Here is a 56,316-nt window from a genome sequence, read left to right on the forward strand (position 1 = left end):
CTTCCTCGTAAAAGGCCTTGGCGATATCGACATATTCCGAGACGATGACCGCCACAGGCACGTCTTCGCGCTTCATCAATTCATAGACGCCGGCGCGCATAATCGCGCGCAGCGTCGAATCGAGCCGAGACAGCGGCCAATCATCGGTCAGCGCCTGGCGGATGATTGGATCGATGGTCTTCTGGTTCTCGACGACGCCGGTCAGGATGGCGCGGAACCATTGCGCATCCGCCTCGCGGTAGAGCGCGCCGTCAACTTCCTTGCCAAGCCGGAACGCCTCGTACTCGGCGGTGATCTCGAAGACACCGCTGCCGGCGACATCCATCTGGTAGAGCGCCTGCACAGCGGCCAGACGGGCGGCACCGCGCTTGTTGGCGTGGCGTATCGCGGGCTGTCCGGGCGAAGCGGGTTCGCTCACGATCGCGCTCCCAATTGTTCCTTCAGAGCGATCATGGTCAGCGCCGCACGCGCGGCAAAGCCGCCCTTGTCGCCCTCCGAGCGCTTGGCCCGCGTCCATGCCTGTGCATCGTTCTCGGTGGTCAGGATGCCATTGCCGATGCAGACCGAGTCCTGCACGGACAGATCCATCAGCGCGCGGCTGGATTCATTGGCGACGATGTCGAAATGATAGGTGTCGCCGCGAATAACGGTGCCGAGCGCAACGAAGCCGTCGTAATTCGTGCCGCCTTCCGCCGCGCCATCCAGCGCGAAGGTGATGACCGCGGGAATCTCGAGCGAACCTGGAACAGTGATGACGTCATAGGTCGCGCCCGCTTCATCGAGCGCGCTTGTCGCGCCTTCGAGCAGCGCGTCGGCAAGGTCGTCGTGGAAGCGCGCTTCGACAATCAGCAGATGCGCCTTCGCCTTCGGACGAATGAAGGCTTTGCCGTGTTGGGATGTGCCTGCCATAAAAATCTCCGGGGGGTTGCCGGTGACTTAGGCCGAAGCCGGATTGATCGCAAGCGGAAGATTGTGGGATGGACGTCGGTCCTATCGATCCTCTCGCGTATGCCACAGGCGCAACACAGAAATTGTCGTGTCCTGTATTTCGTAGCGAATTTCGTAGCTGCCTACCAAAATGCGTCGCACCTCTCGTGGCTCGAACTCTTCCAGTTTCTCGCCGATACGCGGATACTCGAGCAACCGTGTCGGTGCCGCAGCAAGCGCCTGCACGGCGCGAGCGGCTGCCGGGCCATTTGCCGGCGCGAGAAAATCATAGAGCCGGACCAAGTCGGACAAAGCCTTGTTGGTCCATTTCAACTCCATCAACGAGGCACCGGCAGCGGCTTGTCGGTGCCAAGACTCTCAGCCCACGCCTGAACGGCCTGGTGGTCAATGACCCGTCCTGCATCCACATCGGCCAATGCTTCAAGCGTGAGCCGCCGGCGCTCCTCCTCCAAATCCACCCACGCGGAAAGAGCCTGTTTGACGATCCAACCGCGCGGGCGCTCAAGGCGAGCAGCTAGCTGATCTACCTTTTCGGCTAGCGGCAGCGGAACGTGAGCGGTGATTACTTTTGTATCCATCTGAGCCTCACAATCAGATTTAATCATAGCGATTAAAACTGATTAAGTCGAGGTCGAGGCTGAGGCCGGTAACACTCAAAGCCCCTCTTTCGCCGCCTCCGCCAGCCGCGCGGCGTAGCGGGCCATGGTGTCGATCTCGAGATTGACGCGGTCGCCGGCCTTGCGCTCACCCCAGGTGGTCACGGTCAGCGAGTGGTGGATCAACAACACGTCGAAGCGGGTGCCCTCGACCTTGTTGACGGTGAGCGAGGTGCCATCGAGCGCGACGGAGCCTTTTGGGGCGATGAATTTCGCCAGATGGCGCGGTGCCTCCAGCGTGAAGCGCACCGCGTCGCCCTCGTCCTTGCGTTCGACAATCTCGGCAGTCCCGTCGACATGGCCCGACACGATGTGGCCGCCGAGTTCGTCGCCGATCTTCAGCGCCCGCTCGAGATTGACCTTGGTGCCGGATTTCCAGCCCGAGGCCGTGGTCAGCCGCAAGGCCTCTTCCCAGGCTTCGACCTCGAACCAGCGCGCGTTCGAGCCATGTTCGGGCAAAGCCGTGACCGTCAGGCAGACGCCGCCGCAGGAGATCGAGGCGCCTATGGCGATGGTCTCGGGATCATAGGCGGTATCGATGCGCAGGCCGACGCCTTCACTGAGCGGCTTGACGGCCGCAACGGTGCCGATATCGGTGACAATTCCGGTAAACATCGATCTGATCCCTAGATGTCTCTTACCCATTCGGCGTAGCTGTCTTCGCCGAAGCGCATCTCGCGCAGCTTGCGAAAGCCAGCCGGGATATGGTCGGCATCGACCGGCGATGCAATGCCATCCTCGCCAATCGCCTCCGGTCCCTGGAACAACACGATGCGGTCGACCAGGCCCTCGTCCAGGAATGCCTTGGCGACCTGGGCGCCGCCTTCGACCAGCACGCTTGCCATGCCGAGCGCCGCCAGGTCTTCGAGCAGTTCCGGCAGCGCGACGACGCCGTCATGGGTTTCGGTGCCGATGAAGCGCACGCCGGCGCGTTCAAGCGCAGCGCGACGGTGCGGATCAGCCTCAAGACAGGCAGCGACATAGAGCGGCACCCGGTCGACACCGGAAACCAGCTTCGAGGCTTCCGGGAGCCGGATCTGACGATCGAGGATGATGCGCGCCGGCGAACGGTTTTCCAAACCCGGCAGACGCACGGTCAGAGCCGGATCGTCTTCCAGCGCCGTGCCGATGCCGATCAGGATGGCGTCCGACTCCGCGCGCATCAGATAGACGTCGCGACGCGCGATCTCGCCGGTGATCGCAACCTGGCCAGCGCCTTTCCTGCCGATCTTGCCGTCGCTCGAAAGCGCAAGCTTCAGCGTCACTTCGGGGCGTTTTCGCAGAGATCGAATCAAATAGCCCGCCATCTGCTCGGCGGCTTCCGCGGCCAGCACCTTCTCCACCACCTCGATGCCGGCGGCGCGCAAAATGGCATAGCCCTTGCCGGAGACGCGCGTGTCCGGATCGCTGGCGGCACCCACGACGCGCGCAATGCCGGCATTGACCAGCGCATTGGCGCAAGGCGGCGTGCGGCCGTGGTGGGCGCAGGGCTCCAAAGTGACGTAAGCCGTAGCACCCCGCGCGAGCTCGCCGGCCTCGGCCAGCGCCTCGGTCTCGGCATGCGGACGGCCACCGACCGCGGTGACGCCGGTGCCGACAATCATCGGCCCCGCGCCATCGTCACGCACGATGATCGTGCCGACCGACGGATTGGTCGAAGTCCTGCCCGCATTCCTGCGCGAAAGCCGCAGGGCCGCGGCCATGAAACGGCGATCAACGGCCGCTTGTCCGGCCTCGCTCAGTTGCGGTGCTGCCATGCTCAGCCGGCGTCCTCTTCAGTCTTGTCTTCGTCGCCCTTCAGTTCGCCCAGCAACTCGTGAAAGTCCTTGGCCTCGCGGAAATTGCGGTAGACCGAGGCAAAGCGCACATAGGCGACGTCATCGAGCGATTTCAACGCCTCCATGACCAGCCGGCCGACCTCGCCGGACGCCACTTCCGTCTCGCCGGAGCTTTCGAGCTGGCGCACGATGCCGGTCACCGCGCGGTCGATGCGTTCGGGATCGACATTGCGTTTGCGTACCGCGATCTCGACCGAGCGCAGCAGCTTGTCGCGGTCGAACGGCACTTTCCGGCCCGACTTCTTGACCACGACCAGATCGCGCAACTGCACGCGCTCGAAAGTGGTGAAGCGGCCGCCGCAATCGGGGCAGACACGACGCCTGCGGATCGCCGCGCCGTCCTCGGCGGGGCGCGAATCCTTCACCTGCGTATCTTCGGACTGGCAATAGGGACAGCGCATGAAAAGCCTTGGGTTCGCGAATCTGGTGAGGCGAAAGGCTTAGAGCCTTTCCGACCGGGATTGAAGCAGTTCCGTTTCTTCAGAGATAGCGAGGCGCGAGGAAGATTGCCAGCGCGGCAACCAGCCGGACGGCGATGCCGCCGGCGACGGCCAGGCGACAATCGACCTATTGCGGATCCGGCCGTCCGGTCACGGCGCGACGTCCTTGGTCGGAAAGCCGCAGGACGTGCCCAGGTTGCGGTAGGCCTTGGTGAAGCCGTCCATCGGGATACTGGCGAAAGCCTGCTTGCCGAAAGTCACGTCGAGCGAGACAACCTGGCGCATGGCACGCAGCAGCGCGAGACTGGTCTTGGCCTGGTTGTCGACCGTCCAGCTCGGGCGGCCGATGACGGCATCGTTGGAATAGACCGTAGCCGAAACCTTGACGCCGGGATCGCCAAACGTCGCCGCGATCTTCTTGCCGGTCGGCAACTCCTTGTTGTCGACAGTGAGCATGATGGCTGGATAGGCATCGGGCGGCAGCGCATCGCCGGTCGAGATCGACAAGGTCAGCGTGCCCGAATTGCCGTTCGCATCGAAGAACGCCGTCGAAGCCGCACAGGTCTTGCTCGCATCCTGGCCGGTGTCGAGCACATCGACGATGGTCGTCCATTTGCCGAAGGTGTTGGTAACCGGCGTCTCCGGAGCGAGCTGTGTCTGCGCGAAGGCGGACCCGCCAACGGCCAGCCAGCCGACAACGCCGAGCGGGGCGAGACGAAAATTGCGCATCATCAGGTCTCCAGTTCCATGCGTCACCCGATCAGGGGTGACGCACCGCCGGCGAATAAGAGATGACGCTTCGCGCCCGGTCAATCGAGATAAGGATGATCAACCGAGATAAGGATAGAGCGGAAAACGATCGGTCAGCGCCACGACCTTGGCCTTGACCGCCGCCTCGACCGCGGCATTGCCCTCGTCGGAATTGGCGACCTTGAGACCATCCAGCACTTCGGCGATCAGCTTGCCGATCTCGCGGAATTCGGCCTGGCCAAAGCCGCGCGTTGTGCCGGCGGGGGTGCCGAGACGCACGCCCGAGGTGACGAAGGGCTTTTCCGGATCGAAGGGAATGCCGTTCTTGTTGCAGGTGATGTTGGCGCGGCCAAGGGCTGCCTCGGCGCGCTTGCCGGTGGCGTTCTTGGGACGCAAATCGACCAGCATCAGATGGTTATCGGTGCCGCCTGAGACGATGTCGAGCCCGGTCTCCTTGAGGCTCGAAGCCAGCGCCTTGGCATTGGCGGCCACGCTCTCGGCATAGACCTTGAAGCTCGGCTTCAGCGCCTCGCCAAAGGCCACCGCCTTGGCGGCGATGACATGCATCAGCGGGCCGCCCTGCAGGCCGGGGAACACCGCCGAGTTCATCTTCTTGGCAATGTCCTCGTCGTTGCACAGGATCATGCCGCCGCGCGGGCCGCGCAGCGACTTGTGCGTGGTGGTCGTCACCACATGCGCGTGCGGCAGCGGCGACGGGTGCACGCCGCCGGCGACGAGGCCGGCAATGTGCGCCATGTCGACCATCAGATAGGCGCCGACCGCGTCAGCGATCTCGCGGAAACGCTTCCAGTCCCAGATGCGCGAATAGGCGGTGCCGCCGGCCAGGATCAGCTTCGGCTTGGTCTCATGCGCGGTCTTCTCGATCGCGTCCATGTCGAGCAGATGGTCGTCCTTGCGCACGCCATAGGAGACGACCTTGAACCATTTGCCGCTCATGTTCACAGGCGAGCCATGGGTAAGATGGCCACCGGAATTGAGATCGAGGCCCATAAAGGTGTCACCGGGCTGCAGCAGCGCCAGGAACACCGCCTGGTTCATCTGGCTGCCGGAATTCGGCTGGACGTTGGCGAAATTGCATCCGAACAGCTTCTTCGCCCGCTCGATGGCCAGTTCCTCGGCCACGTCGACGAACTGGCAGCCGCCGTAATAGCGCTTGCCCGGATAGCCTTCGGCATATTTGTTGGTCATGATCGACCCTTGCGCCTCAAGCACCGCGCGCGAGACGATGTTTTCCGAAGCGATCAGTTCGATCTCGTGGCGCTGGCGACCGAGCTCGTTACGGATGGCGCCGAAAATCTCCGGATCGGCGTCTTCCAGCGTGGTTTCGAAGAAGGATTCGAATTTATTCGACGCTGCCGCTGCTGTTGCCATGGCCTGAAATCCTCGGTTCGGGGGCAATTTGTTTATGCCTGCCGTTGCCCCAAAACCGCTGCACACTTTTGGGCGACACGCATTGCCGCGCCATTAACACAGTTGTTTTCGAGCCGCCACGTTTGCGGCGCGAAATTTGCTGGCCGGTTTGCGGCAGAGGTTGCAAATCCATGGGCCTTGGGCATCGCAGGCCCTATTTTCGTGACTGCCTGCCGTCCAGAAGAGCTTCGGTAAGCGTGATCTCGGTGAACAACGCCCGCGCGGTGTGATCGTTGATCTCGCCACGGCGAAGCATGGCGCGCAAGGCGTCGCGCTCGGCGGCGATGCCGGCGAGCCTCAGATCGATCTCCAGCCTCCCCGCTTCGCGCATCTCGGCGCGCGCTTCATCGGCCTCGTCAGCCGCCGCGATGCGCCGCCGGTAGGCAGCGACAATCCCGTTGGCGGCGGCGAGCCTGACGCCGGGCACATCGCCCTCCTCCTCATCGGTCTGTGCGATGCTTTCAAGGTGGGCGATCGCAGCCTTCGCCGCGCCGACACGCGCCATGCGTTCCTCGGCGGCGCCTGCGTCTTCACCTGGCTCGACCAGGCCGCGCGCGATGACGGGCAAGGCCAGGCTGGCGATCGCCAGGGAGCAGATGATGACGCCGGCGGCGAGAAAGATGACAAGGTCCCGCGCGGGAAACGGCGAGCCGTCCTGCAGGACCAGCGGCAGCGACAATATGCCGGCCAGCGTGATGGCGCCACGCACGCCGGCCACCGATCCGGCGAGCCGCACGCGCAGGCCGAATGGCTCGGCCTTGCGTTTGCCGAGCCGAGCCGCAAGCCCCGCCATGATGTCGCCAATCCAGATCCAGACGAAACGGAGCGCGATCAGGCACAAGGTCAGCGCCATCACGGTAAGCACCGGCTGAATGAGTGGATAGTTGCCGGTGAGTTCCGGTGGCACCTTGCGGATGATTTCGGGAAGCTGCAGGCCGAGCACGATGAACAGCGCGCCGTTGAAGACGAAGGAAAACGTTGTCCAGAGCGAGATCGTCTGCATGCGCGCCGACACACCAAGGAAGCGGAATATGCCGGTGCTCCCGGTCAACAGACCGGCGGTGACCGCGGCCAGGATTCCCGAAGCCTCGAAGTGCTCGGCGCCGAGATAGGCGACGAAGGGAAGCAGGATAGTGATCAGCACCTGCGCCTCGGCCGGCACGCCGCCGATGCGGCTCAGGAGTTGCAGCGCCTTGGCGGCGACGAACAATGCCGCCACCCCGGCCAGGATGCCGACCGCCACGGCGTAGAGGAAACTCAGCGAGGCCTCGGCGAAGGAAAAACTGCCGGTCAATGCCGCCGCGACGGCAAAGCGGAACATGACCAGCCCCGAAGCATCGTTGAGCAGCGACTCGCCTTCCAGAATGTGCATCAGCCGCGCCGGGACCACGCTCTTGTCGACGATCGAGGAGACGGCCACCGCATCGGTCGGCGACAGCACCGCCGCGAGCGCGAAGGCAACGACCAGCGGAATGCTCGGCACCAGCCAGTGCAAGGCATAGCCGAAGCCGACAATGGTGAAGAAGACGAGGCCAATGGCAAGGTCGAGGATGGGTCTGCGCAATGCCATCAGCTCGCGCTTGGGCGCGCCAAAGGCATCACTGAACAGCAGCGGTGGAATGAACACCAGCAGGAACAGTTCCGGATCGATCTCGATATGGATGCCGCGCACCGGCCATGCGAGCGCGGCGCCCATCGCAATCTGCAGGATCGGCAACGGCACCCGCACCAGCCGCACTAGCGCGCCGGAAACGGCGACGAAAACGAGCACGGCGAGGACAAAGATGGCGGCTTGCATGGTGCGATTCCGGCTGTTTCGCGAACCATGCGCAATCGTCGACCTCGCGTCCAGACAGCGCCGGCGCGACGACGGCCGAAGGGCGGGCCGGGTTCAGGGCATGAGCGAACCGACCGCATGGCAAAGCATGCCGTTAATGTCAGAAAGAAAGCCGGCACCTGGCGTCAACGCGAGGCTGCCTAGGGGCACCAGGTGGCCGGCCGCACGCCAGCCCCCCGCGGTCGACGTGCGTATGCTGGGGCGCCGATGTCCAGACATTCAGACGTGGATGCCGAAAGCGAGCGCCGCTCCCTTCCTGGATACGCTGGTATATTCCCGCATCAACCTCCCGATGGCGCGAGGTTGACAGGTGGCTTTCGCCAGGTAGCAGCCTTGCGGGTCATATGCGGTTGTGCCACCGTGCACCACGGCTGGCGAGCGGGGGTTCGATCTATGCTGTCGCGGATCATGGCACATGCCGAACCGGCCCTGGCGTCGGAAACGGCCGAGGATGCAAGCATCGCTTATTTCGCGGCGATGGAAACCTTCGGCGCTTCCTATCTGCAGACCCGCCTCTATCGAAGGCCGGCAGCGACGCTGACGTCGGCCAGCCATTGGGCGGCCGGCGGCTTCATCACCCGGCTGGCACCGGCGGACTGGCCAGGCAGCCCTGCGTTCGACTATGTGTGCTTCGAGTGCAACCCGCTGCTGGGCGCGATCCGCGAAAGCCGCACGCGCTACCGGTTCTCCGACTTTGCTCCGCGCAACCGCCCACAGTTCGGCGTCTATTGGGAAGCGCTCGGCGAGGCTGGGATCAATGATGCGCTGTGTTCCACCTCCTACGGCGCCGATGGCGCCATAGCCTCGCTGCATCTCGGCTTCCACGAGCGTGAATTCACGGCAGAAGAGAGTTTTGCCATCCAGATGGCCGGTCTCGTGCTGACGGAACGGCTGATGAACCTGACAACGCCACCGCCCGCCGCCATCGTTCGGCTGACGGTGCGCGAGCGTGATGCCCTGGCGCTTGTCGCCGAAGGCAAGACGGATTGGGAAATCTCGGTCATTCTCGGCATTGCCGAAGCGACCGTGCGCTTCCATGTCGACAATGCCAGGCGCAAGCTCGGCGCCGTCAATCGCGCGCAAGCGGTGGCGCGGCTGGTTAACCAGCGCTTGATTTAACGACGTTTTCGCCAAACAAAAAAGGCGCCTGACGGCGGCTTTTCGTTATGAATATCAAAGCCTTACAGAGAAGATGTAATCTGCAACTCGCTGGCGCCGTCCAGCGCGTAGACGTCGTCACGGAACTGGACCACGCCAGGTCCTGTCGACCAGGCCGAGAGATAGAGGAAGTGCACCGGCACCGGATTAGTGACCTGGATCGGCGTGTTCTGGCCGGTCTTGATCGCCGCCTCGAAATGCTGACGGTCCCAGCCGGGGGTGTCGCGCAAGATCCAGGTTACGAGATCGCGCACGTTCTGGACGCGCACGCAGCCCGAGGAATCGAAGCGCATCATCTTGCCGAACAGGCTCTGCTGCGGCGTGTCGTGCATGTAGACGCCGTCCGGGCTCGGGAAGTTGATCTTGACCGAGGCCATGGCGTTTTCCGAACCGGGATCCTGGCGGAACCGGTATTTGGCGGCATCATCGGTCGACCAGTCGACGTTCATCGGATCGACTTCGCTGCCGTCCGGCGCGAACAGGCGGATATGGCTGTTCTTCAAATAGTCGGGATCCTTCCGCATCAGCGGAATGATGTCCTTGCGCACGATCGAGACCGGCGCGTTCCAGTACGGGTTGACGATGATCTCGTTGATCTTGGAATTGACGATAGGCGTCTGGCGATCGATCTTGCCGACGATCGCCGTGTGGCGAAGCACGACGCGGTCGTTCTCGACCGCTTCGACCTGCGCCGCCGGAATGTCGACAAGCACATAGCGGCTGCCCAGCGTGCCGGCCTTCTCCTTCAGCCGCTGCAGATTGGTTTGCAGCTGGCCAAGCCGGACCTGCGCCGAAACGTTCATCGCCGCATAAGTGTATTTGCCCATCGAGCCGTCGGCTGGCAGGCCATGACGCAGCTGGAAGCGCTTGACCGCCGAGTCGACATAGGAATCGAAGGCCGTCGAAATACCGGCGCTCTGCGAAAGGTCGCCAGCGACCATAAGCCGCTTGCGCAGCGGCACGACATCGGGATCATCGACTCCGAGTTGCAGCTTCTTGGTCGCGGGGACTTCCACCCAGCCGCCCTGCCCGACAATGTTCTGATATTGCGCGACCGCCTGCTCCGTGAACGCAACGGTCTGCGGGCTGAAGATAGGCAGCGTCGAAGCCACTTTGCCACCTTCGCTGGCGCGAGCGTCGAACTGGTCGTCCCAATTGCCGCGTGCGGAAGATTTCAGAATATCCCCGATCACATCCTGCGCGCTCGCACGGCCGGCCACCATGGCGGCGGCGAGCAACGAGGCTCCGGAAAGGAAAAAGCGGCGGCTGGTTTTCATGGACGTTCCAGACATAGGTAGCGGTTCGATCACTTGCTGCGTCGATCATCGGGCGATCTCGCCCGCACTCTAAAATTGGCAATCTTAACAATTAGCCAACCATGGCCCGTATCACGTTGGCGAGAAACGCACGAGGCGCGATACGGTTGCGGGTGGACGCATGGTCTTCACGACAGCATCACTGCCACCCTCGGTTCCACTGGAATATGGCGGCAACGTGGCCTTGTGCCCAAATCGGCCGGGCCGGTGCTCCGAAAAGAAAGGGACCGATGCTTTTCGGCACCGGCCCTGACTGAAGGTCGCTATTTCGGCCGCGCTTCTATGGCGCGGGCCAGATCTGATGCGGCGCCTTACATCCGATAGGCGATCGTGTCGTTCCAGAAGCGGTCGAGCCGCTGCAAGGCGCGGTTCATCTGCTTGAACTCGTCGGTGTTGATGCCGCCGACCTGCTCGATCGAGCCGACATGGCGCTCATAAAGACCGGCGACGACGTCCGCCACCTCGTTGCCCTTCGGGGTCAGCGAGACGCGGACCGAACGGCGGTCGATGCGCGAACGCTGGTGGTTGATGAAGCCGAGATCGACCAGCTTCTTCAGATTGTAGGACACGTTCGAGCCGAGATAGTAGCCACGCGAGCGAAGCTCGCCGGCGGTCAGCTCGGAATTGCCGATATTGAACAGCAGCAGCGCCTGGATGGCATTGATGTCGGACCGGCCGTTGCGGTCGAATTCGTCCTTGATCACGTCAAGCAGACGGCGGTGCAGCCGCTCGACGAGCTGCAGCGATTCCATGTAAAGCGAACGGATAGCCTCGCGGCGATCGTCGGAAACGTTGGCGGTCTTCGCCGCCGGACGCGAATTGATCATTGTCTTTGCCTCTCGTTTGTCGCCCTGGTGATTTTTTGTTTTTCACCTTGATCGCGACACTATCGAATACTCATAAAATTCGACTTAAACGCTAGGGCTAACAAGAGCTTACCGGTAACAGGTTTCGAAAGAGGCTTAACGAACGGTCACCCGAGCAAGGATAATTAACCTAAAGGCTTAGGCAATGATCGCGAGGCCGGATCGAGGTGGCCGCGAAGTCGTCAATGGCGGCAAGAGCTTAGTGCCGCGCGGGGCGTTTCTGCAGGTAGATGACGACGCGAAAGACGATGTAGAGCAGCGCCACCGCCGCATGCGAGACGACGATCAGCAGCCGATGGCCGAAAAGCTCGGGAAAGCCGGCGTACATGACGGTTTCGGTGACCGCGCAGATGAACCAGATCACCGGGCCCCAGGAGGCCAGCATCCAAAGCCCCGCCGCGGCGAAGGGGAAGAACACGGCGAGCATCACCGCCGCCACCTGCCAGTGCACCGGCATCAGGTCGAAGCGCCAGAGCGATCCAGGGTAAAAGCCGATCAGCTTGATCCAGTACAGGATGCCGAACAGCAGGCAGTAGCCGGCGATGACGCGCTGGAACCAGGCGAAGATGACCTCGACCGTCGACGGCTGGAGTACGACGCGTCGCGACGTCACCTCGCTCATAGCGGGAGTTCCCGTTCACCGAGCGGAGCGAAATAGGCCTCGACATCCACCTCGCCGACCTCATCGAGGGTTGCCGGCCGCCATTGCGGCTTCGACCCCTTGTCGATGATGGCGGCGCGGATGCCTTCGTAGAAATCGTGGCCGGCAAGCATGCGGTTGAGGATGCGGAATTCCATCTTCATGCACTCGTCCATCGACAAGGTCTGCCCGGCGCTGATCTGCCGCCAGGCGACGCGAAGGCTGGTCGGAGAGCGCATGCGGATCGTCGCCAGTATCTTGGCCGCGAATTCATCGGCGCCCGACGCGCGGTCCAGGCTGTTGAGAACATCCTGCAGCGACGGTTGGTTGAAATGGCGCGATATCGCTTCGAGCGTCGGCCTGTCGGTCTCCCGCTTTGCCTGGACAAAGAAACCGCGCAGCACCGATTCCGGATCGCCGGTCAGCACCAGCCGATCAAGGAAGCTGGCCTGGTCTTCGGCCTTGATCGTGTGGGTGGCCAGCCCCGACCACAGCGCGTCGCCATAGCGGATGCGGTTGCCGGTCAGGGCCAGATACATGCCGAAGGAGCCGCCAAGGTCGGGCAGCAGATGGCTGGCGCCGACATCGGGGAAGAAGCCGATACCGACCTCCGGCATGGCGAACTGGGCATTCTCGGTCATCACCCGGTGCGAACCGTGAAAGGAAATGCCGACACCACCGCCCATGACGATGCCGTCGATAAGGGCGACATAGGGTTTCTTGAAGCTGTTGATGCGGGCGTTCAGCCGATACTCATCGGCAAAGAACTCGACCGGCGGCTTTCCGGCCCGGCCGGCCTCGTAGATATGCAGGATGTCGCCACCGGCAGAAAACGCCCTGCCCTCGGCCTTGACAAGGACGACGTCCACGCCGTCATCGCGCTCCCAGGCATGCAAGGCCTTGCCCAGCGCCTTGACCATGCGATGGGTGACGGCATTGAGCGCCTGCGGCCGGGTCAGCGTCACGAGACCGGCCCTGCCCAACCGTTCGAAGCGAATTTCGTCGCCCCCACCAAAATCCATCGCCAGAGAATCCTTCCCCCGCGCCTGCGGGACTGAAGTGCTAAAGGCGGCGAATGGGTGCGTCAATGGCGGCAGCCTCTCCACCACAGCCTTGGCGGCCAGCAGTGAGCAATGCTACGAAGATCGCTGCCGTTGCAAGCGACGCGCCGATACTGCGCGCAGGCGGATTTGGGGACAGTTGGCCATGTCCGGATTTCTTCGTCCCGCACTGTTGACGATCGGGCTCATGATCGCAGGCCTTGCACCGCGCGCCGCGTTCGCCGTCACGACCGACGATCTCTACCAGTCGCGGACCATCGTCACCGGCCAGGGCGAAGAGAACCGCCAGATAGGCTTCAGGGATTGCCTGGACCGGGTCCTGGTCAGGGTTTCAGGCGATCAGCGGCTGCCGAAAAAGCCGGAAATGCTGGCACTACGCGACAAGGCCGGCGATTTCATCGACAGCTTCCGCTACCATGACCGGCTGGAAGGCATTCCGATCCATGACGAGCAAGGCACGCATGACCGGCCGCACGATCTGATTTGTCTCTACAAGCCGGCCACGGTCAACAAGCTGCTGGCACAGCTCGGCAGCAGGCCTTGGCTTGGCGAGCGACCGACGCTTACCGTCTTTCTCACCGCCGAACAGGGCGCTCAGTATTTCATGCTCAGTGCCGAAGAGAAGCGTGGCGAGACGATGCGCGAGTCTTTCGCCAATGCCGCCGATCCGCTGTTGATGCATGTCGCGTTTCCGAAGGCGGCGCAGTTGGCAGAGCTCGGCAAAAAAGGGCTAAGCACCGACGACATGGCAAGGCTGGATCTGCTGGCCAAACAGACCGGTGGCGCGCAAGCGCTCTCCGGCAGCATCGTATGGAGCGACAAGGAGCTCGGCTGGATCGCCGATTGGCGACTGGCCGATCACGGCAAGACCTATCGCTGGCAGATCCGCGGCGTCAGCTTCGACGAGGCGTTCCGTGTGGCAATCGGGGGTGCCGCACAGATTCTCTCCGGCAATGGGCAGCCCTGACCGGATAGGCATGGCGGGACCGTGCCCCCTTCCGCCGGCCTGGCACAATCGTGTCGCATTGGTCAGCACCAAGGGCTCGTGGTAAAAGCCGCCGAAAAGAGAGTTTTGGCCATGAACAAATTCACCCCGACAAAGCCAGCCGGCGCGCGCAGCGTCGACGACATCACCGGCAGCCGCCGCCTGCGCCGCATGCGCAAGGCCGACTGGTCGCGCCGCCTGGTGCAGGAGAACCGGCTTACGGTCGACGACCTGATCTGGCCGATCTTCGTCGTCGAGGGCAAGGATGTGCGCGAGCCGATCGCGGCCATGCCCGGCGTCTTCCGGCTGTCGGTCGACCTTGCCGTCAAGGAGGCCGAACGGGCGGCAAAGCTCGGCATTCCGGCTCTCGCCACCTTCCCCAATGTCGACCTGGCCTTACGCGACCAGACCGGCTCGCACATCCTCGACCCGGAAAACATCATCAATCGCGCCAGCCGCGCGATAAAGGACGCGGTGCCCGGAATCGGCATCATCACCGACGCCGCGCTCGACCCGTTCACCAGCCATGGCCATGACGGCATCCTGCGCGACGGCATCATCGTCAACGACGAGACGGTCGAGCAGGTCGCGGCTGCGGCCGTCATCCAGGCGGCCGCCGGCGCCGACATCATCGCGCCTTCCGACATGATGGACGGCCGGATCGGCGCCATCCGCGACGCGCTCGACGCCAACGGTTTTCAGGACGTGGCGATCATGTCTTACGCGACGAAGTTCGCCTCGGCCTTCTACGGCCCCTATCGGGAGGCGGTCGGCACCGCCGGGCTGCTCAAGGGCGACAAGAAGACCTATTACATCGACCACGCCAATTCCGACGAGGCGGTGCGCGAGGCCGAGCAGGACATCGCCGAGGGCGCCGACATGCTGATGGTCAAACCAGGCCTGCCCTATCTCGACATCATCCGCCGGCTGAAGGACGAATTCCAGATGCCGACCTTCGCCTACCAGGTGTCGGGCGAATATTCGATGATCAAGGCCGCGGGCGCCAATGGCTGGATCGACGGCGAAAAGGCGATGCTGGAGAGCTTGCTTGCCTTCAAGCGCGCCGGCTGTGATGGGATCCTGACCTATTTCGCGCCTGAGGTGGCGGAGATGCTGAAGGGGTAGCTTGCACCAAACCTGAACGAGGAAGCCGCCGAAGCCCGGCGATGCGGGGTATTAGCACCGTTATCTTTGTTTTGAACGATCGTTCCCAGCTGGCTGTCAGGAGCCTTCTGTAGCCCGTTTGCGCACCACATGAAACCAATTGCTTTTTGCAAGCAGTTAGGTTAAACGGCCACTGATTGCAAATTACATGCGGTTCAGGAGGCAATGGTGTCAAAACTTCGTGTCAATGCATTCACCCTCTCGCTCGACGGTTACGGCGCCGGTCCGGATCAGACTCTTGAACATCCTCTCGGCGTCGGCGGCGAAAATCTGCACAAATGGATGATCGGCACCCGCACGTTCCGCCAGATGGTGCTCGGCAAGAACGACGGGACCACCGACACCGATGACAGCTTCGCGGCACGCAGTTTCGAGAATGTCGGCGCCTGGATCCTCGGCCGCAACATGTTCGGGCCGATCCGAGGCGATTGGCCTGACGACAGCTGGAAAGGCTGGTGGGGCCCCAGCCCGCCCTATCACGTGCCGACTTTCGTGCTGACGCGCTACAAACGCGATCCGATCGTCATGGAAGGCGGCACGACCTTCCACTTCGTCACCGACGGCATCCATTCGGCGCTCGAGCAGGCAAAGGTCGCGGCTGGCGGCAAGGATGTGCGGGTTGGTGGCGGCGTTTCGACAATCCGGCAATACCTTCAGGAGAAGCTCATCGACGAGATGCACCTGGCGATCTCGCCGATCCTGCTTGGCACAGGTGAGAATCTGTTCGCCGGCCTCGACATGCTGAAGCTCGGCTACCAGTGCACCGAGCAGGTTGCGACGGCGCTTGCCACGCATGTGGTGATCGGGCGGGCGTGACTACAGCTCTTTCTCCCCGTCACTATACGGGGAGAAATGCCCGGCAGGGCAATGAGGGGCGGCGCGGCCTTTGGAGACTAGCGGCAAGCTACCAATAGCAGCGAATTGGGGCTCAATCGCCAACGCTGGCGCCGCCCCTCATCCGCCCTTCGGGCACCTTCTCCCCGTGAACGGGGAGAAGGACAAAGTGCTCAATACTTCTCCGGCACGTAGAGTTCGCGCGGCAATGTCTGGCGCTCGTATTCGGGATTGAAGACGCGCTCGGGCAGCGTGATCTCCTCGTGCGGCACCTCTTCATAAGGCATCTGCTTGAGCAGATGGTCGATGCAGTTCAGCCGCGCGCGCTTCTTGTCGTTGCCCTCGACGATGAACCAGGGCGCCTCCGGAATGTTGGTGCGGGCGAAGGTTTCTTCCTTGGCCTTGGTATACTGCTCCCAGCGCACGCGCGATTGCAGATCCATCGGCGACAGCTTCCACTGCTTCATCGGATCGTGGATGCGCATCAGGAAGCGCATCTGCTGTTCCTCATCGGTGATCGAGAACCAGTATTTGACCACGGTGATACCCGAGCGCACCAGCATGCGCTCGAACTCCGGCACGTCGTGGAAGAACTCCTCGACCTGGTCGTGCGAGGCAAAGCCCATCACCCGTTCGACGCCGGAGCGATTGTACCAGGAGCGGTCGAACAGCACGATCTCGCCGCCAGCCGGCAGATGCGGGACATAGCGCTGGAAATACCATTGCGACTTCTCGCGTTCGGTCGGCGCCGGAAGTGCCACGACGCGGCAGATGCGCGGATTGAGCCGCTGGGTGATGCGCTTGATGACGCCGCCCTTGCCGGCAGAGTCACGGCCCTCGAAAACCACCACCAGCTTCTTCTTGTGATAAGCGACCCAGGACTGCAGCTTGATCAGTTCGGACTGCAAGGTGATCAGGTCGCGAAAATATTGCATGCGATCGATCGAAGGCGGATGCGAGTTCTTGTAGATCTTGGCGATCTCCATCGACAGCGCCGGCTCCGACATTTCGAGCTCATAGTCTTCGTCGAGCGTGTCGGCGAGCTCGGCTTCAAGCCAATCCTTGGCGGGAGAATTCTGTCTTAGCTCGGTCATATCAGTCGCTCCGCTAGCAAGCCCTGTCGGTTCATGTCCGGCACCCCAAACTGCAGGCCCGTGGCCTGGAATGGAAACACCTTAGCCGAATTCAATATAGGCCGGCGGTGACGGTTTTATTGCAGTCCGGAACGCGACCGCGGCCTTTAAAAGCTCCGCCATGCGTGATCGATCCATCATCATTGCATGGCGACAAGCCGGGCAAATTGTCCTACAAATCCCCGGTCGCATTCCGGGCTGCCCTTCGCGGCGCCCCAATTCAACACAATCGCGAGGACTGACATGGAATACCGCACCCTTGGCCGTTCCGGCCTGAAGGTTTCGACACTAACTTTGGGCACCATGACGTTCGGCGGCACCGGGCCCTTCGCCGCGGTGGGCAACAGCGATCTTACCGAAGCGAAGCGGATGATCGACATGTGCATCGACGCCGGCATCAACCTCATCGACACCGCCAATGTCTATTCGAACGGCCTGTCGGAAGAGATCGTCGGCGAGGCACTCGGCGGCAAGCGCAAGAACGACGTGCTGATCGCGTCAAAGGCGCGCATGCGGATCGGCAGCGGGCCGAACGACGAAGGCCTGTCGCGCCACCATCTGATCCGTGAATGCGAAAAGAGCCTGAAGCGGCTGAAGACCGACGTCATCGACATCTATTTCGTCCACCAGTGGGACGGTCTTACCCCGGTCGAGGAAACGGTGGCCGCGCTCGACACTTTGGTCGCCCAGGGCAAGGTGCGCTATATCGGCTGCTCCAACTGGTCCGGCTGGCAGGTGATGAAGGCGCTCTCCATCAGCGACAGCCGTCACCAGCAACGCTTCGTCACCCAGCAGATCCACTATACGCTGGAGGCACGCGAGGCCGAATATGAACTGCTACCGATCTCGGTCGACCAGGGGCTGGGCGTGCTGGTCTGGAGTCCGCTCGCCGGCGGCTTGCTGTCCGGCAAATACCGCCGCGACAGCCCGACCGCGCGCCAGCTCGCGGGTTGGTCCGAGCCGCCGATCCGGGACGAGGATCGGCTCTGGCGGATCGTGGACGTGCTGGTGGAGATCGGCAAGGCCCGCAGCGTCTCGGCGGCGCAGGTGGCACTTGCCTGGCTGCTCGGACGCCCCGCCGTCTCCTCGCTGGTGATTGGCGCCCGCAACGATGCCCAGCTCAAGGACAATCTCGCCGCGGCGGCCCTGGAGCTCAACCCTGAAGAACGCCAGCGCCTCGACGCCGTCAGCCGCCCGCCCCTGCTCTACCCCTACTGGCACCAGCAATTGACGGCAAAGGATCGCTTCGGCCCCGCCGACATGGTTCTCGACCGCAGCGTCATCTGACCGTTAGAGCGGCTCGTCGTTTCACGGAAACGTCGAGCCGCTCTAACTCTTTGTTTTGACTGAGTTACCTAGGGGAAGCGCTACGCGCTTTTCCCGGGAAAACCGTTTCACACTTTTCCTGGAATTGCTCTAGGCCGAGCCACGCTAGCCCTCGATGAAGTGCCAGAGTTGGCGATCGGGTTCGAGCTGGCCGCTGAGCACGAGCATTGGAGATTGTCCGGCAATAGGCATTGGCCGCGTCACGCTTACGCGTCGTTGTGCCAGGCATTTACCGAGGGCGGCGGTCGTCCAGCGCGTGCCGACCGACTTCGACGAGAGACCCTGGGCACTAGCCCGTTATGCAGCGCCAGACCTCGGTATCCGGCTCGATCTGGCCGCTGAGCACGAAATATTTGTAGAGCACCAGCAGGGAGATCGCCTGTTCAGTCTGTTCGTGCCCAAAGGTCCGGCAATAGGCGTTCGCTGCCGCGGTAATACGCTCCGCCTTCTCCGGGTTCCGTTCGAAATAGGCTACATGTTCGGCGAGGTCCGAGAAATCAGCTTCGAGCGGCACATAGTGGACATTGGCCTCGAGCTGCCGCTCGGCGAACCATGTCTCGTATGTCGGCGGCGGCATCAGGCAGAGCGACTTCGAGCTCAAGATCCATTTGAGGTTGGTCGCCACGTCGTTGCCCTCGAGCGAGACGATGTAGCGATAGCGCTGGTGCTGGCTGATGCTGAGAAACGGCTTGGCGTATTCGGCCGGAGCGTTCGGCTTGTGCGAGCCGGCATCGCAGAACGGCAGGTCGCGCACCGCCTTCAAAAATCTCGTCCTGATCGGATTGTTGAGATCGCCGCGCCAGACCACGGCAGGCAGCTTGTCGGCGAACGAGATGGCATCAGGCGGCATCTGGAAGTGACGAAACTTGTCGAGCTTCATGATGACCGCGTTCTGGTCGTCATCACGGATCGGCCGGTCCTTCACGATCGTCGGCACCTTCGGCAGCCTCCTGACGTCGCCGAATTCGAGGTCGATGAGCAATCCGGGGTCGAAGTAGCGGGCGAATTCCTTCAGGTCGTAATAGTACATGGTCGGCGTGAAGGGCAGCTTGCTGATGCGCATGGCATTGGCGCTGGGGGCGAAGCCATCCTGCAGCTTGTTGTAGTAATTCACCCGCCGGCGCGCCGCCTCATCGGAAAGCCTGGCCTTTTCGAGGCGAGCGGCCAGTCTGCGGCGAAACAAGGCTTGCGGAATGACATCGCGCGCGACGTTTCGCGCATAGTAGAAAACCTTTGCCGACGTCCGCGCAATTGTGGCCATGGTCCACTTGATCAAAACAAACGGGCAGCTCTCAATACGCTGGCGCCCCGCGTTTTCTACATCATTATGGCGCCCGTCTGGCAAGCCCCCTGCGGATCCGCGACGCCGCGCCCGTGCAGAACCGCTTCAGCTGTTGTGTTTGACGGCTAATGCTCCTAGGCAGGGTCAGAGCCGCAAGGCAGGTCAAAAGGAACCGATATGGCGCGAGCACCCAACTACGATCAGGAACGCAAGGAACGTGACCGGCAGAAGGCGGCGAAGAAGGCCGAAAAGCTGGCGGCCAAGGTTGCCGCGCGGGAACGTTCAAAGCCCGAGACCGAGATCGAAAACGAAACAGCGGAATGACGGCAAAAGGCCCGCAAATGCGGGCCTTGCCTCAATCCAGTTCGTCGCCCTGCGTCAGGCGGGCGCCTTGTCGCTGATAAAAACGTCCACTTCCCGCGCCGCTGCGATAAAGGCGCGCCTGGCGTTCATGGCCGGCTTGTCGCCGGCCAGCGCATCGTGGCAGGCCTGCAGCGCCGCGCGATGCTTGGGACTACGCTTGCCGGGCCAGCTGTTGAGGAGGTAATCGGAAGCCTCGCGGGCCGTGCGCAAGAGCTGAGTGCTTCCCGCCGTGACGGACTTGACGGTCACGGGTGTTTCAAATCGGTTGTTTTCCATCGCCGCTCTTACGCCATCGGCGCCCGTGAAGCGAGGCCGAAAGTTTGCTTCGCCTGCGGACGCCGCTTTTGCCCGGCAGCGCCCTGCCCGTACAGAACGGTTCGCGACTTCACGGAAACGCCGAACCGCCTCTGTCTCTCTATGCTGACGCAATTCCGGACGGGAACCGCTTCACTCTTTTCTCGGAATTGCTTCAAGCGGCAACGACGGCAAATCCCCTGGCGCGAAGACCGCGTCGATCGTTGGCGAGCGACGTCACCAGCCGGTCGCGGCTGCCGACGATATGGGCCGAAAGCAGGCGGGCCGCTTCATCGGCCTCGCCAAGGCGGGCCGCCGCCAGAATGGCACGGTGTTCGGCCCAGGCGCGACCCAGAGCCGCCTCGTCACGCACCTCCAGCCAGCGGGCCCGCGAGAGGCGCGTCATGGCATCGCGCACCGCCCGGAACAGGAATTCGTTGCCCGACAGGCGCGCCAGCTCGATGTGAAAATCCATGCCGACACGATGCCATTCCTCGCGCGGCGTGTTTTCGTCGCATGAATCGAGCATCGCCTCGATGATATCGATGGCGCTGCTTTCGGCGTGGATGCATGTCAGCCTCACGGCCGCGACCTCGACGGCTTCGCGATAGACGGCGATCTGCTCGAGCTCGGCGAGGTTGATCGGCGACACCGTCCAGCCGCGGCCATCCCTGCCCACCAGCCCCTCGGTCTCCAGCCGCAGAAGTGCCGCCCTGACCGGTGTGCGCGAGGCGCCGAAGCGGCCTTCGATCCAACGCTCGGTCAATTTCTCGCCTGGACCGATTTCGAGCCCCAGGATCATCTCCCGCAACTGTCGTTCGACATTGTGCATCTGTGACATCGCGCTGGCCTCTTCGAAGCCGCATTGACAGCAGCCGGGTTGAAGTTCATGACGTATACCGGTTTGGTATCCCAAAATGGTATCCGCAACAAGCGTTGATATCGAGCAGGCAGGACATGGCACAGGAAGATACGCAACAAGGCGGCTACAACATCCACTGGCGCCGCAATCTCGCCGTCTGTTTCGCCGGCTCGTTCAGCACGCTCATCGCCATGACGCTGCTGTTGCCTTTCCTGCCGCTCTATGTCGAACAGCTTGGCGCGCAAGGCCATGCGGCGATCGTGCAGTGGTCCGGCATCGCCTATGGTGCCACCTTCTTCGCCGCGGCCCTGGTCGCCCCGTTGTGGGGACGGCTGGGCGACCGCTACGGCCGCAAGGTGATGCTGGTGCGCGCCTCCTTCGGCATGGCGATCTGCATGTCGCTGACGGGCATGGTCGAGACGGTCTGGCAACTGGTGCTGCTGCGCCTGCTGATCGGGTTTGCCGGCGGCTATTCCTCGGGTTCGACCATATTGGTGGCCATGCAGACGCCCAAGGACCGCTCCGGCTGGGCGCTCGGCGTCCTGTCGGCGGGAATCACGGCGGGTTCGCTTGTCGGCCCCCTGCTCGGCGGAGCGCTGCCGCCAGTCATCGGCATTCGCGCCACGTTCCTGTTGTCCGGCGGCGTCATCTTCCTTGCCTTCCTGGCAACGACGTTCCTCATCAAGGAGACCCAGCGCCCGAAGCCGGCAGCGTCGGCGGCAAAGCCGAAAAGCGGCTGGTCGCAGATCCCGGACAAGCGCCCCGTCGTGGCCATGCTGACAACCGGCATGCTGCTCGCCTTCGCGACAATGTCGATCGAGCCGATCATCACCGTCTACGTACAGCAGCTCATGGAGGACCAGAGGCGGGTGACGATGATCGCCGGCGTGGTGATGTCGGCGACGGCGCTGGGCACCATCCTGTCGGCATCCTGGCTCGGCAAGCTTGCGGATCGTGTCGGCCACTGGAATGTCGTCGTCGGAGCGCTGGCCGTATCGGCCCTGCTGCTTATCCCGCAGGCCTTCGTCAGCAATGGCTGGCAACTGATAGGCCTGCGCTTTCTGATGGGACTGGCGCTGGGTGGCCTGCTGCCCTGCATCACCAGCGTCATCCGCCACAATATCCCCGACGGCGTCGGCGGCAATGTGCTTGGGCTGGCCATCTCGGCGCAGTATGTCGGGCAGGTTGCGGGACCCTTATCGGGTGGCTTCGTCGGTGGTCACTTCGGCATGCGCTCGGTGTTTCTCGCCACATCGGTGCTGATGGCCGGCGGTGCCGTCTACAACTGGATTGTCCAGTCGCGGCGCACACGGCATATGGCGTTGGAAGCGAGCGAGTCCTGAGGGCTCAGGTCGTTAAAACAGGAAACCAGCCGACATGAATTCCTCCGAACCAACCGCCAGCCCTACCCTCGTGTTCGCCGGCGGTCTCGTCGGCGCGGCAGGCGTGGCGCTGTCAGCTGCCGCCGCGCATCTCGGCGGCGCCTTCACCGGCACGGCCGCGTCGTTCCTCTTGATGCACGCGCCTGTCTTCCTCGCAGTCGGCCTCACCGGCGCGAATCGCTTTCTGCGGATCGCCAGCGTCGCCTTGCTTGCCGGGCTGCTGCTTTTCGCGGGCGATCTTCTTGCCCGCGATTTCCTGGGATCGAGACTGTTCCCGATGTCGGCGCCGATCGGGGGCACCTTGCTCATCGCCGGCTGGCTGGGGATAGCGATCTCTGCCCTGGTAAGTCGGCGTTCCTAAGGCCGAATCGGTCGCGATCAATCCCCGGGACGTCCGGTGCGGATCCTCAGATTGCGATTGCGCGAGGCCCGCTTCGCCAGGCGTCGCGCTTCCGGTCGCTCGGCGGCCGGAGCGATGCCCCAGTAGTTGCGGTAAATGTCTTCAAACAGATGCTTGATGGGATGCATGATTTTTCTCCCTTCGGGTTGAATCGATCCAATGCATAGGCAAAAAAGCGCGCCGATCAGCTTCGTGTACGCCCCACCAGGAAGCGAAGGTCGCGAATCCACGGGCTTGCCCCGCCCCGTCGCCTGAAACTGTTGGCAGCCGACCCCATACTCCAGTCGTTGCGATAGATGTCTTCAAACAGGTAATTGACGGGATGCATGGCGCACCTCCCCTGAAATACAGGCGGGCCAAACCCACCAACTTGGATCGATTCAATAATAGGCCTCCGACTGTTCTCGGTCAAGCAAAATTTGAATCGATCCAACGAAAGTGCTAGATGCAAATCCGGAACATGCTAAATGCATGTCAGGAGGCACGCACAATGGCGTCACTCACCGCAGGCAATCGAAGACCCGTCCGGCTGGCCGATATCGCCAAGGCCGCCGGTGTTTCGCACGGCACCGCATCCAATGTCTTCAGCCGCCCCGAGATTGTGCGCGAGGAAGTCCGCGAGCGGGTCAAGGCGGCGGCCGAGGCGATGGGTTATGGCGGGCCGGATCCCAAGGGCCGCCTGTTGCGGGCAGGCAAGGTCAACGCCATCGGCGTCGCCACCGCCGAACCCCTCTCCTACTTCTTCGACGATCCCTTTGCGCGGGTCATGATGGCGAGCATCTCGCAGGCCTGCGATGCAACAGGAGCCGGCATTTCCCTGGTATCGGCAGCCAACAACGAACAACTGGCCTGGAACATCCAGAGTGCGCTGGTCGACGGCTTCATCGTGTTCTGCATCGAAGGCGGTTCGCGGCTGGTTGAACTGGCGCGCGAGCGCAAACTGCCCTTCGTGGCGCTCGACCTGGACTCCGAGGATGGGGCGGTCGCGGCGATCGGAGTCGACAACATAGCCGGCGCCAGCCTGGCGGCGCGCCATCTCACGGATCTCGGACATCGCCGCTTTGCCGTTCTGGCACTGCCTTTCGTCGACGGCAGGACGGGTCTCGTTTCACCCGAGCAGGTTCGCTCAGCGACCTATGCCGGCACGCGTGACCGGCTCACCGGCTATCTCCAGGAGCTTTCGCGGGTTGGCGTCGACACATCCACGGTGCCCGTCTACGAAACCGCCAACGACGCGACCAGCACGAGAGCGGCGCTCGAAACCATCTTCGCGGCCAAGGAGCCACCCACGGCCATCCTGGCGATGTCGGACAAAATAGCCCTGGTGACGCTTGAATGGCTGAGCGCGCGCAAGTTCAGCGTCCCCGACGATGTTTCCGTCATCGGGTTCGACGGTGTTCCGGAGTCCGCCGTGTCCGAGCCGCCCTTGACCACGATCGCCCAGCCGATAGCCGAAATGGGCGGCCTTGCCGTCAAGGCGATCCTGGAGAGCGACGGCAAGGTCAGCCGGCAGCTGCTGCCGGTCAAACTGGTTGTGCGGGCCTCGTCGGCTCCGCCGCGCGGCTGAACGGCGCGCCGCTCAGCGATTGGCTCTTGCCATGGCGGAGATGCCGAAAGACGCACGCGCCGGCGTGACATCCTTTTGCGTCGTACCGACCTTGCCCGAAGCGCTGATGGTCGACAGCCATTCGAGATAGAAGGCGAGCGCGAACTGCATGGCGATGCCGGCCGACAGCAGCAGGCTGTCATAGGCAAGCCCGCCCGGATTGATCAGTTTCATCACCTGCGCGACCATGGCGATCACCGTTCCGGCGATGAAGACCGGCAGCGAGCGCTTGCCGAGTATCGCCAGCGGATGGTCAGGACTGGTACGGAACAGGTTCGACAGCGCCGGCAAGGCGACGATCAGATAGCTGACAGCCAGGATATGCAGCAGCCTTGGCAGCGACAGGAAGGTCTTGTCAAAACCGCCGATGACCACCGGCAGCTTGAACCACGTTATCTGACCCCAGAGCGGACTGTGCACCCATATCAGCGCCGTCAGCACATAGGCCGCGGCCGCGCCAACCAGCCAGCGGTTGATCGGAATGACACCGCCGCGCCTGACATGCAGCATGGCGGCGAGGCCGATGTTGAACAGGAACTGCCAGGAGAGAGGGTTCAGGAACCAGAAGCCGGGCTCAGGGTAATTTGGCGGGGCGATCTGCCAGATGCCGGCGACCAGCCACAGCGCGCCGGACACGACAAGCGCCGCGACAGGCCTGTAGCTGATGAACAAGACGAAGGCCGGTGCCATCAGAAGCAGCGCGGCATAGACCGGAAGGATATTGTTGTAGCCAAGCTGATGGCCGAGCGTGACGATGCCGACCAGCACTTCCGGCGTGTTCTTCATCAAGGGCTCGATGTTGATCAGTTTCAGCAATTCCGGCCGCCTTGTGAACACGGCCACGGTACAGAACAAGGCGATCACAACCATGGTCGTGACGATATGGGCGACATAGAGCATGCCTGCCCGCCGCCACATCTTCAATGTGGCCAGAAGCCGGCCACCCGGGCGGAACTTCGTGCCGTAGGCCAGCGCCACCGAGATGCCGGAAATCAGCACGAACGCCTCTGCCGCGTCCGAGAAACCGAAATTCTTGTAGGTCATGACCTCGAAGGCCGTGCCCGGCACATGGTCGATGAAAATGGTAAGCAGCGCCAATGCGCGCAGCACATCAATGCGCGTATCGCGTTCGGGGATACGCAAATTGCGATCCGGCAAGACAGGGGCAGTCATCGACAAAAGGCCTCAAAGCTGGTTGTTCATGTCCAGCAATGCGACCCCCGGCGCACCGCTTCGATTCCTCCCACGCGGAGTATATCGGCGCATAAACGGGCTGGAATGAGCCTGGTTCAATCAACTTTCGCGGAGCATGAAAATATTGCGTTTTGAAGCCGGCAAATTGAGCGAAGCCTCATATAATCAAGAGGATGCGGGATGACCGGCGACAGCACCGAAAACAGCCCGCTGCTCACGGATCTGGCCTTTCCGTATCGGCTCCTGGGCGCCGGTGGAAACAACCGAGAATGCCTCTTCCTGCTGCATGGATCGGGTGTCGACGAGACCACCCTGGTGCCGCTGGCAAGACGCATCGCTCCCGACGCCATGCTGATCGCGGCGCGGGGCCGTATCCCCCAGGAGGACGGTTTTCGCTGGTTCGAGCGTATAACCCCGACGCGCTTCGAACAGAAAAACATCCTGGCCGAAACGGCCGCCTTCGCGGCATTCGCAAACGAGGCCGCGACGCGCCATGGGCTTGATCTCGGTCACGCGACATTCCTCGGCTATTCGAACGGAGCCAATCTGGTTTCCAGCCTGATGCTGCTCCATCCGGGCATCGTCCGCAGGGCGGTGCTGCTGAGGCCAATGCCTGTACTCGACCACGTACCGGCGACGGACCTCGCGGGAATACGGACGCTGATCATCGCCGGCGCCGCCGACGAGACCTACGGGCCCTTCGCGCCGGCACTGGTGACGCTGCTCAGCCAGCACGGCTCCGCGATCGACGCCCGCATCATTCCCTCGGGCCATGAAATCGGTGATCCGGACGCAGCGATCATCAGGGATTGGTTGGCGAGATCGGCTGCCATTGGGTAGGTGGAGCCGCGTGTAAGCGCCGGGCAGCCCGTTTCGCAGCAGAATAAGTGCGAAAAAACAACTATTCGCCATCGAAACGGCCCGTCGCTCCCATTATCCACAGCGGCGACATATGTCTGTTACATCCGGTCTATCGAGATACTGTTCACTGATGGGAGGTCTGTATGGCCGACAAGAACAGCGTCACTCTGCTCGACGACACTTCGCAATTGCCTGTCATCGCGGCCAATCCCGCTGAAATTGCCAAGATTGAAAACAGCATCGACGTGCGCGACCGCGCTGCAATTTCGGTCTTTGGCGACCGCGCCCAGCAAGCCGTCAGCGACTATGCGGACAAGATCCTGTCCCAGTTGCGCAACCGTGATCTTGGCGACACCGGAGAACTCCTGACCGATATCATCATGAAGGCCAAGAACCTTGATCCAGCCTCGCTCAAGGACCAGGGTTTTTTGAGCAATCTGTTTTCCTCGTTCAAGGCCCGGCTGGAACGCTTCAAAGAAAAATACGAGGACGTGGCGGGGCAGATCGACCGCATCGGCCTGGAACTCGACCGTCACAAGGATACGTTGCGGCGCGACATCGCCGTGCTCGACGACCTGCATGAGCAGACCAAGGACTCCATCCTCAAGCTCGATGCCTTTGTGCAGGCCGGCAAGAAATTCGTCGACGATTATCGCACCAACGAATTGCCGAAACTGAAGGCCGCGGCGGACTCGACCGGCGGCGATGTCGGCGGCACGCTGGAAGCACAGACCTATCAGGACGCGGTGCAGGCACTGGATCGTCTGGAAAAGCGCGTCTTCTACCTGGTGCAGGCGCGCCAGCTCGGCATCCAGCAATTGCCGCAGATCCGCATCGTCCAGTCCGGCGACGAGACGCTGATCGAGAATCTGCAAGCGACCTCGGCGCTGACCGTGCCGGCCTGGAAGCAGAAAATGGTCATCCTGCTTGGCCTGACCAACCAGAAATCGGCGCTCGAACTGCAAAAGACGGTGACCGACGCCACCAACGAGATGATCCGCCAGACCTCCAAGATGATGAAGGACCAGGCGATCTCGATCGAGGAGCAGGCGCAGCGCGGCATCGTCGATGTCGAGACGCTGGCGCAGGCCAACCGCGACCTCATCGACACGGTGCAAGGCGTGCTGAAGGTCCAGCAGGAGGGCCGCCAGAAACGGGCCGACGCCGAAAAGCAGATGGACCAGATGACGCTCGATCTGAAGAAAGCGCTGACTCAAGGCTGATCGGAACCGCCATGCCGAAGACGCTGACGTCCGTTCTGCTGCTGGCCTTCGCCGTGCTGTTGGCGGCCTGCAATTCGAACAACGTCAAATTCTCGATCGTCTCCGGGTCCGAAAACACGGTGCTGGAGCCGATCGTGCAGGAATTCTGCGCCAAGCAAGGCGCCACCTGCACCTTCGCTTATGAAGGCTCGCTCGACATCGGCCTTGGCCTGCAACGGCCCGCCGGCCTCGACCAGGACGCCGTCTGGCCGGCCTCCAGTGTATGGGTGGATCTGTTCGATTCCGGCCGCAAGGTTCGCAACCTGACCTCGATCGCGCAGATGCCCGTCATTCTGGGCGTGCGCAAATCGAAGGCCGCGGAACTGGGCTGGGTCGGCAAGCCGGTCTTCATGAAAGACATCCTGGCCGCTGTGAAGGACGGCAAGCTCAAATTCCTGATGACGTCGGCAACGCAGTCCAATTCGGGCGCCAGCGCCTATCTCGCCATGCTGTCCAGCGCGCTCGGCAGCAAGGAGGTCATCGAGCCCGGCGATCTCGACAATCCCAACGTGCGCGACACGGTGAGCGCCCTGCTGCAAGGCGTCGAGCGCTCTTCCGGTTCGTCGGGCTGGCTCGCCGATCTCTATGTCGACAGTGCCGGCAAGGGCACCGTCTACGACGCGATGTGGAACTACGAGGCGACGCTGAAGGAGACCAACGACAAACTAAAGCAGATGGGCAAGGAGCCGCTCTATGCCGTCTATCCGGCTGACGGCGTCGCGGTCGGCGATTCCCCACTCGGCTTCATCGACCACGGCCGCGGCGCCGACGTCGAAAAATTCTTCACCGACCTGCTCGCCTACCTGCAGTCGGACGCGGTGCGCAAACGCATCGCCGATACCGGCCGGCGGCTGCCGCTTGGCGGCTCGGCGATCCAGGCCGCGGCCGAGCCCGACTGGAATTTCGACCCGAGCAAATTGGTAACGTCGATCCGCATGCCGGAGCCGGTGGTGATCCGCAAGGCGCTCGACCTCTATCAGGAGGCGCTGCGCAAGCCGTCGCTGACGGCGCTGTGCTTCGACTTTTCCGGCTCGATGGAGGACCAGGGCGAAAAGCAGCTGCAGGCTGCGGCGCAATTCCTGTTCACGCCGGAAAAGGCCAGCGAGGTGCTGGTGCAGTGGACGCCGTCCGACCACATCTTCGTGCTGCCGTTCGACAGCGTCGTGCGCGCCAGTTTCGATGCGACCGGCGATGCGGCAGGGCAAGCTCAGTTGCTCTCTGCCGTCGCCGACCAGCACGCCGGCGGCGGCACAGACATGTATGCCTGCGCCCAGCAGGCGCTGCAAAAAATCACCGCGACGCCGGATCTGTCGAAATATCTGCCTGCCATCATCATCATGACGGATGGCAGGACGGATGGCAGCGCCGATCTCTTCCTCCAGCAGTGGCGCGACGCGCCGGTGCGCGTGCCGGTGTTCGGCATCACCTTCGGCGATGCCGACAAGAGCCAGCTCGACAGCCTTGCCAAGGCGACTTCGGCACGCGTATTCGATGGCAGCGGCGATCTGGCGGGCGCCTTCCGCGCCGCTCGCGGCTATAATTGAGATGCGCGGCTAGGATGCGTGGCTTGTTCGGCAACGACTGGAACTGGATCGTGGCGGGCCTCGTCTCGGCGGCGTTGCTGATCGGGCTGAGCCTGCTTACCCATTTTCCGTTCCTGGTGTCGGCAATCATCGCAGCACTTGTCTTTGCCGGACTGGTGTTCGTGCTGGCACCGCGCCAGCTGTTCGAAGGCCTCGATCTGAATTCGTTCTCCGGCAGCCGGGTGGCGTTCGCCCGCGAGCTTCTGGCACAGGCGCAGCCGGCCGCGGATCGGCTTGCCGCGGCGGCAGGCACGATCACCGACAAGGAGATGAAGGCGAAGGTGAAGAACCTCTCCGACATCGCCGCCGATGTGATTTCCAGGGTCGAGGCCAAGCCCGACAGCGCGCCTTCGGTGCGGCGGTTCCTCACCTATTACGTGCCGCAGGCGGCAGAGGTGGCGGAGGGCTATGCGACGCTGGCAAACCGACGCGCGCCCAGTCAGGCACGGCTGGCGAATGTCGGCGCGGTGATCACCAAGCTTCAGGACGGGTTCGTGCACTATGCCGACAGCCTGGCCGACTCCGAACTCGGCACGCTCGACGTGGACCTGCGACTCATTCAGGAGTCGCTGAAAGAGGATATTGGTCGCTGATGGCCATCTCGCGCCGCGCTTTCGGATTGGGTCTGCTGGGTGCCGCCGCCGCCGGCACCGGCGGTTACCTGACGCTCAAGGATCGCCCCGAATTCCGTGGCTATCTCGGCAACAAGGCGCATCTGTTCGGCTTTATCGGTGGCGAAAAGCAGGCGTTCCTGGCCGATCCGGATGTCGTCCATGCGCTCGCCGGCTATGGGCTGGAGCTCGACGCGCGTGTCGCGGGTTCTGTCGAGATGGTGCGGGAAGCAGCACTTTTGTCGCAGAAACCGCAATTCCTGTGGCCATCCTCCTCGATCATGGTCGATCTCGCCCGCAAGAGCGGCGTGGCTATCCGCAACGACCAAGTGGTGCTGAACTCGCCGATCGTCGTCTACACCTGGGGGCCGGTGGTCGAAGGGCTGAAGAAGAGTGGGCTGGTCACGGTCGCCGCCAAGGGCGGCTATAACCAGCTCGATCTCAAGGCCCTGCTCGACGCCATTCTTGCCGGCAAGAACTGGTCGGATCTCGGCATCGGCGAGCTTTATGGTCGGGCGCGCATCGTCTCCACGGATCCCAACCGCTCCAATTCCGGCTTCATGTTCGCCGGACTGGTGCTGAGTCTGATGAGCGGTGACGTGGCGACGCAGGAACTGCTTGCCCAGCACGGCGACCAGGCCAAGGCGATCTTCCGCAGCATGGGCCTGAAGTCGTCGTCTTCGGGAAAACTGTTCGACCAGTACATCGCCGGCGGCCTTGGCGCCGAGCCGATGGTGATCGGCTACGAAAACCAGCTGGTCGAATGGGCGCTCGCCGATCCGGCGCGCTGGCAAAGGGTGCAGGCCGGGACCGGCGCCAAACCGGAAATCCTCTACCCCAGACCAACCGTCTACTCGGCGCATCCGCTGATCGTCGTCGATCCCGCGGTCGACCGCCTGCTGGAGGCGCTGACCAGCCCGAAGCTGCAGGAGCTTGCCTGGTCCAAGCACGGGTTCCGCGGGCCGCTGGGCACCGTAGCAGGTGATGCCGACGCCATAGCCGGCGTGAGGCCGGCGGAAATCGAGGCGGTGCTGCCGATGCCGTCAGCCGACGTGATGCTTGCGCTGCTTGACCAGATGGACGGTTAAAATTCAGCCTCGCCCCATCCTGTTCCAGGCATCGAGCCCGGCGATCTTGTAGGCCTCGGCAAGCGTCGGATAGTTGAAGGTGTTGTTGACGAAGAAGTCGACCGTGCCGCCGAGATTGATGACGGCCTGGCCGATATGGATGAGCTCGGTGGCGCCCTCGCCGACGATATGCGCGCCGAGCAGGCGCCGCGTCTCGATCGAGAACAACAGTTTCAGAAAGCCGGTGTCGACCCCCATGATGTGGCCGCGCGAGGTCTCGCGGAAGCGGGCGACACCGACCTCATAGGCGCCGCCGCTCTGACGCACCTGTTCCTCGGACTGGCCGACCGTCGAGATCTCCGGCACCGCATAAATGCCGTACGGGAATGTTTCAGGCGGCGGCGGCAATGTCACGCCGAAGGCGTGGCAGGCGGCCACCCTGCCCTGCTCCATCGAGGTCGAGGCAAGGCTCGGAAAGCCGATGACATCGCCGGCGGCGTAGATGTTGGGCACGCTTGTCTGGAAGGTCTGCGGATCGACCTTGATGCGGCCTCGGGAGTCGGCCTCGATGCCGACCACGTCGAGACCCAGGCTGCCGACATTGCCGGTACGGCCGGCGGCGTAAAGCACGACCTCGGAGCGGATGGTGCGGCCATCGGCCAGCTCCACCTCGGCGGTCTCGGGCTTGGAGCGGATTTCCTTCACCGCGCTGCCCAGCCTTATCGTCATGCCGCGATCGCGCATCTGGTGGATGAAATCATCGACGATCTCGCGGTCGACGAAATCGAGGATGGAATTGCGCGGCTCGACCAGTGTCACCGGCACATCGAGCGCCGAAAAGATTGTGGCGTATTCGACGCCGATGACGCCGCCACCGATCACCGTCAGCGTGCGCGGCAGGCGGTCGAGCTCGAGCATCTCGTCGCTGTCGAAGACACGGGTCTTGTCGAAAGGCACGTCGCGCGGCCGGTGCGGCCTGGTGCCGACCGCGATCAACGCGTTGGCGAAGCCGACCTCGCTGTAATCGCCATTGTCCGATGTCAGGCTGACCTTGTTGGGGCCGAGGAACTTCACCGCAGCGCGGGCGCTTTTGACGGTGTTGCGCATGAACTGGTGCTGCAGCACCTCGACCTCGTGATCGAGCGTCTTGTGCAGGCGCTCGATCAGGTCGCCGACCGAAATGTCCTGCTTGACCCTGTAGCCGCGTCCATAAAAGCCGCGCTCGCGCCAACCCGAGAGATTTAGCACTGTTTCGCGCAGCGTTTTCGAGGGAATGGTGCCGGTGTGCACCGAGACGCCGCCGAGACGCCGGCCGCGATCGACCACCAGCACCGATTTGCCGAGTTTGGCCGACTGCACCGCGGCGCGGCGTCCGGAGGGGCCGCTGCCGATGACCAGCATGTCGTAGTCCATAGTGCCCGTCCCCTCACTTCTGCCCCAGGACGCTTTGTTGCGCCCAAGCTAATGCCATCCACGCGGCAAATTCAACCGATTCAGATCGTGGAGCACGGCTTTCAGACTTCGCGTTCCTCGAAGCGCTCGACCTTGATTCCGCCGCAAGCCTTCACCATTTCATCATCGAGCGGTCCGCACCCTATGTCGGGCCTTGTTACGAGGAAATGACATGAACGCGCGCGTTCTCGACGGCGAAATCATCAACACCCGGCTTGACGACGTCAGGGCCTATGAGGGCGTGCGCACAAGGCGCATCCTAGCCTTCGTGCTCGACTACATCATCGTCGCCCTACTCACCATTCCCTTCGCCATACTGGTGTTTTTCCTCGGGCTTCTGACGCTTGGCGTTGGCTGGATGCTGTTCGGCGTCCTGGTGCCGGCCGTCGCCATCCTCTACATCTGGAACACGCTGGGCAGCGCCGACCAGGCGACCACCGGCATGAAGATGATGGGCATCCGCCTCGACCGTCTCGACGGCCGGCCGATCGACGGCCTGACCGCGGTCGTCCATTCAGTGCTGTTCTGGGCGGGCAACGTCATCCTGTCGCCGTTGGTCCTGCTGGTGACCTTGTTCTCCGACCGCAAGCGCACGCTGCACGACCTTCTGCTCGGCACGGTGGTCAGCCGTACCGGCCGTTGAGGCGTTTTCCGGAAGCGTTCCCCGCCTTGTCGGCGCAAATGTGAAGGCATCAGCTTGCACGTGCCTTCACAATCCTGTTGAATTTTTCGCTTTCCGCGCCAAAGGTAGAGCGACTCGAAGGAGCGTTTCCAAGACTTAGATGACGCAGCATCCGACCCAGTCGCCACAGTTCTTCCTGACCGCGCCGTCGCCGTGCCCCTATCTCGACGGCCAGTTCGAGCGCAAGGTGTTCACGCATCTGGTCGGGGACAAGGCGTCGGAGATGAACGACCTCCTCACGCAAGGCGGCTTCAGGCGTTCACAGAACATTGCCTACAGGCCGGCCTGCGAGACCTGCCGCGCCTGTGTTTCCGTGCGCATCCTCGCCCAGGAATTCACCGCCAGCCGCAACATGAAGCGCGTGCTGCAGCACAATTCCGACCTTGTCGGCGCCATGCACAATGCCGAGCCCTCGACCGAACAATATTCGCTGTTCCGCAGCTATCTCGATGCCCGCCACCGCCGCGGCGGCATGTCGGACATGACGGTGCTTGACTACGCAATGATGGTCGAGGACACCCATGTCGACACCAAGGTGATCGAATACCGGCGGCGCGGACCCGACACCTTCATCACCGGCAAGGGCCAGGGCGAGCTCATCGCGGTGGCGCTCACCGACAAGATGGCCGACGGCCTGTCGATGGTCTATTCCTACTTCAATCCCGAATTCGAAGAGCGTTCGCTCGGCACGTTCATGATCCTCGACCACATCGCCCGCGCCAGGGCGATGGGCCTGCCCCATGTCTACCTCGGCTACTGGGTCAACGGCTCGCGCAAGATGAATTATAAGATGCGCTTCATGCCGCAGGAGCATCTCGGCCCCAAGGGCTGGGAGCGCTACACCAACGAAGCGGTTTCACGCTGAGTTTTTCCACGATCCGCGCTTAAACAGTTTCAAGGCAGGGGATGCTGGTCTTTCAGCCGGTTGGCTGGAGAGAGTGCGCTACTGCACCGGTCAGCCGCCAGCCTGCATTTCATTGCGAAAGTTCCTGCATGCCTTCCCACCATGACCACCAGAAGGGTCTTTTGATCACCGCCATCGGCGGACTGACGCTGACTGTCGACATACCGTTGATCCGTCTCGCCGACGGCGGCGCATGGACGATCATGCTGCTGCGCACTGGCACCACATTCGTCGCCGCCATGGTCATCTGGTCGGTCTGGCGGGCTTTGAGCCGTAACGCCCCGCCGCTCATTCCCGGCTGGTCCGGCCTGATCGTTGCGATATGCTACGGGTTGACAGGGATCACCTTCGTCACCGCCGTCTATCACACCTCGACCGCCGATCTCGTCTTCATCCTGGCCTTCAACACCGTGTTCTCAGGGCTATTGTCCTGGATATTCCTGCGGGAAAGGCCACGGCTGGTGACCATCGTGGCGATGCTGGTCATGATCCTCGGCGTGCTGGTCATCGTCGGTGGGTCGGTCGGCACCGGCAAGCTGTTCGGCGATTTCATGGCGCTGTGCTCGGCTTTCTTCATCGCGGTGGCCATCACCATCTCACGTGCCAGCGGCAAGGACATGGGCTTCACCTCACTTGTCGGCGTGCTTCTGCCGATGGCGCTGGCAGCCTTCATGGTATCGGGCGAAGGCTTCCACGTGAACGCGCCGTGGTGGATCATCTTCAACGGCGCCGTCATCATGCCGATCTCGTTCTTCTGTCTTGCCGCCGGGCCGAAATACATTTCTGGGCCGGAAGTGGCGATGTTCTACGTTCTCGAAACGGTGCTGGCGCCCGTCTGGGTGTGGATGATCTTTGCCGAGGCACCGACCCGCAATAGCCTGATCGGCGGCGCGATCCTGATCGTCACGCTGGTCGCCCATTCGCTCTGGCAATTGCATGATGGTCGTAGGCAACGGGGTGACCTTGCGGTGCACCATCCAGCCTAAATTGTAATTGATGGGCCTGGCGCAAGTCGCGTTTCGGGATCAGGCGCTGGCCTTCTTTGCCGCGCCAGGTTCCGGCAGGACCTCGATCTGTGGGCTGGCCTCGATCTCGGTCGCCGAGCCGGCGGCCAACTCGTCGACCAGTTCCACCTCGCGCAGCCACTCGCGCCAGATGGCGACCAGCAGCGCCATCAGCACCGGACCGATGAACAGGCCGAGGAAGCCCATGGTCTTGACGCCGCCGATCAGGCCGAAAAAGGTCGGCAGGAAAGGCAGTTTTATCGGTCCGCCGACAAGCTTCGGGCGCAGCGTCTTGTCGACGATGAACAGTTCGACCGCACCCCATAGGAACAGCGCCAGACCGGCCATGGGCGAGCCGCTGGCCGCGAGGTAGATCGAGACAAGGGTGAAGGACAAAGGTGCGCCGCCGGGGATGAGCGCCATGACGCCGGTCAGGGCACCGAGCGTCACCGGCGACGGCACGCCGGCCAGCCAGTAGGCAATGCCCAGCACCAGCCCCTCGCCTATGGCGATGACGGTCATGCCGGTCACGGTCGAGGAGATCGTCGCCGGCACGACGCGCGAAATCCGCTCCCATCTGGTCGGCAGGATTCGCTCGCCAAGGCGGTCGACCTGGCCGGCAAAATGCTCGCCGTCGCGATAGGCGAAGAACAGGGCGATCATCATGAACAGCAACGTCAGGAGCAGACCAAAGGCACTGCCGCCGGCGGCCAGCGCGCCACGATAGATGCTGCCGATATTGGCGCCGCTGACCAGCTGGATCAGTTCACCAATGCCGCCGGGATGCCCGAAATTGGTCGTCCATTGCTCGTTCAGCCAGTCGCCGATGACAGGCATGGTCGCGATCCAGTGCGGCGTGGTCGCACCATGCCGGTTGGTCTCGATCGCCCAGGCCACCCACTCGCGCACCTCGTTGATCGCATAGGTGCCGGCAAGCGCGATCGGTATCACCAGGAAGGCAAGGATGAACAGGATGGCAAAGGTGGCGGCGACGGTGCGGTTACCGCCAACGCCGGCAAGCAGCCGCTGGTAGAGCGGCCAGCTGGCGAAAGCGATGACAAGCGCGGCCAGCACCGGGAACAGGAAGCCGTGGAAGAAGTAGACGCCCGCGGCGACGATCAGCACCAGCAGCCAGCGCGCCGCCGACAGCGGCGGAATGACAGCCGACCGTAACGGCGTCGACAGGCCGAACAGGCGCTGCTGCCGTTCCGGTTTCTGGATCCTGGATTCCTTCAAACGCCCGTGTCTCCCAAACACCCTTCTCCGTTATGCACTGATATAGTGCAGCAATCGTGACGATAGTCCAAATGATTGGGTGGCGTCTCTTCCTTCTCCCCTTGTGGGAGAAGGTGGATCGGCGCGTAGCGCCGAGACGGTTGAGAGGTGTTCCAGCGGAGTGAGACGTTGGTGCCAAGCTGGAGCACCCCTCATCCGACCTCGCTTCGCGAGGCCACCTTCTCCCACAGGGGGAGAAGGAAGAAGGCTCAGCTACCCAAACTTGCCTGTCCTCGGGAAACCCTTTGGCACCATACGCCCTGCCGATGCCCGGGCGCCGATCCATTCGGCCAGTTCCTCGCGCGACCTTGTGAAGGTGCGGTCGGCCGAATCCTGCCAGGACAAGCCCGTCTCCAATGTGAACGGCTTGAGATCAAGCAGGCCGCCATCCTTGTATTTCTGCAGCCGCACGCCCTTGCCGCGGCCCATTTCCGGAATTTCGGAGAGCGCGAACACCAGCATCTTGCGGTTCTCTCCGACGATGGCGAGATGATCGCCGGTGACCGGCACGCAGCGCTTGGCTTCGTCCGGCGCCTTGACGTTCATCACCTGCTTGCCCTTGCGGGTGTTGGCGACCACTTCCTCCTCCGGCACGATGAAGCCGTTGGCGTCATGCGAGGCCAGCAAGAGCTTGCGCTTGGGATCGTGGACGAAGGCGGTGACGATGTCCTGGTCATTGTCCATGTCGACGATGATGCGGATCGGCTCGCCATGGCCGCGTCCGCCTGGCAGCCGATCGGCGCCGATGGTGTAGAACTTGCCGCCAGTGGTGAAGACCAGCACCTTGTCGGTGGTCTGGGCATGGAAGGCGAGCTTCAAGCTGTCACCTTCCTTGAAGGTGAGTGTCGAAAGGTCGGCCAGATGACCCTTCATGGCCCTGAGCCAACCCTTCTCCGAAACCACCACGGTGACCGGCTCGCGCTCGATCATGGCATGGGCGATATCGGTCAGGTCGTGCTCGGGCGCATCGGCGAACTGGGTACGGCGCTTGCCGATTTCCGTCTCCGGGCCGAACTTTTCACGCAGATTGGCGACTTCCCACTTGATCGTCGACCATTGCTTGGCATCGGACGCCAGCAGCGCCTCGATCTGCTTCTTCTCCGCGCTCAGGCCATCGAATTCCTTGCGGATCTCGAATTCTTCCAGCTTGCGCAATGCGCGCAGGCGCATGTTGAGGATGGCTTCAGCCTGGGTGTCGGTGAGCGACCAGCGGGCCATCATCACCTGCTTGGGCTCGTCCTCCTCGCGGATGATCTTGATCACCTCGTCGATGTTGAGATAGGCGATCAGGTAACCGGCAAGGATTTCCAGCCGCCGTTCGATCTCGCCGAGGCGATGTTTCGAGCGGCGGATCAGAACGTCGCGGCGGTGGTCGAGCCATTCCTGCAGCACGCCCTTCAGGGACAGGACATTGGGCACCTTGCCGCGCGACAGCACATTCATGTTGAGCGGGAAGCGGCTTTCAAGCTCGGTCAGCTTGAACAGCGATTCCATCAGGATGCCCGGATCGACAGAACGGCTCTTGGGGACCAGCACGACGCGGATATCCTCCGCGCTTTCGTCCCTGACGTCCTCGAGCAGCGGCAGTTTGCGCGCCATCAGAAGCTCGGCGATCTTTTCGATCAGCCGCGCCTTCTGCACGCCATAAGGGATTTCGGTGACGACGATGCTCCAGGTGCCCCTGCCCTGGTCCTCCTGGCTCCATTTCGAACGCACGCGAAAACCACCACGGCCGGTCTCGTAGGCTTCGAGTATGGAGGCGCGGCTGTCGACGATGATGCCGCCGGTCGGGAAATCCGGGCCCTGGACGAAATCCATCAACTTCGCCACCGACGCATCCCGATGCTCGATCAGATGCAATGCCGCGTCGCAGAGCTCGGCCGCATTGTGCGGCGGGATCGATGTCGCCATGCCGACCGCGATGCCGGATGAGCCATTGGCCAGGAGGTTCGGGAAGGCGCCGGGGAGCACCACCGGCTCCTCGTCCTCTTCATTGTAGGTCGGCCGGTAGTCGACGGCGTCCTCGGTGATGCCGGCGAGCAATTCGGTCGCCACGTCGGTCATGCGCGCTTCGGTGTAGCGCATGGCGGCGGCGTTATCGCCGTCGATGTTGCCGAAATTGCCCTGACCGTCGACCAGGGGGTAGCGCATCGAAAAATCCTGCGCCAACCGCACCAGCGCGTCATAGATCGACTGGTCGCCATGCGGGTGGAACTTGCCCATCACCTCGCCGACGATACGCGCGCATTTGGCGAAGCCCTGGTCGGGGTTGAGACGCAGCAGGCGCATGGCGTGCATGATGCGGCGGTGGACCGGCTTCAGTCCGTCGCGAACGTCGGGCAGCGCCCGGTGCATGATGGTCGACAGCGCATAGGCAAGATAGCGCTCTTCCAGCGCCTTCTTCAGATCGACCGGTTCGATGTGATCGCCACCGCCATCTTGAGGCGGCAAAAGCCTTTTTCCCATGGGCTGGGACTAGCCGAGCGGGTGATTCGCGGCAAGAGGCGCGCGCCCGGCCGGTCGACTTGCGTGCTTTTCTGCAACAGGAAACCGCAAGGTCGCACTTGCCGGCCAACATCAATCTGTTACACGCCGCATCTATTGCGAAGCACGATAACGCTCGACGGTCCGACCTTCATGCCAAATTCACCGCATTCTCAAATGGCGTTCGGATCGGGTTTGCCTTTCACCGCGATTTTTGACCATTGTGCCGGGACATGCCTTTTTCCCGTCCAGTTCGTCACGGAATGGTGATGGCGCGAAGAATTGAAAAACAATTTCAGGACACTCTCAGGGACCTTGCGATGACAATCAAACGCTCAACTCTCCGGAAATTCGCTCTTTCGACCTTCCTGTTCACACTGCCGCTGAATGCGGCCCTTGCCCAGGACGCGGCCGTTGCCGATCGGCTGAAGGCGGCGCTGGCGGCCCAGGGCGTGAACATTTCCTGGACCGGCGTGACCGGCGACAACACCAGCATGGTGCTGCAGGGCGTGTCCATCAAACCGGCGGCGGAAAAGGAAGCCCTGCCGATCGGCGACGTCAAGCTCGAGGGCGTGACCGAGGCCGATGGCGGCTACGACATCGGCACCGTCTCGACCTCCCCCTTCGAACACAGCAAGGATGGCGTCACCCTCAACCTGAGCCCCTTCGTCATCCACGACATGACGGTTCCGGCCGAAGGCGCCACCGGCCCGCTGGGCTCGCTGCTGATGTACAAGTCGGCCGAACTCTCCAACATGACGGTCAAGGTCGCCGACAAGACCGCCTTCTCGATGGACGGGCTTGCCATCCAGATCACGCCGCCCGCGGACGGCAAGGAGATGGAATTCACCGGCAATACGGAAAAGTTCACGGCCGATCTCTCGCTGGTCGAGGATCCCAAGTCCAAGGAAGTCATCGACGCGCTCGGCTACCAGAACATCTCCGGCAATCTCGCAATGGCCGGCACCTGGCAGCCCTCGGACGGCAAGATGGAACTGTCGAAATATGACATCTCCGTCGAAAATGCGGGCACGCTCGGCATGACCTTCGATCTCGGCGGCTATACGTTGGACTTCGTCAAGTCGCTGCAGGAGATGCAGAAGAAGATGGCGGCTCAGCCGGAAGGCGCCGACAATTCGGCGCAAGGCATGGCCATGCTCGGCCTCTTGCAGCAGCTTTCCTTCAACAGCGCCTCGATCCGCTTCGACGACGATTCGCTGACCGGCAAGGTGCTGGAATATGTCGGCAAGCAGCAAGGCATGTCGGCCAAGGACATCGCCAACCAGGCCAAGGCGATCGTGCCGTTCGGCATGGCGCAGCTCAACAATCCCGAACTGACGGCGCAGGTGACGGCAGCGGTCAGCAAATATCTGGACGACCCGAAGAGCCTCGAAATCTCGGCCGAGCCGCCGGCATCGGTGCCGTTCGCGCTGATCATGGCAGGCGCCATGTCCAACCCGCTCGATCTGCCGAAGACGCTCGGCGTGGCCGTAAAGGCCAACGAAGACTGATCGAACGGCCTCAAGATACGAAATAGCCCGGCAGCGATGCCGGGCTATTTTTTTGGATTAGTGAATCGAAAGAATCGGTTCCGACTGTTCTTTAAGTGCGGTCCGAAGCCCGCGATCAGGCGTCCTTCTTGGTCGGCGCGACGCGCAGGGCCAGTTCGCGAAGCTGCTGCGGCGAGGCTTCCGACGGTGCGTTCATCAACAGATCATAGGCCTGCTGGTTCATCGGGAACATGGTGATCTCGCGCAGGTTCTTGGCGCCAACCAGCAACATGACGACGCGGTCGACGCCCGCCGCCATGCCGCCATGCGGCGGCGCGCCGTACTGGAAGGCGCGGTAGAGGCCGCCGAAACGCTCCTCCACCGTGGCGCGGTCCAGCCCGACCGTCTCGAACGCCTTGACCATGGTTTCGGGCAGGTGGTTGCGGATGCCACCGCTGGCGATCTCGAAGCCATTGCAGACCATGTCGTACTGGAACGCCTTGATGCCGAGCAGATCCTCGCCGTTCAGCGCGTCGATGCCGCCCTGCGGCATCGAGAACGGGTTGTGGGCGAAGTCGATCTTTTTCTCCTCCTCGTTCCATTCGAAGAACGGAAAGTCGACGATCCAGCACAATTCGAAGCGCTCGCGGTCGACGAGGTTCAGTTCCTCGCCGGCGCGCGTGCGCGCCGCTCCCGCGAAGGAGACGAACTTCTTCGGGTCGCCGGCGACGAAGAAGGCGGCGTCGCCGTCGGCAAGGCCGAGTTGCTGCCGGATCGCCTCGGTGCGCTCCTCGCCGATGTTCTTGGCGAGCGGGCCGGCGCCTTCGAGCTTGTCGCCTTCCTTGCGCCAGAAGATGTAACCCAGCCCCGGCTGGCCCTCGCCTTGCGCCCAGGAGTTCATGCGGTCGCAGAAGGCGCGGCTGCCGCCGGTCTTGGCGGGAATGCCCCACACCTCGGCCTTCGGGTCGTTGGCCAGGATGTTGGCGAACACCTTGAAGCCGGAATCGCGGAAATGATCGGAGACGGCCTGCATCTCGATCGGGTTGCGCAGGTCCGGCTTGTCGGAGCCGTATTTGCGCATGGCGACATCATAGGGAATGCGCTGGAACTTCTGCGTCACCGGCTTGCCGTTGGCGAAGGTCTCGAAGACCGCGCGGAGGACGGGCTCCATCGTATTGAGCACGTCGTCCTGCTCGACGAAGCTCATTTCGAGGTCGAGCTGATAGAATTCGCCGGGCAGACGGTCGGCGCGCGGGTCCTCGTCGCGGAAACAGGGCGCGATCTGGAAATAGCGGTCGAAGCCCGACACCATGATCAGCTGCTTGTACTGCTGCGGCGCCTGCGGCAGCGCGTAGAAGGTGCCGGGATGGATGCGCGACGGGACGAGGAAGTCGCGCGCGCCTTCCGGCGACGAGGCAGTCAGGATCGGCGTCGAGAATTCGGTGAAGCCGACATCGTTCATGCGCTTGCGCATCTCGGCGATGATTTTGGTGCGCGCCACGATGTTCCTGTGCAGCGTGTCGCGGCGCAGGTCGAGGAAGCGGTACTTCAGCCTGATGTCCTCGGGATAGTCCGGCTCGCCGAACACCGGCAGCGGCAATTCCTTGGCCGCCGACAGCACCTCGATCTCGCGGGCGAAAATCTCGATCTCGCCGGTCGGCAGGTTGGCGTTGACCGTCTCCGGAAAGCGCGCCTTGACCTCGCCATCGACACGGATGACCCATTCGCCGCGCACGGTCTCGGCGACCTTGAAGGCCGGCGAATCGGGATCGGCGACGATCTGGGTCAGGCCGTAGTGGTCACGCAGGTCGATGAAGAGCAGGCCGCCATGGTCGCGCACGCGATGCACCCAGCCCGACAGGCGAACGGATGAGCCGACATCGCTCTTTCTCAACTGGGCACAGGTATGGCTGCGGTAACGGTGCATGGTCATTGGTAAAGTCCGGGGTGCTGGGTGGCAGGCCGAAGCATCAAAGCCCGGCCCAAAATTTGCGCGAAAAGCGCATGGGAGGCCGGATTTGTCAAGGCGAGCACCCGCGCGCGCCCTCACCCACCCGAGCCTCTGGCATCATGGAGCCAAGGCGGGTTCGTCAGTCACGCAGCGTTATGCGCCACCACCGTCCGATCAGTTGGTGGTGCTGATCGATGCGTAGGCTTCGGCAAAGGATTTTGCCGGCAATGGCAGCTTGATGGCCTGGCCATCCGACGAATAGATGAGTGCGGCGCCATCGGTGCCTTTCTGCAAGGCCTCTATGAGCGGTTGCGGCACCTCCCCCTCGACAAGACATCCTTGCGCCGTGCAGCGGCTGATCGGGAAGGCGTTGCTATACGCGCCGACCTTGATCGTCACGCCCTTCTCGATGGCGAGACCGAGCGGCACGGCCATTTGCATCCGGGCGCCGCCTTTCGCCGGCCTGGCAATCCCCAACACCAGCGCGATCTGATCGCCGACGGCCGAACGCACGATGACCTGGCAATTCGGCTTGGCCGCTTTTTCCAAGCATTCTGTCTTCCATGTCCCAAAAACCGACGCCGCCTTGGCCGGCTGAGCCTCGCGAGCGGCAGGAGCTTCCGCTTTTCGCGCGCGCGGTGCGGCTAAGGGAGCATTCAAAACGGGCTGTTGATCGGACGGTGCCTTGTCGGGCAGGCCAATTTGCCGTTCCGGTACGATCGGCTCGACGATCGTGTCCAGGCCCTGGCGGCCTTGGGATTGTGCAAAGGCCGGGACGGACATCGCGGTAAGGAAAAGAGCGGACAAGACATAAATCGGGCGCATCATCGTCAGATCCTGCTTTAGTATGAGTGAGTTGTTTAGGCCACTCTAATGCCAAACAAGCAGAACAGCCAGCCGCTTCGACAGCCAGCTTGACAGGGTGTCATCGAGGGACGACTTTCTGGCCAGGACAATAGAATTTCGTCCAGCTACAACACTTGTAGAGCAAGAACCGAGGGGAGAGTTTCAGCTTGGATCGATTTTTCGGGAAGGCGTTCATCCTCGCCATGTCAAGTATCATGGCCGTATCCGCCGCTTCGGCCGATGCCTATGTCAACCAGCTTGACCAGAGCACAGGCGGCCAGGGGCTACAACAAATGAGCACGGGCACCGGGCCGGCCTATATCCAGCAACTGCCCGCGGATTCGCGCCCCGCGGTCGTTCGCCCGCAGAAAAACCGACCGAATGCAGCCGCCCAAAGCCGGGCGCACGAACTGGCGGCCAGGAAACGGTTTGCCTATCCCAATGTCGGCCCTGGTGTTTCGTTGGCACTGGCGGCCGCAAACGCCGACAAGCAGATGCCGACAGTCGGTCGTGGTGTCGTGAAGCGTTGATCAAATAAAAGGTGAATTACAGCTAATTTAATTGCTGCTAATATATGTTTTATAGCCTCGAAAACCGCCCATTTCAAAAAAAGTCAGCCACAAATTAACGTTAAATCGCGCTAAAGTAGCAAATACTCTTGTAACCCCCCAGGCGAAACGCTAATGCTTAATAGGGCGTTAACGCAGGAGTGGCCGGATTTAGTCGGTCACGTGCGTGGGGGGAATATAAATGCATTCATTCAAGGTTGCGGGCCTTTTGGCCCTCACTGGCCTTGTGTTGTCAGGTTGCCAAACCGGCCAACAACTGCCGACACCTCCCGCTCATCTCGAATCCCTGACCAAGACAACCCATAGATTGTCCGATGTTCCCGCACCGGCCGTGCCTGTGGATGTTGCCGTCTACGATTTCCCGGACTTGACCGGGCAAGCAAAGCCCAACGAGAACTTCGCAGAGTACAGTCGCGCGGTGACGCAAGGCGGTGCCAACATCCTCATCGATGTGTTGAAATCCGCAGGTCGCGGCAACTGGTTCCGGGTGGTCGAGCGCGGCGGATTGAAGAACCTGGTCCAGGAACGGACCCTGATTGAGAACACACAGCGTGCTTACGGGAAGGGACTGCCCAACCTTCCTCCTGTTCGCTTTGCCGGCCTGATCCTGGAAGGTGGCATTGTCGGCTATGACTCGAACGAGCAAACCGGAGGTGCGGGAGCGCGCTATCTCGGCATTGGCGGCGATGTAACCTACCGGTCCGATCTGGTGACCATATCGCTGCGGGCCGTGAGCGTGCAGACCGGCGAAATACTTGTCTCCACGACAACGTCCAAGCAGATCTATTCCTTCGAGGTTCGCGGTGGCGCCTATACATTTGCCGCGCCGACGGAGTTGCTCGAGGCCGAGATCGGAACGTCCTACAACGACCCGGGCCACCTGGCGGTGCGTGAAGGAATGGAACTCGCTGTCTATTCCCTCATCGTACAGGGAGTGAAGCAAGGCCTCTGGAAACTGAGTGACCAAAGCCGCGCCCCGGCACTCATCGGCGAATTCGCAAAGACCTATGCGAAGACAGAGCGACCCGGATCCTGAGGTCGTCGCCACCCGGATCCCACACGATCTCTTCAAATTGACAATCGCAAGTACAGACAACTCAAAAGTATTGTTAAAATTTTAAATTCCAATTCCGGCGAGATGTCTGGATTAAATCCACGATTCGCGCGGGTGATTCGCCAATTCCTCTTCCTACCATTTACCTATTAACGAATTTTTAACAAATTAGACTTGCGCTTCTCTGAAAATGCGTATTAGCTGACGCTTGGGAACCTGACCGTTTGGGCGGTCAGGTTGGGTCTATGGTTTGCTTCTAGAGCTCCATCAAAGGGGGATTATCGAATGACACGTTCCAGACTTTTCCGCGCCGGTCTCTTGGCCAGCGCCGCGATCATGCCGATGGCGGGAGCCGCCTTGGCCGACAACACCGCCTTCATCGGCCAGCTCAACAACAGCAATTTCGCTTACCTGTCGCAGGTAGGCTCGAACGATGGCTTTATCTACCAGCATGGTACGGGCAACTTCTTCCTGCCGCTCGATGGTTCCAACAACCCGACGGTAGCGCAAACCGGAACCAACCTTCTCGGCGTAGAGCAGCTCGGCGATGCCAATTTCATTGGCGGGGTGTTTCTCCAGACCGGCAACAACATCGCCGGCCTCGCCCAGTTCGGCGACCACAACCTGGTCAACCGATTCCTGCAGACCGGCGACAACCGTGGCGCCATCTTCCAGGGCGGTCACGCCAACCTTGCTCAGAACGAGCAGCAAGGCAGCCACAACGACACCGGCATCATCCAGTTCAATCCGGATTCGAACAAGGTCGGCAACTATGCCTTCAGCACGCAGCTGTCGGGTCCGAATGTCACCGCCTCCGATTCTTTCTCCGGCATTCTGCAGGGCGGTTCCAACAACGTTGCGTCGAACGCGCAGAGCCAACAGAAAGGCTCCACCGCGACCATCGCGCAGGGCGGCGAGAACAACCAGGCCTACAACAGCCAGTTCATCGACGCCTACAACACTGGTCCGTTGATCACTCAATATGATATCGGCCATGGCAACGAGGCCGGCATCGTGCAGGTCGGCAAAGACAATCTCGGCATCAACAGCCAGGATTCGAGCACGAGTGGTCTGGTCGCCATTGTCCAGGGCGGCGAAGGTAACAAGGGCTACAACCTGCACACAGGCGGCACCGACAACGACGCGGCCATCGCCCAGTTCGGCGACAACAACACGGCGACGAACCTTAGCCGTGACGGCGGCCACCTCGGCACCGGCAACAAGGCCGGCATCCTGCAGGTCGGCAACAGCAACAACGCGGTGAACAATTCGAAGAACGGCTTCGGTGACGTCGCCGGCATCGTCCAGAATGGCGATGGCAATACCGCCTTCAACAGCCAGGTCGGCGCCGCGAACGACGTTTCGACAGACGGCGGCACCACTGGCGCGACCGCGCTGATCCTGCAGAACGGCAATGGCAACGGCGCCACCAACCTGCAGACGGCGCAGATCGAGGGCGGCAACAACAAGGCCGGCATCATTCAGAATGGTGGCAGCAACGCGGCCCTCAATTCCCAGGACGCGGGCAAGAGCAATGTCGCCGGCATCCTGCAGCAAGGCGATAGCAACCAGGCCACCAACCTGCAGGACGGCGGGTCTGTCGCGGCTTCGGCAGGCGTGGTTCAGATCGGCAGTGGCAATGTGGCCCTCAACGATCAGACGAATGTCGATCCGACCTCGGCTTTCATCATCCAGGGCGGCACCGGCAATACCGGCGCAAACGTCCAGACCAATGTCGTCGATTCGGATGCGCTGATTGCCCAATATGGCAGCAATCCGAACGCCAACCTCGCCGGGAACTCACAGACCGGCGTGAAGAACAATTCGGCGAACATCCTTCAGGTCGGCACAGGTCCCGGCCTTAACACGGCAACAAACGCCCAGAGCGGCAACTCGGCCAATTTCGGCATCCAGAACGTCGCCGGTATTGCGCAATTCGGCACCGGCAACACGGCCGGAAACGTGCAGATCGACCCGAACTACAGCAATGCGGCAATCCTGCAGGTCGGCAGCGGAAACACCGGGCTCAATGTCCAGAACAACCCGTCCACGGCGTCCGCGGCCATCGTCCAGGGCGGTACGGGCAACAGTGCCGGGAATGCCCAGACCTACGGCACCGGCAACGCTGCCGGCATCGTACAGGGCGGCTCGACCAACGTCGCGGGCAACACTCAGTTGCATGGCTGGTACAACGACTCGCTGATCATCCAGGGCGGCACCGGCAATGGCGCCGTCAATTCGCAGACCGGCGGCAACGAGAACCAGGCCGGCATCGCACAATTCGGCGATGGCAATCAGGCTATCAACACGCAGAACGACACAGTCGGCGACACCAGCGGTGGGGTCGACGTGGCGGGCATCCTCCAGGTCGGCAATGGCAATGGTGGCGTCAATCTGCAGACAGGCGGCCAGGGTAACACGGCCGGCATCGTGCAAGTCGGCGCCACCAACTTGGCCGCGAACACGCAGACCGGGGGCTCCGATGCGACGGCTCTGATCGTGCAGGGCGGCACCGGCAACGTGGCGGCCAACGTGCAGACCAACGTCGATCCGACGTCCGCCGCGATCATCCAGGCCGGCACCGGCAACGGAGCGGTCAACACGCAGGATACCGTCATCAATTCGAACGCCCTGATCGTTCAGGGTGGCAACGGCAACTATGCCAGCAATACGCAGTCGGTCTACACCGCCGTCACGCCCAATATCCCCGGTGACACGCTGAATGCCGCAACGATCCAGGCCGGCGATGGCAATATCGCCGTCAACTTCCAGCAAGGCGGCAACAACAATGCCGGCATTGCACAGGGCGGCACGACCAACGTTGCATCCAACGTACAGGTCGGAGCTGACTTGAATGCCGGGATCGTGCAGCTCGGCACCTCGAACGTCGCTACGAACACGCAGAACCTCACAGGTAAAGACAACGCGGTTATCGCCCAATTCGGTACATCGAATGCCGCCGCCAATCTGCAGACCGGGGCATCGCCGCTGGCCGGCACATTCGCGAACGCTGCCATCGTGCAGGGCGGCGACCACAACACGGCCTCAAACACCCAGGTGAATGGCGGCCTCGTTTCGGCGGGCTTGCCTAATCAGGCGGGCATCGCACAGTTCGGCTCGACCAATACTGCCGCCAACTACCAAAAGGACGGGTACAACAACCAGGCCGGCATCATCCAGGTCGGCTCCAACAACATCGCCGGCAACGTTCAGACGGGCCTGACCACCGAATATGCGGACGACACTGGCAACACGGCTGTCATTGCCCAGTTCGGCGACGGCAACACCGGGTCGAACATCCAGGCCGCCGATGCGACCCACGCCGGCCTGTCGGCAGGCATCCTCCAGGCCGGAAACGGCAATGAAGGCTACAACGTCCAGACCGGTGGCAAGGACAATTCGGCCGGCATCGTGCAGGCCGGCAACAACAACAAGGGCACCAACCTGCAGTATGGCGGTTCGACGGAAGCATCCGCGGCCATCGTCCAGCTCGGCAGCGGCAACGTCGCGCTCAACGACCAGAACGGTGTCGATCCGACCTCGGCCCTGATCGTCCAGGGCGGCACCGGCAACGTCGGTGCGAACACCCAGACCGGCGTCACCAACTCCAGCGCGGCTATCGTGCAGTTCGGCACGTCGGCAGGCGCCAACCTTGCCGCCAACACACAGACCAACGTCGACGGCAGCTCGGCGCTTATCCTGCAGGGTAGTGACGGAGGCGCCACCAATCTCGCCTTCAACGTCCAGAATGGCGTTCAGGACTCGAGTGCCTTCATCGCGCAGTACGGCCACGGCAATGGCGCCGTCAACACCCAGCAGAACGGCAGCTCAGGCGTCACTGCGGCTGTCGTTCAGGTCGGCAACAACAACCAGGCGTTCAACACCCAAGGTAATTCGCAGACGGTTACCCTGGGCCTGCCGAATGGCAGTCAGAAGCTTGGAGAGTTCAAGCAGTTTGGGTTCTTTGGAGATACTTATGAGTACGGATTGCAGTGGTCAAATGCCGGTCTGACCGGAACCGACGATGCGCCTGCTCAAGAATCGATCGCAGCGGTCATCCAGAACGGCAATGGCAACTTTGGCTCCAACAGCCAGGTCGGCAAGGTCATTATTCCGGGCAACGTGACGGCTCATGCGACGGTGTCGGTCTGGGCTTGGAAGAAGTCCAACCACTCACCAGCGAGCCCAGCGCTTCTGGCCGCCGCCAATGCGCTGGTCGGCCCCTCGCTCTCCGCGGCTGCGGTGGCTGGGCTGCAGTCGGTTGGCAACGCGCTTCCTGAGGTCGTCGTTCCGACCATCGCGTCGGCAGCGGCCATCGTCCAGGACGGTGACGGCAACTTCGCGACCAACTCTCAGGTTGGCGCGGCGGCTTCGCTGGCGGCCAGCATTCAGGTTGGCGACGGCAATGCTTCCGTCAACTCGCAGGAACTGACGGCAGGCGTGCTCGCCGGCACCTTCCAGCAGGGCAACGGCAACCTGGCCGTGACCACCCAGCAGGCCGCCGTGGCTTCGGCCGCCGGCACGATCCAGAGTGGCAACCACAACCAGGCCTTCACCACCCAGTCCGGCGATCTCGATCTGACGAACATCGACTCGCTTGACGACGTGGCGAACCTGCAGGTGGCCTCGACCGACCTGTCGCTGACCACCCAGATCGGTGACAGCAACCTGGCCATCACCTCGCAGAAGGGGTCGAACAACCAGTCGGCGACAATCCAGCACGGTAGCCAGGATTGGGCGGTCACCGCCCAGTCGGGGACCGGCAGTTCGTCGCTGATCGTGCAGGATGCGAACAACTCCGGTGCCTCGGTGCTGCAGTCGGGCTCCTCGCAGTCGTCGCTGGTCGCCCAGGCCGGTGATTACAGCTTTGCCTACATCATCCAGGACGGCAGCTCGAACAGTTCGACAGTGCTGCAGAACGGCGTCGGTGCCGGGTCGAACCCGAACATCGCCTCCGTCACCCAGCACAACAGCGGCAACAACTCGCTGGTCTTCCAGTCCGGTCGCGGCAATGTCGCCGCGGTCGTGCAGAACTAGGCTTGCAACGATGTGGGGCGCTTCGGGCGCCCCACATCCCTTTCAACCCGATAGGCAAGGGAGGCTGCGGATGGCTTGGAATACCGGCTTTCTGGCAAGTGCCCTTGTTCTCGGCGGCAACACCGGTGCTTTTTCCATGGATAGCCAGACCCTTGACGCCAGGATCCTCGACAGTCGCGTCGTGAAGTGCGGCGTCACGATCGAAAGCGGCGCCATGACGAGGATCAGGCCGTTTATCGAAACGAGCGAGAGCCTCGCCGGCAAGTTCGCCATCACGGTGCATGGGCGGTCGGGGACGAACACGAATTTCACCAGCCAGACCGTCAGTTTCCCGGGCAACAACCTGATCGCCATCGGACAGCCGAGCAGCATCAGCATCGAGATGATCGCCACATCCGGAGGCACGGAACTATGCCGGCTCTCGGAAAATATCGACTTCGACGCGCCGGGCACCCGGACCTGACAAGCTTGCAACCGCACGCCTACGGGCAGCGCAAGGAGAGACAGATGGGTAAACTGGGCAGATGGAGCAAGGCGCTTGGGCGCGCCGTGGCCGTTTCGGTCCTTGCGCTGGTTGCAGCGTCTGCTTCGGCCGAGGACCTGCTGGTCGAGAATTCGCCGGACGCCAAGGCCACGCTCAATGTGCTGATGCAGCCAATCAGCCCGTTCATCCTGGGCCAGGCGCAGACCACGACATCGATCGCGCAGATCGGCGATACCAACCACGCCATGTCTTCAATCGACGGCGCCAGCAACCTGTCCTCGATCAACCAGGCCGGCAGCAACAACCGCGCGGTCCAGTCGATCCAGGGCAGCAACTCCGCGCTTCTGCTGGTACAGGGCGGCACCAACAACAATGTGCTGCAGGCCAGCCAGGGCGACCGGAACTTCCAGCTTGTCGGCGTTTCTGGCAACAACAACAGCGTAGCCTTCCTGCAGAAGGGAAACGACCTCGCAGGCGCTCTCGATGTGACCAATGCCAGCAATTCTACCGTCCTGGCAATCCAGACGCCACAATCCGGAAACTACCTAATGCCCACGGGCCTTCGCGGCTTGCAAAATGCGGTCGTCGTCATCGTTCCGGGCCGCATGTATGTCATTCCCAAGAAGTGATGCGGTTGGCCGCTGATTGATCCTAGTGAAGAAGGAGATTGACTATGTTACGCACCATCGTGCTCGCCGCTGGCATCGCGGCAATCGCCGCGATCGGAACCTCCACGGCGTCGGAACTCGTCTACAAGCCGGTCAATCCGACCTTCGGCGGCGATCCGCTGAACGGTAACTGGCTGCTTTCGCAGGCGACGGCGCAGACGGCGGGTGGCGGCTCTCCGGGATTCTCCATCGATTTCCCCGATTTCGGTGGCATCCCGCAGCCCAATCCGGATCCGACGGATCTGCCTCCCGTCAACGGAACGGGCAACTGAACCCCAACTGGAATCGAAAAGGCCGGGAAGACCCGGCCTTTTGCTTGAAGTTGGCGAATTCAGCGCTGGTGGATGATCGCCACGTTGCCGCGTCCCTGCTGGAAAATCAGCGCCTGATGGCCTGAGCCGCTCTGCGTGATGGAGGCGGTGTTTTCCAAGCCGATCTGGCGGATGAGCCCGACATTGCCGACGCCATCCTGCGTGATCGAGGCATTGTTGGCATCGCCATCCTGCCAGACCAATCCGAGATTGCCTTGGCTCGGCCGCAAGGCAGACATCGCCGTAGCCACCTGGAACATTGGCTTCACGATATCTTCCGTGCTCATTGTTGCGAATGAGCGCGAATACGAACCGGATCCGATCTGATTTACGTAAGCCGGAGAATAAAAATCCGACGCCTGTACGTTTCCAGACAGCAATACTGCCGTGGAAACCGCATATATTGTTGTTTTTATTTTCATGTCCCTGCCCCCTGTTATAAAGCAGACGATACATGACATGCGATAATTTAGCGTTTAGCGCCATGATGTGTGATTCGTTAAAATTTCGAGGCGGATTTTATGTAGTGTCCGGCGATAGCGATGTCGGCTTGAGCCATGCGGTTCGGTCCGCCCAAGGCTTTCGAGCGAGGTGCCGTTGAAGATTGCATGCCTATCCTCAGCGACGTTTAGCAGGATGTTGTGGATACGGTTGCCAGACGGCGGCTGAAGACCGTCGACACCCCCGGGCGCAGAACGTTCATTCCCCGCAGGCACTGTCCGGGAGCGGGCTGAATGGAAAGGCATCTGTCAAATCGCATCCGGCGATTCTCTAAATCCGTGGGCTCGCATCCTGAACAGCGCGGGAATTGCCGCTGGCATTGATGGAGGCAATGGTTCAAGAAGGGATCACTGATACGTGATCGCCTTTCATGTCCTCCATCCGCCCGCTGATCCCGCTTCTTCTCGCCGCAGGCATCCTGCTTGGCGGCAATGGGCTGCAGAGCACGCTGATCGCGCTGCGCGGCGCGCAGGAGGGGTTTTCCGCTTCCGACATCGGCCTTATGGGCACTTTCTATTTCGCCGGCTTCCTGCTCGGCTGCCTGGCCATCACCCGCATCATGAAGGCGGTCGGCCATATCAGGGCGTTTTCGGCGCTGGCCGCGATCGCCTCGGCCGGCACCCTGCTGCTGGTGCTGGTCCTCGATCCGGTGATGTGGTGCGCGGTGCGCTTTGCCGGCGGCTTCTGTTTCGCCGGTTTGTTCACCATCGTTGAAAGCTGGCTGAATTCCGGCGTCAGCAATCACGACCGCGCACGCGTGCTGGCGATCTACCGGATGGTCGACACCGGTTCCGTAACCGGCGCTCAGTTCCTGATTCCGATCTTCGGCGCCGGCGGCTTCACCATCTTCGCCATCATGTCGATCATGATCACGCTGTCGCTGGTGCCGGTGTCACTCGGCGACCGCTCCAACCCGACACCGCCGGAGGAGGTCAAGCTCGACCTGGCGCGCGTCTGGCGCATTTCGCCGCTGGGTTGCTTCGGCTGCATTGCCGTCGGCGTCACCAACAGCGCCTTTCGCACCCTGTCACCGGTCTATGCCGAGCAGATCGGCATGTCGGTCGCCGATGTCGTTACCTTCGTCAGCGTCGGCATCTTCGGCGGCGCCATCATCCAGTATCCGCTGGGCTATCTGTCCGACCGCTGGGACCGGCGCCGGGTGCTGTTGATAACGACCTGCTGCGCGATGCTTTCGGCATTGGCGCTGGTGTTCATCGCCGGCAGCAATCCGCTGCTCAACTTCGTCATCATCTTCATCTTCGGCTGTTTCGCCATGCCGCTCTATTCGCTGTCGGCCGCGCATTCCAACGACCGCGCCGACACAGGCGAGTTCGTGCTGATCAATGCGGCGCTGATGCTGTTCTACTCCTTCGGCGCCATTGGCGGTCCGTTCGCGGCCTCCACGGCGATGCAGTATTTCGGGCCGAGCGCGCTGTTCGTGTTCAGCGCCATCGTCTATGCGATCTTCATCGCCGTCATCCTCTATCGCATGCAGGCCCGGTCCGGCGTGCCCCTTGGCAAACGCAGCCGCTTCACCGCTCTGTTGCGCACCTCCACCATTTTCGCGCGGCTGGCCAGACGGAATGGTGATTCAGACGACCCGGGAAGCCCATGATAGAGGCGCCAAAGCTTGACGAAAGCCTTTCCGGCTGAAATCTAGGAAGACCTTACTCCTGCCAAAAGCGATTTGATGCACGTCATCACCACCCAGAAAGAACTCGAGACCGTTCTCGCCGCTTTCGAAAAGTCGGATTTCGTCACCGTCGACACCGAATTCATCCGCGAAACGACCTTCTGGCCCATCCTGTGCCTGATCCAGATGGCGGCCCCAGGCGTGACGGCGCTGATCGATCCGCTGTCGCCTGACATCGACCTGGCGCCCTTCTTCAGGCTGATGGCCAACGAGGCGGTGGTGAAGGTCTTCCATGCCGCCCGGCAGGACATCGAAATCATCGTCCATCTCGGCGATCTGGTGCCGCATCCGGTGTTCGATACACAGGTCGCCGCGATGGTCTGCGGCTTTGGCGACAGCGTTTCCTACGACCAGCTCGTGCAGCGCATCACCGGTGCGCGGCTCGACAAATCTTCGCGCTTCACCGACTGGCGCCACCGGCCGCTGTCCGACAAGCAGCTCGATTACGCGCTGGCCGACGTCACCCATCTGATCGAGGTCTATCAGCACCTGAGCGCCGAATTGACACGGGAAAACCGCGCCCACTGGCTGAACGAAGAGATGGATGTGCTGACCTCGCGCGAGACCTACGATCCGCATCCCGAAGACGCCTGGAAGCGGCTGAAGATGCGGCTGCGCAAGCCCCAGGAACTGGCGATCGTGCAGGCCGTGGCGGCATGGCGCGAGCGCGAGGCCAGGGAACGCGACGTTCCGCGCGGCCGCGTGCTCAAGGACGACGCGATCTACGAGGTGGCGCAGCAGGCGCCGGGTGACGCGGCGGCGCTTGCCAAGCTGCGCACCACGCCCAAGGGCTGGGAGCGCTCCTCGACGGCGACAGCCCTGCTTGGGGCAGTCAATGCCGCACTGGCCTTGCCCAAGGAGCAGATGCCGAAACTGCCGAAGAACTTTCAGCCGCCGGAAGGCTCAAATGCCGCGGCGGAACTGTTGAAAGTGCTGCTCAAGATCATTGCCGAGAAGCAGGGCGTGGCCTCGAAAGTATTGGCATCCAGCGACGACATCGATCACATCGCGGCCGAGGGCGAGGACGCCGATGTGCCGGCGCTGCAAGGATGGCGGCGTGCCGTGTTCGGCGAACAGGCGCTGAAGCTGGTGCGCGGCGAGATCGGCATCAAGTTCGACAAACGCAAGATCGCGGTGTTCGACCTTTAGAGGCTTTCTGGCCGATGGGTTCGGATCAGGATGAGAACCGACGATACGAGGTGATCGACGCATTGCGCGCAATCGCCGTGATGCTGGTTTTGATCTTCCACTACACGTCCCGCTTCCCCGCCGACTACATCCGGTTCGATCACCAGATGGAACTGCCGTGGCAAGGGGTGGTTGGTGTCTACCTCTTTTTCATCATCAGCGGCTACTGCATCGCGATGACAGCCGAGCGGGCTGGAACCGTGTGGATGTTCTGGCTGCAGAGATTTACGCGGCTGGAGCCCGCGCTCATCGCCTGCATCGCGGTTACGCTGGTCGTGGTTGCGGCTTTGGGGCTTCCGGGCAGAGACGTTTCAGCGCTCGACGGCCTGGAAAACGCAAGTTGGGTACCCTTGTTTGTTCCAACGCCGCTTGTCGACGGCGCCTATTGGTCGCTGCTTGAGGAAGCAAAATTCTACTTTGTGTTCGGCCTGATCTTCCATCTCTGGCCAGATCGTGTTCTCGCACTCTTCACCGGCTTTACCGTTCTGGGTGCGATTGCACAGTTTTCAGGGTTGTGGAGTGACCATCAGGCCTTGGTCTATCCCTTCAAGGGCATCGCCACGTCCTATTTTTTCTTCCCCTACAGCCTCTTCTTTTTGATGGGCATCGCGGCGAGGCGATCGACCCGGGCTGTCCAGACGGTCGTGACGGCCGGGTGCCTGGTGGTCGTCATCAAGCTGTGGGGCGACTCATCATTCAGTGCCTGGGTCATCACGCTTTCAATTCTTGGTGTCATCGGGGTTCAGTTGCGCGATATCAAGATCTGGCGAGGCGTGAGCTACATCGGGTTGATCAGCTTTCCCCTGTATCTTCTGCACCAGAATGTCGGTGTCGCAATCATACGATGGCTGGCTCCGTGGATCGGCTCCCCGTATGTCCGGATAGGCATAGCGTTCTGCACCGTGGTGGCCATTGCCGCGTTCATCGCATGGGCGGTCGAGCATAGATTTCGACGGAGGATCGAAATCCATGCGGCACGCTTGATGTCGAGGACCGCGACCTCGGCGTGACTCTATCTCAGGCCACACCCAGCAGATGCAGGGCGAACCAGATCCAGCCCAACAGGATAATCACGGCTCCAAAAGAGAAAGAGCGGCTGCGCAGCAGCAGATTGTTGCTGGTCAGATGAACCCAGGCGTGGAAGCAGCGCGAGGCGACAAAAATCCACATCAGCGCCAGGGTCAGATAGTTGACGCCGTTGGTGACATGCAGCGTCAGGCACAACACATAGAAAAGCACCGGCAGTTCGAACTGGTTGCTGAGATTGGCGGCAACGGTGACGCTGGAAGCCGGCTCGGTCGAGCGGACCTTGTATTGACCAACCTTGGCCTCGCCTGACTTGACTGCGCCATATCTGCGACGACCCAACACGCCGTAGACGATGTAGATCAGCAGCACATGCGCCAGAACCGGCCAGAAGATCGCGGTCTGGTTCATGACGTTTCCCCTGCCCTGTCCAGCATCAAGCCTGGGGTCTCTGGCCCATAAGCCAGAAAGCGGCGATGACGACCACCGGTATGGCAAGAAGCGCGAATTTGGTGACGATCAGCGACGAAGCGAAAGACAGCGAATC

Annotated in this window: 55 protein-coding genes (2 of these 55 running past the window's edge); 27 read left to right on the plus strand and 28 right to left on the minus strand. The window is 62.1% G+C overall.

What is annotated here, in order from left to right; all coding sequences use genetic code 11:
* The 10 genes from nusB to FJ977_RS01530 all read right to left on the minus strand — a co-directional run.
* Positions 1-418 carry the 5' portion of a transcription antitermination factor NusB gene (gene nusB / locus FJ977_RS01485; protein ID WP_056562492.1) on the minus strand. It extends 83 nt beyond the left edge of the window, so only the first 418 of its 501 coding nucleotides appear in the window; the start codon lies at positions 416-418; its stop codon lies beyond the left edge, outside the window.
* Positions 415-909, minus strand: a complete 495-nt coding sequence (gene ribH, locus FJ977_RS01490; protein ID WP_056562495.1) for a 6,7-dimethyl-8-ribityllumazine synthase — start codon at positions 907-909, stop codon at positions 415-417. Before ribH ends, nusB begins: the two co-directional genes overlap by 4 nt.
* An 81-nt stretch (positions 910-990) precedes the next feature.
* Positions 991-1,266: a type II toxin-antitoxin system RelE/ParE family toxin gene (locus FJ977_RS01495; protein ID WP_140767920.1), complete on the minus strand. Its 276-nt coding sequence runs from the start codon at positions 1,264-1,266 to the stop codon at positions 991-993.
* On the minus strand, positions 1,266-1,526 hold the full coding sequence (locus FJ977_RS01500) for a ribbon-helix-helix domain-containing protein (protein WP_140767921.1): 261 nt from the start codon (positions 1,524-1,526) through the stop codon (positions 1,266-1,268). The genes FJ977_RS01495 and FJ977_RS01500 overlap by 1 nt, the downstream gene beginning before the upstream one ends.
* Positions 1,527-1,601: 75 nt before the next feature.
* The gene (locus FJ977_RS01505; protein ID WP_140767922.1) at positions 1,602-2,219 is read right to left on the minus strand and encodes a riboflavin synthase; all 618 of its coding nucleotides are present in this window, start codon (positions 2,217-2,219) and stop codon (positions 1,602-1,604) included.
* Positions 2,220-2,230: 11 nt separating this feature from the next.
* Positions 2,231-3,361, minus strand: coding sequence for a bifunctional diaminohydroxyphosphoribosylaminopyrimidine deaminase/5-amino-6-(5-phosphoribosylamino)uracil reductase RibD (gene ribD / locus FJ977_RS01510; RefSeq protein WP_181179482.1), 1,131 nt, complete (start codon positions 3,359-3,361; stop codon positions 2,231-2,233).
* A 2-nt stretch (positions 3,362-3,363) separates the two neighbouring features.
* Complete coding sequence (gene nrdR / locus FJ977_RS01515) at positions 3,364-3,843, minus strand: transcriptional regulator NrdR (RefSeq protein ID WP_056562515.1); 480 nt, start codon at positions 3,841-3,843, stop codon at positions 3,364-3,366.
* A gap of 189 nt (positions 3,844-4,032) precedes the next feature.
* Complete coding sequence (locus FJ977_RS01520) at positions 4,033-4,611, minus strand: hypothetical protein (RefSeq protein ID WP_181179637.1); 579 nt, start codon at positions 4,609-4,611, stop codon at positions 4,033-4,035.
* A gap of 99 nt (positions 4,612-4,710) precedes the next feature.
* Positions 4,711-6,024 (minus strand): serine hydroxymethyltransferase, encoded by a 1,314-nt coding sequence (glyA, locus tag FJ977_RS01525; protein WP_015318249.1) that lies wholly within the window; start codon positions 6,022-6,024, stop codon positions 4,711-4,713.
* 193 nt (positions 6,025-6,217) lie between these two features.
* On the minus strand, positions 6,218-7,861 hold the full coding sequence (locus tag FJ977_RS01530; protein ID WP_140767924.1) for a Na+/H+ antiporter: 1,644 nt from the start codon (positions 7,859-7,861) through the stop codon (positions 6,218-6,220).
* 432 nt (positions 7,862-8,293) lie between these two features.
* Here FJ977_RS01530 and FJ977_RS36595 point away from each other — a divergent pair, with 432 nt between their 5' ends.
* Positions 8,294-9,019 carry a helix-turn-helix transcriptional regulator gene (locus FJ977_RS36595; RefSeq protein WP_140767925.1) on the plus strand — a complete coding sequence of 242 codons (726 nt, stop codon included), beginning with the start codon at positions 8,294-8,296 and terminating at the stop codon, positions 9,017-9,019.
* A gap of 62 nt (positions 9,020-9,081) precedes the next feature.
* On the opposite strand, the gene FJ977_RS01540 is transcribed toward FJ977_RS36595, so the two are convergent.
* The 4 genes from FJ977_RS01540 to FJ977_RS01555 form a co-directional block, all read right to left on the minus strand.
* A complete protein-coding gene (locus tag FJ977_RS01540) occupies positions 9,082-10,335 on the minus strand; it encodes a murein L,D-transpeptidase (protein ID WP_140767927.1) in 1,254 nt (417 codons plus the stop codon).
* Positions 10,336-10,685: 350 nt separating this feature from the next.
* On the minus strand, positions 10,686-11,201 hold the full coding sequence (locus FJ977_RS01545) for a winged helix DNA-binding protein (protein ID WP_013896002.1): 516 nt from the start codon (positions 11,199-11,201) through the stop codon (positions 10,686-10,688).
* Between the two features lie 238 nt (positions 11,202-11,439).
* Positions 11,440-11,862, minus strand: coding sequence for a DUF6163 family protein (locus FJ977_RS01550; RefSeq protein ID WP_056562528.1), 423 nt, complete (start codon positions 11,860-11,862; stop codon positions 11,440-11,442).
* Positions 11,859-12,902: an enoyl-CoA hydratase/isomerase family protein gene (locus FJ977_RS01555; protein WP_140767929.1), complete on the minus strand. Its 1,044-nt coding sequence runs from the start codon at positions 12,900-12,902 to the stop codon at positions 11,859-11,861. The genes FJ977_RS01550 and FJ977_RS01555 overlap by 4 nt, the downstream gene beginning before the upstream one ends.
* A gap of 184 nt (positions 12,903-13,086) precedes the next feature.
* Here FJ977_RS01555 and FJ977_RS01560 point away from each other — a divergent pair, with 184 nt between their 5' ends.
* The 3 genes from FJ977_RS01560 (at position 13,087) to FJ977_RS01570 (ending at position 15,906) form a co-directional block, all read left to right on the plus strand.
* Positions 13,087-13,908, plus strand: a complete 822-nt coding sequence (locus FJ977_RS01560; RefSeq protein ID WP_140767931.1) for a DUF2066 domain-containing protein — start codon at positions 13,087-13,089, stop codon at positions 13,906-13,908.
* A 111-nt stretch (positions 13,909-14,019) separates the two neighbouring features.
* A complete protein-coding gene (gene hemB, locus FJ977_RS01565) occupies positions 14,020-15,051 on the plus strand; it encodes a porphobilinogen synthase (protein ID WP_140767933.1) in 1,032 nt (343 codons plus the stop codon).
* A gap of 207 nt (positions 15,052-15,258) precedes the next feature.
* Entirely contained in the window at positions 15,259-15,906 is a 648-nt protein-coding gene (locus tag FJ977_RS01570; protein WP_140767935.1) for a dihydrofolate reductase family protein, read from the plus strand.
* A gap of 191 nt (positions 15,907-16,097) precedes the next feature.
* On the opposite strand, the gene ppk2 is transcribed toward FJ977_RS01570, so the two are convergent.
* Entirely contained in the window at positions 16,098-17,018 is a 921-nt protein-coding gene (ppk2, locus tag FJ977_RS01575) for a polyphosphate kinase 2 (RefSeq protein ID WP_140767937.1), read from the minus strand.
* A gap of 282 nt (positions 17,019-17,300) precedes the next feature.
* On the opposite strand from ppk2, the gene FJ977_RS01580 reads away from it, so the two are divergent.
* Positions 17,301-18,344, plus strand: coding sequence for an aldo/keto reductase (locus FJ977_RS01580; protein WP_140767939.1), 1,044 nt, complete (start codon positions 17,301-17,303; stop codon positions 18,342-18,344).
* 328 nt (positions 18,345-18,672) lie between these two features.
* Here FJ977_RS01580 and FJ977_RS01585 read toward each other — a convergent pair whose 3' ends face one another.
* Positions 18,673-19,644, minus strand: coding sequence for a glycosyl transferase family 90 (locus FJ977_RS01585; protein ID WP_140767941.1), 972 nt, complete (start codon positions 19,642-19,644; stop codon positions 18,673-18,675).
* A 198-nt stretch (positions 19,645-19,842) separates the two neighbouring features.
* Here FJ977_RS01585 and FJ977_RS01590 point away from each other — a divergent pair, with 198 nt between their 5' ends.
* Positions 19,843-19,989, plus strand: coding sequence for a hypothetical protein (locus tag FJ977_RS01590; RefSeq protein WP_081294707.1), 147 nt, complete (start codon positions 19,843-19,845; stop codon positions 19,987-19,989).
* 54 nt (positions 19,990-20,043) lie between these two features.
* Here FJ977_RS01590 and FJ977_RS01595 read toward each other — a convergent pair whose 3' ends face one another.
* Together FJ977_RS01595 and FJ977_RS01600 are read right to left on the minus strand one after the other, a co-directional pair.
* Positions 20,044-20,304, minus strand: coding sequence for a DUF982 domain-containing protein (locus FJ977_RS01595; RefSeq protein WP_056562552.1), 261 nt, complete (start codon positions 20,302-20,304; stop codon positions 20,044-20,046).
* A gap of 193 nt (positions 20,305-20,497) precedes the next feature.
* Positions 20,498-21,163, minus strand: a complete 666-nt coding sequence (locus tag FJ977_RS01600) for a GntR family transcriptional regulator (RefSeq protein WP_140767943.1) — start codon at positions 21,161-21,163, stop codon at positions 20,498-20,500.
* A gap of 116 nt (positions 21,164-21,279) precedes the next feature.
* On the opposite strand from FJ977_RS01600, the gene FJ977_RS01605 reads away from it, so the two are divergent.
* Together FJ977_RS01605 and FJ977_RS01610 are read left to right on the plus strand one after the other, a co-directional pair.
* On the plus strand, positions 21,280-22,527 hold the full coding sequence (locus FJ977_RS01605) for a multidrug efflux MFS transporter (RefSeq protein WP_140767945.1): 1,248 nt from the start codon (positions 21,280-21,282) through the stop codon (positions 22,525-22,527).
* Positions 22,528-22,561: 34 nt separating this feature from the next.
* The gene (locus FJ977_RS01610; RefSeq protein ID WP_140767947.1) at positions 22,562-22,927 is read left to right on the plus strand and encodes a DUF423 domain-containing protein; all 366 of its coding nucleotides are present in this window, start codon (positions 22,562-22,564) and stop codon (positions 22,925-22,927) included.
* Between the two features lie 17 nt (positions 22,928-22,944).
* Here FJ977_RS01610 and FJ977_RS35655 read toward each other — a convergent pair whose 3' ends face one another.
* Entirely contained in the window at positions 22,945-23,094 is a 150-nt protein-coding gene (locus tag FJ977_RS35655) for a hypothetical protein (protein WP_181179485.1), read from the minus strand.
* A gap of 362 nt (positions 23,095-23,456) precedes the next feature.
* Between FJ977_RS35655 and FJ977_RS01615 the strand changes: the two genes are divergently transcribed.
* Entirely contained in the window at positions 23,457-24,533 is a 1,077-nt protein-coding gene (locus tag FJ977_RS01615) for a substrate-binding domain-containing protein (protein ID WP_140767949.1), read from the plus strand.
* A 12-nt stretch (positions 24,534-24,545) separates the two neighbouring features.
* Here FJ977_RS01615 and FJ977_RS01620 read toward each other — a convergent pair whose 3' ends face one another.
* Entirely contained in the window at positions 24,546-25,745 is a 1,200-nt protein-coding gene (locus tag FJ977_RS01620; RefSeq protein WP_140767951.1) for an OpgC family protein, read from the minus strand.
* A 201-nt stretch (positions 25,746-25,946) separates the two neighbouring features.
* Here FJ977_RS01620 and FJ977_RS01625 point away from each other — a divergent pair, with 201 nt between their 5' ends.
* The 5 genes from FJ977_RS01625 (at position 25,947) to FJ977_RS01645 (ending at position 31,171) form a co-directional block, all read left to right on the plus strand.
* Entirely contained in the window at positions 25,947-26,606 is a 660-nt protein-coding gene (locus FJ977_RS01625) for an alpha/beta hydrolase (RefSeq protein WP_140767953.1), read from the plus strand.
* Positions 26,607-26,770: 164 nt separating this feature from the next.
* Positions 26,771-27,850 (plus strand): toxic anion resistance protein, encoded by a 1,080-nt coding sequence (locus FJ977_RS01630; RefSeq protein ID WP_140767955.1) that lies wholly within the window; start codon positions 26,771-26,773, stop codon positions 27,848-27,850.
* A gap of 11 nt (positions 27,851-27,861) precedes the next feature.
* Complete coding sequence (locus FJ977_RS01635; protein WP_140767957.1) at positions 27,862-29,433, plus strand: substrate-binding domain-containing protein; 1,572 nt, start codon at positions 27,862-27,864, stop codon at positions 29,431-29,433.
* 14 nt (positions 29,434-29,447) lie between these two features.
* Positions 29,448-30,065, plus strand: a complete 618-nt coding sequence (locus FJ977_RS01640; protein ID WP_140767959.1) for a 5-bromo-4-chloroindolyl phosphate hydrolysis family protein — start codon at positions 29,448-29,450, stop codon at positions 30,063-30,065.
* The gene (locus FJ977_RS01645) at positions 30,065-31,171 is read left to right on the plus strand and encodes a substrate-binding domain-containing protein (protein WP_140767961.1); all 1,107 of its coding nucleotides are present in this window, start codon (positions 30,065-30,067) and stop codon (positions 31,169-31,171) included. The genes FJ977_RS01640 and FJ977_RS01645 overlap by 1 nt, the downstream gene beginning before the upstream one ends.
* A 3-nt stretch (positions 31,172-31,174) precedes the next feature.
* Here FJ977_RS01645 and sthA read toward each other — a convergent pair whose 3' ends face one another.
* A complete protein-coding gene (gene sthA / locus FJ977_RS01650; RefSeq protein ID WP_140767963.1) occupies positions 31,175-32,563 on the minus strand; it encodes a Si-specific NAD(P)(+) transhydrogenase in 1,389 nt (462 codons plus the stop codon).
* Between the two features lie 211 nt (positions 32,564-32,774).
* Between sthA and FJ977_RS01655 the strand changes: the two genes are divergently transcribed.
* The 3 genes from FJ977_RS01655 (at position 32,775) to FJ977_RS01665 (ending at position 35,174) form a co-directional block, all read left to right on the plus strand.
* The gene (locus FJ977_RS01655) at positions 32,775-33,245 is read left to right on the plus strand and encodes an RDD family protein (RefSeq protein WP_056562574.1); all 471 of its coding nucleotides are present in this window, start codon (positions 32,775-32,777) and stop codon (positions 33,243-33,245) included.
* Between the two features lie 139 nt (positions 33,246-33,384).
* Positions 33,385-34,149: an arginyltransferase gene (locus FJ977_RS01660; protein WP_010915563.1), complete on the plus strand. Its 765-nt coding sequence runs from the start codon at positions 33,385-33,387 to the stop codon at positions 34,147-34,149.
* A gap of 128 nt (positions 34,150-34,277) precedes the next feature.
* Positions 34,278-35,174 (plus strand): DMT family transporter, encoded by an 897-nt coding sequence (locus FJ977_RS01665; protein WP_140767965.1) that lies wholly within the window; start codon positions 34,278-34,280, stop codon positions 35,172-35,174.
* Positions 35,175-35,213: 39 nt separating this feature from the next.
* On the opposite strand, the gene FJ977_RS01670 is transcribed toward FJ977_RS01665, so the two are convergent.
* Positions 35,214-36,428 (minus strand): AI-2E family transporter, encoded by a 1,215-nt coding sequence (locus FJ977_RS01670; protein ID WP_140767967.1) that lies wholly within the window; start codon positions 36,426-36,428, stop codon positions 35,214-35,216.
* 252 nt (positions 36,429-36,680) lie between these two features.
* A complete protein-coding gene (gene parC, locus FJ977_RS01675) occupies positions 36,681-38,933 on the minus strand; it encodes a DNA topoisomerase IV subunit A (RefSeq protein ID WP_140767969.1) in 2,253 nt (750 codons plus the stop codon).
* A gap of 338 nt (positions 38,934-39,271) precedes the next feature.
* On the opposite strand from parC, the gene FJ977_RS01680 reads away from it, so the two are divergent.
* The gene (locus FJ977_RS01680) at positions 39,272-40,462 is read left to right on the plus strand and encodes a hypothetical protein (RefSeq protein ID WP_140767971.1); all 1,191 of its coding nucleotides are present in this window, start codon (positions 39,272-39,274) and stop codon (positions 40,460-40,462) included.
* Between the two features lie 115 nt (positions 40,463-40,577).
* On the opposite strand, the gene aspS is transcribed toward FJ977_RS01680, so the two are convergent.
* Complete coding sequence (aspS, locus tag FJ977_RS01685) at positions 40,578-42,368, minus strand: aspartate--tRNA ligase (protein ID WP_181179639.1); 1,791 nt, start codon at positions 42,366-42,368, stop codon at positions 40,578-40,580.
* Positions 42,369-42,566: 198 nt separating this feature from the next.
* The gene (locus FJ977_RS36600; RefSeq protein ID WP_140767976.1) at positions 42,567-43,220 is read right to left on the minus strand and encodes an invasion associated locus B family protein; all 654 of its coding nucleotides are present in this window, start codon (positions 43,218-43,220) and stop codon (positions 42,567-42,569) included.
* A gap of 185 nt (positions 43,221-43,405) precedes the next feature.
* Between FJ977_RS36600 and FJ977_RS01695 the strand changes: the two genes are divergently transcribed.
* From FJ977_RS01695 to FJ977_RS01720, 6 genes are all read left to right on the plus strand, one after another.
* On the plus strand, positions 43,406-43,768 hold the full coding sequence (locus tag FJ977_RS01695) for a hypothetical protein (protein WP_140767978.1): 363 nt from the start codon (positions 43,406-43,408) through the stop codon (positions 43,766-43,768).
* 220 nt (positions 43,769-43,988) lie between these two features.
* Positions 43,989-44,843, plus strand: a complete 855-nt coding sequence (locus tag FJ977_RS01700) for a CsgG/HfaB family protein (protein ID WP_140767980.1) — start codon at positions 43,989-43,991, stop codon at positions 44,841-44,843.
* A 255-nt stretch (positions 44,844-45,098) separates the two neighbouring features.
* A complete protein-coding gene (locus FJ977_RS01705) occupies positions 45,099-49,898 on the plus strand; it encodes a hypothetical protein (protein ID WP_140767982.1) in 4,800 nt (1,599 codons plus the stop codon).
* 70 nt (positions 49,899-49,968) lie between these two features.
* The gene (locus FJ977_RS01710) at positions 49,969-50,361 is read left to right on the plus strand and encodes a hypothetical protein (protein WP_140767983.1); all 393 of its coding nucleotides are present in this window, start codon (positions 49,969-49,971) and stop codon (positions 50,359-50,361) included.
* 44 nt (positions 50,362-50,405) lie between these two features.
* A complete protein-coding gene (locus tag FJ977_RS01715) occupies positions 50,406-51,011 on the plus strand; it encodes a hypothetical protein (RefSeq protein ID WP_140767985.1) in 606 nt (201 codons plus the stop codon).
* Positions 51,012-51,055: 44 nt separating this feature from the next.
* Positions 51,056-51,322, plus strand: coding sequence for a curli assembly protein CsgF (locus tag FJ977_RS01720; protein WP_140767987.1), 267 nt, complete (start codon positions 51,056-51,058; stop codon positions 51,320-51,322).
* 59 nt (positions 51,323-51,381) lie between these two features.
* Here the strand turns inward: FJ977_RS01720 and FJ977_RS01725 are convergent, their stop codons facing one another.
* Positions 51,382-51,783 (minus strand): hypothetical protein, encoded by a 402-nt coding sequence (locus tag FJ977_RS01725; RefSeq protein WP_181179491.1) that lies wholly within the window; start codon positions 51,781-51,783, stop codon positions 51,382-51,384.
* A gap of 449 nt (positions 51,784-52,232) precedes the next feature.
* Here FJ977_RS01725 and FJ977_RS01730 point away from each other — a divergent pair, with 449 nt between their 5' ends.
* From FJ977_RS01730 to FJ977_RS01740, 3 genes are all read left to right on the plus strand, one after another.
* Positions 52,233-53,477, plus strand: a complete 1,245-nt coding sequence (locus FJ977_RS01730; protein ID WP_140767991.1) for an MFS transporter — start codon at positions 52,233-52,235, stop codon at positions 53,475-53,477.
* 75 nt (positions 53,478-53,552) lie between these two features.
* On the plus strand, positions 53,553-54,704 hold the full coding sequence (gene rnd / locus FJ977_RS01735) for a ribonuclease D (protein WP_140767993.1): 1,152 nt from the start codon (positions 53,553-53,555) through the stop codon (positions 54,702-54,704).
* A gap of 14 nt (positions 54,705-54,718) precedes the next feature.
* Positions 54,719-55,753: an acyltransferase gene (locus tag FJ977_RS01740; protein ID WP_140767995.1), complete on the plus strand. Its 1,035-nt coding sequence runs from the start codon at positions 54,719-54,721 to the stop codon at positions 55,751-55,753.
* 7 nt (positions 55,754-55,760) lie between these two features.
* Here FJ977_RS01740 and FJ977_RS01745 read toward each other — a convergent pair whose 3' ends face one another.
* Together FJ977_RS01745 and FJ977_RS01750 are read right to left on the minus strand one after the other, a co-directional pair.
* Positions 55,761-56,180, minus strand: coding sequence for an MAPEG family protein (locus FJ977_RS01745; RefSeq protein ID WP_140767997.1), 420 nt, complete (start codon positions 56,178-56,180; stop codon positions 55,761-55,763).
* 25 nt (positions 56,181-56,205) lie between these two features.
* Positions 56,206-56,316 carry the final stretch of a hypothetical protein gene (locus tag FJ977_RS01750; RefSeq protein ID WP_140767999.1) on the minus strand. The gene runs 513 nt beyond the window's last position, so only the last 111 of its 624 coding nucleotides appear in the window; its start codon lies beyond the right edge, outside the window — the gene reads right to left on this strand; its stop codon occupies positions 56,206-56,208.

This window comes from Mesorhizobium sp. B2-1-3A (assembly GCF_006442655.1).
Taxonomy (GTDB): Bacteria; Pseudomonadota; Alphaproteobacteria; order Rhizobiales; family Rhizobiaceae; genus Mesorhizobium.

Excerpts from the sequence above, each read along its gene's own strand:
- aspS (WP_181179639.1), bottom strand. The coding sequence starts at position 42,368 with ATGCACCGTTACCGCAGCCATACCTGTGCCCAGTTGAGAAAGAGCGAT.
- FJ977_RS01635 (WP_140767957.1), top strand. The coding sequence starts at position 27,862 with ATGCCGAAGACGCTGACGTCCGTTCTGCTGCTGGCCTTCGCCGTGCTG.
- FJ977_RS01585 (WP_140767941.1), bottom strand. The coding sequence starts at position 19,644 with ATGGCCACAATTGCGCGGACGTCGGCAAAGGTTTTCTACTATGCGCGA.
- FJ977_RS36600 (WP_140767976.1), bottom strand. The coding sequence starts at position 43,220 with ATGATGCGCCCGATTTATGTCTTGTCCGCTCTTTTCCTTACCGCGATG.
- FJ977_RS01545 (WP_013896002.1), bottom strand. The coding sequence starts at position 11,201 with ATGATCAATTCGCGTCCGGCGGCGAAGACCGCCAACGTTTCCGACGAT.
- FJ977_RS35655 (WP_181179485.1), bottom strand. The coding sequence starts at position 23,094 with ATGCATCCCATCAAGCATCTGTTTGAAGACATTTACCGCAACTACTGG.
- FJ977_RS01625 (WP_140767953.1), top strand. The coding sequence starts at position 25,947 with ATGACCGGCGACAGCACCGAAAACAGCCCGCTGCTCACGGATCTGGCC.
- FJ977_RS01745 (WP_140767997.1), bottom strand. The coding sequence starts at position 56,180 with ATGAACCAGACCGCGATCTTCTGGCCGGTTCTGGCGCATGTGCTGCTG.
- FJ977_RS01710 (WP_140767983.1), top strand. The coding sequence starts at position 49,969 with ATGGCTTGGAATACCGGCTTTCTGGCAAGTGCCCTTGTTCTCGGCGGC.
- FJ977_RS01595 (WP_056562552.1), bottom strand. The coding sequence starts at position 20,304 with ATGGAAAACAACCGATTTGAAACACCCGTGACCGTCAAGTCCGTCACG.
- ribH (WP_056562495.1), bottom strand. The coding sequence starts at position 909 with ATGGCAGGCACATCCCAACACGGCAAAGCCTTCATTCGTCCGAAGGCG.
- FJ977_RS01530 (WP_140767924.1), bottom strand. The coding sequence starts at position 7,861 with ATGCAAGCCGCCATCTTTGTCCTCGCCGTGCTCGTTTTCGTCGCCGTT.
- FJ977_RS01620 (WP_140767951.1), bottom strand. The coding sequence starts at position 25,745 with ATGACTGCCCCTGTCTTGCCGGATCGCAATTTGCGTATCCCCGAACGC.
- FJ977_RS01560 (WP_140767931.1), top strand. The coding sequence starts at position 13,087 with ATGTCCGGATTTCTTCGTCCCGCACTGTTGACGATCGGGCTCATGATC.
- ppk2 (WP_140767937.1), bottom strand. The coding sequence starts at position 17,018 with ATGACCGAGCTAAGACAGAATTCTCCCGCCAAGGATTGGCTTGAAGCC.
- FJ977_RS01555 (WP_140767929.1), bottom strand. The coding sequence starts at position 12,902 with ATGGATTTTGGTGGGGGCGACGAAATTCGCTTCGAACGGTTGGGCAGG.
- nrdR (WP_056562515.1), bottom strand. The coding sequence starts at position 3,843 with ATGCGCTGTCCCTATTGCCAGTCCGAAGATACGCAGGTGAAGGATTCG.
- FJ977_RS01590 (WP_081294707.1), top strand. The coding sequence starts at position 19,843 with ATGGCGCGAGCACCCAACTACGATCAGGAACGCAAGGAACGTGACCGG.
- FJ977_RS01725 (WP_181179491.1), bottom strand. The coding sequence starts at position 51,783 with ATGAAAATAAAAACAACAATATATGCGGTTTCCACGGCAGTATTGCTG.
- FJ977_RS01700 (WP_140767980.1), top strand. The coding sequence starts at position 43,989 with ATGCATTCATTCAAGGTTGCGGGCCTTTTGGCCCTCACTGGCCTTGTG.
- FJ977_RS01615 (WP_140767949.1), top strand. The coding sequence starts at position 23,457 with ATGGCGTCACTCACCGCAGGCAATCGAAGACCCGTCCGGCTGGCCGAT.
- FJ977_RS01520 (WP_181179637.1), bottom strand. The coding sequence starts at position 4,611 with ATGCGCAATTTTCGTCTCGCCCCGCTCGGCGTTGTCGGCTGGCTGGCC.
- FJ977_RS01640 (WP_140767959.1), top strand. The coding sequence starts at position 29,448 with ATGCGTGGCTTGTTCGGCAACGACTGGAACTGGATCGTGGCGGGCCTC.
- sthA (WP_140767963.1), bottom strand. The coding sequence starts at position 32,563 with ATGGACTACGACATGCTGGTCATCGGCAGCGGCCCCTCCGGACGCCGC.
- FJ977_RS01600 (WP_140767943.1), bottom strand. The coding sequence starts at position 21,163 with ATGTCACAGATGCACAATGTCGAACGACAGTTGCGGGAGATGATCCTG.
- FJ977_RS01720 (WP_140767987.1), top strand. The coding sequence starts at position 51,056 with ATGTTACGCACCATCGTGCTCGCCGCTGGCATCGCGGCAATCGCCGCG.
- FJ977_RS01580 (WP_140767939.1), top strand. The coding sequence starts at position 17,301 with ATGGAATACCGCACCCTTGGCCGTTCCGGCCTGAAGGTTTCGACACTA.
- FJ977_RS01605 (WP_140767945.1), top strand. The coding sequence starts at position 21,280 with ATGGCACAGGAAGATACGCAACAAGGCGGCTACAACATCCACTGGCGC.
- FJ977_RS01680 (WP_140767971.1), top strand. The coding sequence starts at position 39,272 with ATGACAATCAAACGCTCAACTCTCCGGAAATTCGCTCTTTCGACCTTC.
- FJ977_RS01495 (WP_140767920.1), bottom strand. The coding sequence starts at position 1,266 with ATGGAGTTGAAATGGACCAACAAGGCTTTGTCCGACTTGGTCCGGCTC.
- ribD (WP_181179482.1), bottom strand. The coding sequence starts at position 3,361 with ATGGCAGCACCGCAACTGAGCGAGGCCGGACAAGCGGCCGTTGATCGC.
- FJ977_RS01505 (WP_140767922.1), bottom strand. The coding sequence starts at position 2,219 with ATGTTTACCGGAATTGTCACCGATATCGGCACCGTTGCGGCCGTCAAG.
- FJ977_RS01500 (WP_140767921.1), bottom strand. The coding sequence starts at position 1,526 with ATGGATACAAAAGTAATCACCGCTCACGTTCCGCTGCCGCTAGCCGAA.
- FJ977_RS01655 (WP_056562574.1), top strand. The coding sequence starts at position 32,775 with ATGAACGCGCGCGTTCTCGACGGCGAAATCATCAACACCCGGCTTGAC.
- hemB (WP_140767933.1), top strand. The coding sequence starts at position 14,020 with ATGAACAAATTCACCCCGACAAAGCCAGCCGGCGCGCGCAGCGTCGAC.
- FJ977_RS01740 (WP_140767995.1), top strand. The coding sequence starts at position 54,719 with ATGGGTTCGGATCAGGATGAGAACCGACGATACGAGGTGATCGACGCA.
- FJ977_RS01645 (WP_140767961.1), top strand. The coding sequence starts at position 30,065 with ATGGCCATCTCGCGCCGCGCTTTCGGATTGGGTCTGCTGGGTGCCGCC.
- FJ977_RS01630 (WP_140767955.1), top strand. The coding sequence starts at position 26,771 with ATGGCCGACAAGAACAGCGTCACTCTGCTCGACGACACTTCGCAATTG.
- FJ977_RS01540 (WP_140767927.1), bottom strand. The coding sequence starts at position 10,335 with ATGAAAACCAGCCGCCGCTTTTTCCTTTCCGGAGCCTCGTTGCTCGCC.
- FJ977_RS36595 (WP_140767925.1), top strand. The coding sequence starts at position 8,294 with ATGCTGTCGCGGATCATGGCACATGCCGAACCGGCCCTGGCGTCGGAA.
- FJ977_RS01715 (WP_140767985.1), top strand. The coding sequence starts at position 50,406 with ATGGGTAAACTGGGCAGATGGAGCAAGGCGCTTGGGCGCGCCGTGGCC.
- glyA (WP_015318249.1), bottom strand. The coding sequence starts at position 6,024 with ATGGCAACAGCAGCGGCAGCGTCGAATAAATTCGAATCCTTCTTCGAA.
- FJ977_RS01665 (WP_140767965.1), top strand. The coding sequence starts at position 34,278 with ATGCCTTCCCACCATGACCACCAGAAGGGTCTTTTGATCACCGCCATC.
- rnd (WP_140767993.1), top strand. The coding sequence starts at position 53,553 with ATGCACGTCATCACCACCCAGAAAGAACTCGAGACCGTTCTCGCCGCT.
- FJ977_RS01660 (WP_010915563.1), top strand. The coding sequence starts at position 33,385 with ATGACGCAGCATCCGACCCAGTCGCCACAGTTCTTCCTGACCGCGCCG.
- parC (WP_140767969.1), bottom strand. The coding sequence starts at position 38,933 with ATGGGAAAAAGGCTTTTGCCGCCTCAAGATGGCGGTGGCGATCACATC.
- FJ977_RS01550 (WP_056562528.1), bottom strand. The coding sequence starts at position 11,862 with ATGAGCGAGGTGACGTCGCGACGCGTCGTACTCCAGCCGTCGACGGTC.
- FJ977_RS01610 (WP_140767947.1), top strand. The coding sequence starts at position 22,562 with ATGAATTCCTCCGAACCAACCGCCAGCCCTACCCTCGTGTTCGCCGGC.
- FJ977_RS01730 (WP_140767991.1), top strand. The coding sequence starts at position 52,233 with ATGTCCTCCATCCGCCCGCTGATCCCGCTTCTTCTCGCCGCAGGCATC.